The sequence below is a fragment of the Bradyrhizobium sp. CCBAU 51753 genome, assembly GCF_015291565.1.
In the GTDB taxonomy this organism is placed as follows: Bacteria; Pseudomonadota; Alphaproteobacteria; order Rhizobiales; family Xanthobacteraceae; genus Bradyrhizobium; species Bradyrhizobium ivorense.
The window spans coordinates 5,127,507-5,183,609 of the sequence record NZ_CP030037.1 but is presented as its reverse complement, the minus strand read 5'-3'; the positions used below and the strand labels follow the sequence as shown (position 1 = coordinate 5,183,609).

Genomic DNA, 56,103 nt, shown 5'->3' with positions numbered 1-56,103 from the left:
TCGTCAGCGAGCGCGCGCGAGGAGGCTGCCATTTCGTCGGCAGCGGCGTGCTGTTCGACTTCATTCACCGCCGCAACGAAGCGAAAGCCTCTTCGCGGCAAGGTCCTGATCAGCCCCTGCTCATTGCCGGAATCGCCGATCGCGCTCCGCGCGACGTTCAACCTGGTGGTAACAGCCGCGTCGGACACGGCGCGGCCGTTCCAGATCGCGTCGATCAACTCGTCCTTCGTGACCACCCGGTCCCGGTTGCGGATCAGGTATTCGAGCAAATCGAACACTTGCGGGGCGATCGAAATCAGCTCTGCGCCGCGACGCAATTCGCGGGTCCCGGTGTCGAACGCGTAGCCATCGAAATTGTATTGCAAGCGGCGCGCTCCCCTCGGGCGCTTCCGATCCGGCCGTACCGATGCGTGACGCTGCATGATAAGGCGCCGGTGAGAAAAATGTAAGCCGGAGGTTAAGCGCGTCGCTCCCGCCTTGGCACAATGCATCGGAATCGAACCCGCCATCATTGGGAGCCTGACGTCATGGAATTCCCCGCGCAGGGCCGGGTTGTGGGTGCGCAGCGCACCGTTGGCCGCGAGGGCGGTGCGCGCATCTGTCGCGATCGATCTGCTGCGCTGCTCGGGGCCGCAATCGCGCTGGCCGCGACCGGTCCGGCGTCGGCTCACGACCCGCACAAGCCGGAGCTCAACGCGTGGTTCAAGAGCCTGAAGAACAAGGCCGGCGCACCCTGTTGCGACGGCGGCGACGGCGAGCGTGCGCGGGCCGAGTGGGACATGGGGAAGGCCGGCTACAAGGTCCAGTTGAAGAATCCACAGCGGCCCGACGAGCCGGGGACCTGGTTCATGGTGCCTGATACGTTGGTGATCCAGCAGCCCAATCTCAGCGGCGCTGCCATGGTTTGGTGGTGGCCGTCCTACGACATCGACGGAACGATGACCCCGCAATGGCGCTGTCTCATTCCGGGGCCGGGGAGCTGAGCTTTCCCGCGAGGTCGGAACAGCGGCTCGCCGGAACTGCCGTGCTGCATCGGCGCGACGTCACCGGGGTGGCCGCCGGCGGCCCCCGATCCCTCGCCTGGGGCTAGACGAGGAGGGGGCCGCCGCCCTCGCAATCCCCGCCATCCCCACCATATCTGGCATAATTGGCAGCGGGGGACCGCAACCGCTTGGCCATTGTGGGCCAATGTGATAACCCTCCCGGGTCAGCTTCGACCGCCACTCGTGACCGTCCGCACCCTCACTTAAGGGCTTGCGGCGGTGGAGATATTTCGCCGATGACCTCTTCGACCAAGACCGCTTCCGCGCCCGATTCCTTCTTCTCGGCCGGCCTTGCCGAGGCCGACCCCGAAATCGCCGCCGCGATCAAGGGCGAACTCGGCCGGCAGAGCCATGAGATCGAGCTGATCGCCTCGGAAAACATCGTCAGCCGCGCGGTGCTGGAAGCGCAGGGCTCGGTGATGACCAACAAGTATGCCGAGGGCTATCCGGGCGCGCGCTATTACGGCGGCTGCGAATGGGTCGACGTCGCCGAGACGCTGGCGATCGAGCGCGCGAAGAAGCTGTTCGGCGCCGGCTTTGCCAATGTGCAGCCGAACTCCGGCAGCCAGATGAACCAGGCGGTGTTTCTGGCGCTGCTGCAGCCCGGCGACACCTTTATGGGCCTCGACCTCGCCGCCGGCGGCCATCTCACCCACGGCTCGCCGGTCAACATGTCCGGCAAATGGTTCAAGGCCGCGCACTACACCGTGCGCCGCGACGACCAGCTGATCGACATGGACGAGGTCGCCAAGCAGGCCGAGCAGGTCAAGCCGAAGCTGATCATCGCCGGCGGCTCGGCCTATTCGCGCGCCTGGGACTTCAAGCGTTTTCGCGAGATCGCCGACTCGGTCGGCGCCTACCTGCTGGTCGACATGGCGCATTTCGCCGGCCTCGTTGCCGGCGGCGTGCATGCCTCGCCGGTGCCGTACGCCCACGTCACCACCACCACGACGCACAAATCGCTGCGCGGCCCGCGCGGCGGCCTCATCCTCACCAATGACGATGCGCTGGCCAAGAAGCTGAACTCGGCGATCTTCCCCGGCCTGCAGGGCGGTCCCCTGATGCATGTGATCGCGGCCAAGGCGGTGGCGTTCGGCGAGGCGCTGCGGCCGGACTTCAAGGTTTATGCGAAGAACGTGGTCGAGAACGCCAAGGCGCTGGCCGAGACGCTGCGCGGCCACGGCCTCGACATCGTCTCGGGCGGCACCGACAACCATCTGATGCTGGTCGACCTCAGGCCGAAGGGGCTAAAGGGCAACATCTCCGAGAAGGCGCTGGTGCGTGCCGCCATCACCTGCAACAAGAACGGCATCCCGTTCGACCCCGAGAAGCCGTTCGTCACTTCGGGTCTGCGGCTCGGCACGCCGGCGGCGACCACGCGCGGCTTCGGCGTCGCCGAGTTCAAGCAGGTCGGCGGCATGATCGCCGAGGTCTTGAACGCGCTGGCGCAGTCGCCGGACGGCAAGGCGCCGCTGGTCGAGGCCGCGATCAAGGAGCGCGTCAAGGCGCTGACCGATCGTTTCCCGATCTATCAGTAGGGCCGCATGATCCGGAAAAGTCGGCACCGGTTTTCCGAACAGATCGTGCGCAAATAAAGGCTGGGTTGGATGCGCTGTCCGAGCTGCAATTCTCTCGATACGCAGGTCAAGGACTCGCGTCCGACCGAGGACTCTGCCGTGATCCGCCGGCGGCGGGTCTGCATCACCTGCAACTTCCGCTTCACGACCTTCGAGCGGGTGCAGCTGCGCGAGCTCACCGTGATCAAGCGCAACGGCCGCCGCGTGCCGTTCGACCGCGACAAGCTGGTGCGCTCGCTGCAGATCTCGCTGCGCAAGCGCCCGGTGGATTCCGAGCGGCTGGAGAAGATGGTATCCACCATCGTGCGCGAGCTCGAAAGCGGCGGCGAGGCGGAAGTCTCGTCGGAGGCGATCGGCGAGATCGTGATGGAGCATCTGCGCCAGCTCGACGACGTCGCCTATGTGCGCTTCGCGTCCGTCTACCGTAATTTCCGCGAGGCCAAGGACTTTGAAGCCGTGCTCGACGAACTGACCGGCGAAGAAGACCCGCGGGTCGCGACGTTGCGAAAATGATCTTCCGGATCCTGGAAGACCAGCTCGCGCAGAAGTCCAAGGAGGCCAAGGCCGCGGACCTGCGCTTCATGCAGCTTGCGCTCGCGCTCGGCCGGCGCGGGCAGGGGCGCACCTGGCCCAATCCGGCGGTCGGCGCCGTCATCGTCAAGGACGGGGTGATCGTCGGCCGCGGCTGGACGCAAGCTGGCGGACGGCCACATGCCGAGGTCGAGGCGCTGAGGCGCGCAGGTGACGCGGCGCGCGGCGCCACGCTCTACGTCACGCTCGAACCCTGCTCGCATTTCGGCCGCTCGCCGCCCTGCGCCGATGCGGTGGTCGCGGCCGGTCTCGCCCGCGTGGTCTCGGCGATCGAGGATCCCAATCCCGAGGTTGCCGGGAAGGGCCACGCCAAGCTGCGCGCCGCCGGCATCGCGGTCGATATCGGGCTGTGCGCGGCGGAGGCCGCGCGCGACCATGCCGGGCATTTCCGCCGCGTCAGAGACAAGCGGCCGCATGTGATGCTGAAGCTCGCGGTGTCGTCCGACGACAGGATCGCCGCCGCCGGCTATCGGCCGGTCGCGATCACCGGCGACGTCGCGCGGACCCGCGTGCACCTGCTGCGCGCGCAGAGCGATGCCATCCTGGTCGGCATCGGCACCGTGCTCGCCGACGATCCGCTTTTGACCTGCCGGCTGCCGGGCATGGCTGATCGTTCGCCGGTGCGGGTGGTGCTGGACCGTGCGCTGCGAACCCCCGGCAGCAGCCGTCTGGTGCATTCCGCGCGCGAGACGCCGCTCTGGGTGCTGACATCAGACATGGCCGAGGCGCCCGCGGCGGTGAAACTTGGCGCTGCCGGCGCGCAGGTGATCCGCGTCACCGCGGCTGCGTCGGGGCCAGGGCTCGATCTGCCCGCCGTGCTGCACGCGCTGGCGGAGCGCGGCATCACGCGCCTGATGGTCGAGGGCGGGGCGCGGGTCGCGGCGTCCTTCGTAGCCGCAGGCCTCATCGACGAAGCCTGGCTGCTACGCGGGCCCGAGGCGGTCGGGGCCGGCGGCGTTCCCGCGCTGGACGCATTGCCGCTGGCCGCAATCACGCAGTCGCCGGCCTTCCGCCTTCATGCTAGCGAGATGCTCGGCAAGGACAGTCTTTCGATCTACGAGCGGACCTAATGTTTACCGGAATTGTCACCGATGTCGGTGAGATCATCAGCCTGAAGCCGGTGGCGCAGGGGCAGCTGCACCGGATACGGATCGCCTGCGGCTACGACCAGTCCACGATTGCCGACGGCGCCTCGATCGCCTGCAACGGCGTCTGCCTCACCGTGGTTGCCTCCGGCATATCAGGCGGCAAGACCTGGTTCGATGTCGATGCCGCGGCCGAGACGCTGGGCATGACCACGGCCAAGCACTGGGGCGAGGGCGGCAGGCTCAACCTCGAGCGCGCGCTCAAGATCGGCGACGAGCTCGGCGGCCATATCGTGGCCGGCCACGCCGACGGCATCGCCACCATCGTCAAGCGCGATGATCTGCCCGACATGGCGCGGTTTGAGCTCAAAACCAGCCGCGAACTGGCGCGTTTCATCGCGGCAAAGGGGTCGGTGACGCTGGACGGCGTGTCGCTGACCGTGAACACGGTCGACGACGTGACCTTCTCGGTGCTGATCATCCCGCATACACTGCAGGTCACGACCTTGAGCGGCTGGAAGGCCGGCGGCGAGGTCAATATCGAGGTCGATCTGATGGCCCGCTACGCGGCGCGGCTGTCGGAGATGAAGTGACGGCGTAGGCCGTCACGGAGCTGTCGTGAGGCCGTCATTCCGGGGCGATGCGCCAGCATCGAACCCTCAGGTGCGCAATTGCGCACCGAGAATCTCGAGATTCCTGGTTCACGCTTCGCGTGCCCGGAATGACAATGTCCAGCGCATTCGCGCTTGGAATACCACGCCGCGGCGACTACAAACGTGCGCGTTGACAAACTACATAGGCGTTGTTTGTCCACATGCTGAACATACGGATTGAACAATGGCTGACGCGCGGCGCGCACCCCTGAAGGACCAGACCGACATCGCAGGCGCGCGCGCGCTGATCGTCGAGGCGCGGTTCTATGACGATATCCAGGACGCTCTCTTGGAAGGCGTGCTCGCCGAGCTGAAGGCGGCCGGCGTCACCCACGACATCATCACGGTGCCGGGCGCGCTGGAAATCCCGGCCGCGATCGCGATTGCGATCGATGCGGCGGCAGCGAACGGCAAGCCCTATGACGCGGCGATCGCGCTGGGCTGCGTGGTGCGTGGCGACACCATCCATTTCGAGATCGTCTCGCAGGAATCCTCGCGCGGCCTGATGGACCTCGCGGTGAGCCGCAAGTTCCCGCTCGGCAACGGCATCCTCACCGTCAACACCGAGGCGCAGGCCTGGGCGCGGGCGCGGGCCAGTGAACTCAACAAGGGCGGCGACGCCGCGCGCGCGGCGCTCGCGATGCTGCGCATCAAGCGCCGCCTGGCGAAGGCCTGACCATGGCAGACAGCAACAAGCCCGGCAAACCTTTAGAGCGCAAGGCCAACCGGCGCGGCGCCGCGCGGCTCGCGGCCGTGCAGGCGCTGTACCAGATGGACATCGGCGGCGCCGGCATCAACGACATTTTTGCCGAGTTCGAGAGCCATTGGCTCGGCAACGAGGTCGAGGGCGACAAGTATCTCCCCGCGGAAGCCGCGTTTTTCCGCGACGTGGTGTCCGGCGTGGTGCGCGACCAGGCGCGGCTCGATCCGCTGATCGACGATGCGCTGTCGAAAGGCTGGCCGCTGAAGCGGATCGACGCCATCTTGCGCGCCGTGCTGCGCGCCGGCTCCTATGAGCTCGAGCACCGCAAGGACGTGCCCGGCCGCGTCGTGGTGTCGGAATATGTCGACGTCGCGCATGCCTTTGTCGAGAAGGACGAGACCGGCATGGTCAACGCCGTGCTCGACCAGATCGCGCGCCAGTTCCGCAGCGACGAGTTCGTGCGTGGCTGAACGCCACACACTCCGTTGTCATCACCCGCGAAGGCGGGTGATCCCGTACGCCGCGGCGGCCGTAATCGACAACGGGTGTCCCGGCGTACTGGATCGCCCGGTCAAGCCGGGCGATGACAGCTGAGGGTGAGGCGCGCGATATGGCAGATCGTCAGGACAATCCCTCCGGCGAAGACTCCCTCATCGCGCGCTATTTCAAGCCGCTGGCGACCGCGCCGGGTGCGTTCAATCTCGATGACGATGCCGCGGCGCTCAAGGCGGGTGGCGAGGACATCGTGGTCACGACGGATGCCATCGTCGAGGGCGTGCACTTCCTCGCCGGCGATCCGCCCGACACGATGGCGCGCAAGGCGTTGCGGGTGAACCTTTCCGACCTTGCGGCCAAGGGCGCCACGCCTGCCGGCTTCGTGCTGACGCTGGCGCTGCGCGCCGTCGAGGAGGACTGGCTAAAGCCCTTCGCCGCAGCCCTTGGCGAGGATGCCGCCTACTACGGCTGCCCGCTGCTGGGCGGTGATACGGTCTCGACGCCGGGGCCATTGATGATCTCGATCACCGCGTTCGGGCGGGTGCCGCCGGGCAGGATGGTGCACCGCGCCGGGGGCCAGGCCGGCGACCGGATCTTTGTCACCGGCACGATCGGCGATGCCGCGCTCGGCCTCGACGTGCTGCGCGGCGGTCCGGCCGCGGTGGCGCTCGGCAATGACGAGGCGGCCCGGGCCGCGCTGGCCTCCCGCTACCGGGTGCCGACGCCGCGCAATGCACTGGCGCGTGCGGTGCGCGGCCATGCCAGCGCCGCGATGGATGTCTCCGACGGTCTCGCCGGGGATCTGACCAAGCTCTGCGCGGCATCCGGCGTGGCGGCCGTGATCGACGTGCCGAGCATTCCGCTGTCGCCGGCGGCGGCCTCGCTGGTGGCGCGCAAGGCGGTCGGCATCGAGACCCTGATTGCCGGCGGCGACGACTATGAAATTCTGTGCGCGGTCCCGGGCGACCGTGTGGACGGCTTCCTGCGGGAGGCGAAGCAGGCCGGGGTCGCGGTGACCGCGATCGGCGGGCTGATCGCCGGAACGTCGCCGCCAAGCTTCCTCGACGCCTACGGCCGGGAACTGGCGCTGAAGCGGCTGTCCTACAGCCATTTCTAGAATTCCGCCCGAAGGCTCCGATTTTCCCTCTAAATAGCTGCCGATATCGGCGGTTTCGGCCTCGTGCGGCGTTGCACAGGGGGGACGATTTTGGCAAGGTCGCGCCCGATTTGAGGCGATCCCTTGTGGGCAGGGATGGTCCTCGCAAATAAGCGCCCGCCGCCTCGAGCGGCAAAAAAGGCGCGGGGGTTACATCAAGGATCTGAGGCAACAATCAATGACAGCTTTATGGGTGATCGTGCTCTGCGGGGCGCTTTCCATCGTCTACGCGATCTGGGCGACGCAGTCGGTCCTGGCCGCGGATGCGGGCACGCCGCGCATGCAGGAGATTGCGGGGGCCGTGGCCGAGGGTGCGCAGGCCTATCTGCGCCGCCAATACACCACGATCGGCATGGTCGGTATCGTGATCTTCCTGCTGCTGGCCTACTTCCTGGGCGTGCTGGTTGCGATCGGATTCCTGATCGGCGCCGTGCTGTCGGGCGCGGCCGGCTTCATCGGCATGAACGTCTCGGTGCGCGCCAACGTCCGCACCGCGCAGGCGGCGACCACCTCGCTGGCCGGCGGCCTCGAACTGGCCTTCAAGGCCGGCGCGATCACCGGCCTGCTGGTGGCCGGCCTCGCGCTGCTCGGCGTCACCATCTACTTCATGGTGCTGGTCAAGTTCATGGGGCTTGAGGCGAGCAGCCGCACCGTGGTCGACGCCATGGTGGCGCTCGGCTTCGGCGCCTCGCTGATCTCGATCTTCGCCCGTCTCGGCGGCGGCATCTTCACCAAGGGCGCCGACGTCGGCGGCGACCTCGTCGGGAAGGTCGAGGCCGGCATCCCCGAGGACGATCCGCGCAACCCGGCCACCATCGCCGACAACGTCGGCGACAATGTCGGTGACTGCGCCGGCATGGCGGCCGACCTGTTCGAGACCTATGCGGTGACCGCGGTCGCCACCATGGTGCTGGCCGCGATCTTCTTCGCCAAAACCCCGATCCTGGTGAACATGATGACGCTGCCGCTCGCGATCGGCGGCATCTGCATCATCACCTCGATCATCGGCACCTTCTTCGTCAAGCTCGGCGCCAGCCAGTCGATCATGGGCGCGCTGTACAAGGGACTGATCGCCACCGGCGTGCTGTCGCTGGTCGGCGTCGCGCTCGCGATCCAGTGGCTGATCGGCTTCGGCAAGCTCGACGGCGTCGACTACACCGGCATGGCGCTGTTCTGGTGCGGCGTGGTCGGCCTCGTCGTCACCGGGCTGATCATCTGGATCACCGAGTACTACACCGGCACCGACTATCGTCCGGTGAAGTCGATTGCGGCGGCCTCGGTCACCGGTCACGGCACCAACGTGATCCAGGGCCTCGCGGTCTCGATGGAAGCGACCGCGATGCCCGCAATCGTGATCATCGCCGGCATCCTCGTCACCTACAGCCTGGCCGGCCTGTTCGGCATCGCGATCGCGACCGCCACCATGCTGGCGCTGGCCGGCATGATCGTCGCCCTCGACGCCTTCGGCCCGGTCACCGACAACGCCGGCGGCATCGCCGAGATGGCGGGCCTGCCCAAGGAGGTGCGCAAGTCGACCGACGCGCTCGATGCGGTCGGCAACACCACCAAGGCGGTGACCAAGGGCTACGCGATCGGCTCCGCCGGTCTCGGCGCGCTGGTGCTGTTTGCGGCCTATAACCAGGACCTCAAATTCTTCATCAGCGACTCCAACGCCCATGCCTATTTCAAGGGCGTCAATCCGGACTTCTCGCTCAACAATCCGTACGTCGTGGTCGGCCTGCTGTTCGGCGGTCTGCTGCCCTATCTGTTCGGCGCGATGGGCATGACCGCGGTCGGCCGCGCCGCCGGCGCAATCGTCGAGGAGGTGCGCCGTCAGTTCCGCGAGAAGCCCGGCATCATGCAGGGCACCGACAAGCCGGACTACGGCAAGGCGGTTGACCTGCTGACCCGGGCGGCGATCAAGGAGATGATCATCCCGTCGCTGCTGCCGGTGCTGTCGCCGATCGTGGTCTACTTCCTGATCTACGCGATCGCAGGCGGCGGCGCGGCCGGCAAGTCGGCGGCGTTCTCCGCGGTCGGCGCCATGCTGCTCGGCGTCATCGTCACCGGCCTGTTCGTCGCGATCTCGATGACCTCGGGCGGCGGCGCCTGGGACAACGCCAAGAAGTACATCGAGGACGGTCATTATGGCGGCAAGGGCTCCGACGCCCACAAGTCCGCAGTGACCGGCGACACTGTCGGCGATCCCTACAAGGACACGGCGGGTCCCGCCGTGAACCCGATGATCAAGATCACCAACATCGTGGCGCTGCTGCTGCTCGCAATCCTCGCGCACTGAACCTGTCTTAAAGCGAGACAGAAGAAAGCCCCACGGCGTGGCCGCGGGGCTTTTTCTTTGGGCCGCGATTTATCGTGGCCTGTCGCGTTATGTCGCAGCCGAATGTGGGGTCAATTACAGATTGTGGGATAAATAGAACGTAACTCCGCGGGTGATCAGCGCGATCATTATTTTTTGCCCCCACGGAGGTGTGCATGACACAGATTGCGAATATCAACCCAAAGCATGGCAGAGCAGGGCGTCAACCGACCAAGGCCGCACTGAAGCCGTTCAAGGACAACGCCGATCCGGGCCTGTTCGGCCGGATGTTCGATCTTCCGGCCTTTGCGCCGTCGGAAGCATCGTTGCACGCGCTGGCCGACGCGATGCGCGACGCCCAGCCCAACAATCCCACCGGCGACAATCCCAGTGTCCCGTCCGGCTTCACCTATCTCGGCCAGTTCGTCGATCACGACATCACGCTCGATCTGACCTCGCTCGCCGAGAAGCAGGAGGATCCGCACGCGACGACGAATTTCCGCACGCCGCGGCTCGATCTCGACAGCGTCTACGGCCTCGGACCGGACGGCAGTCCGCAGCTCTACGCGCGCAATCCCAACAACGTCTCGCAGCCGAGTCCGAAGCTGTTACTCGGCAAGACCGCGGCGACGCCGCGCGCCGCGGGCGATCTTCCCAACGACCTGACGCGCAACTCGCAGGGCCGCGCGCTGATCGGCGATCATCGCAACGACGAGAACCTGCTGGTGGCGCAGACCCACCTCGCATTCCTCAAATTCCACAACAAGGTGGTCGACCGGCTGGCCGGCGGCGCCAATCCGCCGGCGCCGGACAAGCTGTTCAGCGAGGCGCGCAAGCAGGTCACCTGGCACTATCAGTGGATGGTGCTGCACGACTTCGTCGAGCGCATCACCGAGCAAGGGATCGTGGCGAAGATCCTGCACGAGGGGCGCAAGTTCTACCGCTTCCAGAAAGTGCCCTACATGCCGGTCGAGTTCTCGGCGGCGGCCTACCGGCTCGGCCACAGCATGGTGCGCGAAGCCTACAGCCACAACCGCGTGTTCACGCCCGGCGGTCGGACGCCCGCAACATTGAAGCTGGAGTTCGCTTTCTCAGGCCTCTCCGGAATCATTCTCGGCCAGGATGCGGCGACGCTGCCGGCCTCGCCCGGCGTGCCGCCCAATGTCGCCACGCTGCCGACCGACTGGATCATCGACTGGAGTCGGTTCTACGAATTCGACCCGCCGATCGCGCCGACGCCGAACTTCCTGTTCAACCATTCGCGCAAGATCGATCCGTTCCTGATCCCGCAACTGCACGATCTGCCGGGCGGCGGCGGCAGCCTGCCGTTCCGCAATCTGCAGCGCGGCGTCAATCTCGGCCTGCCGTCGGGACAGGATGTCGCGCAGGCGATGGGAATTCCGGCGCTCACGCCGGCCGAGATCGCGACCGGCACCGACGGCGCGGTGGCTGCCGCGCACGGCTTCGACAAGAAGACACCGCTTTGGTACTACATCCTGAAGGAAGCGGCGGTGAAGAAGGGCGGCCAGCGGCTTGGTCCGCTCGGCGCGCGGATCGTGGCCGAGGTCTTTGTCGGCCTGGTTGCCGGTGACAGCCAGTCCTATCTCAGCGATCCGAACTGGAAGCCGACCCTGCCGGCGAAGACGCCGGGCACCTTCCTGATGAGCGACTTGCTGCGCTTCGTCGGCGACATCAGCCCGATCGACAACGTCACGACGGGCTAGCAGCCTTGATGGCTTGCAATCTCTAACAAACCCGCGGCGCGAGCCGCGGGTTTTTGCTCTTCATTGGATCGTCTCCTGCCGATCGACGGCGCCGCAAACGACGCTGCGCGTCACTTCACCTCCATCTGCAGGCCTTCCTTCTCGATGATGGCGGCGAACTTCTTGGTCTCGGCGTCGACGAAATCGGCGAATTGCTGCGGCGAGCCGTAGTCGGCGCGCGCGCCCATGCCGGCGATGTTCTTTTTGACGTCGTCGCGGTCCAGCATCGCCTTGACCTGACGGTTGAGCTCGTCGAGCACGGGGGCAGGCGCGGTCTTCGGCAAAAACACGCCGAACCAGCTCGACACGTCGAACTTGGCAAGCTCGGGCGCGCCCTCGCGCATGGTCGGCAGATTGGGCGCGGAGTCGCTGCGTTCGGGCGTGGTGACGCAGAGGCCGTTGAGCTTGCCGTCCTGCACCTGCGGCAGCGACGGGTAGAGATTGTCGAACAGGATCTGGATGTCGCCCGCGAGCCCGGCCTGCAGCGCGGGACCGGCGCCGCGGAACGGCACATGCGTCATCTTCAGCCCGGTGAGCTGCAAGAACCAGGCGCCGGTGAGGTGAGGGCTCTGCCCGGTGCCGGACGAGCCATAAGTCAGCTGGTCGGGATTCTTCTTCAGATAGGCGATCAGCTCGGGAATGGACTTGATGCCGGTCGACGGATGCGCCGAGACGATGTTCGGGATCCGGATCATGTTGGTGACCGGCTGCAGCTGGTCGGCCTTGTAGGTCAGGTTCTTGAAGATGCTGAAGGCGATCGCGTTCGGCCCGGGATTGCCGATCAGGATGGTGTGGCCGTCGCCCTTGGCGCGCGCGACCTCCGAGGTGCCGATGGTGCCGCCGGCCCCGGAGCGGTTCTCGACGATGACAGACTGGCCCCAAATCGGTTGCAGATGCGCCGCAAGCAGCCGCCCCATCACGTCGGTCGAGCCGCCGGCGGCGGCCGGCACGATGATCCGCACCGTCTCGGCCGGCCGCCAATCGCCGGCTCCAAGGCTCGCGCGCGGGACGATCGCTGCCGCCGACAATGCGGCTGCGCTTGACAATACCGTACGGCGGGAAAATCTCTTGCTGGTCACGTGTTTACCCCCTTCTCAGGTCTTGGTTTTGGGGGCGACCGTAGGGGACCGCCTGCCGTCAGGGCAAGCGACAACTTGGCGCATCATCGAGCCAGGTTCCGGCCCAATGCAGTGCTCGGCCCGGATGTGATGCGCGTCAGGCTGCGGGCGCCCCACGACAACGTCGCGGGTCGCCGGCAGTCTCGGTCATTTCAGGCCGCGACGTCGCGCGGCGCCGCTCACACCAGCGCGTCGGCGTTCTTGGCAAATTCCTCGTCAGTGGTGAACGGAATCTCCGTGACCTTGACGACCGCGTTCTTGTTGCTGCCGATGATCACGATCTCCTTGAGGAAGGAGCCGGGGAATGAGCCCGAGACCTTGTACGGCTTGGTGCCCTGGCCGAGCGGGCCGGTCCATCCCATCACCTTGATGGCCAGACCGCCGACCCACTGCTCGTCGCGAACGAGCTGGATGCCGGAGGTGTAGTTCGGGGCCTGTCCTTCGACGGTGACGGAGAAGAAGCCCGGCGCGCCGAGGCCGGTCCAGACGTAAACGGCTTTTGCGGTGTCGAAAGGTTCCGGTCCATAGAATCCCATGACGTAACTCCTGCTGAATGAAGGCTGACGAGAGCCGTTGAAGAGCCGATTGGCATGATCGGGCTCATGGCGAGCGTAGCACGCGCATCGCAATCAGCGTGTGAAAATATTGCGAGCAACTATAAATTGATTAGAGCAATCGCTCGGTCGACGCATGACAATCGTGCGAAGGAGCTGCGCGACTCTTGTTTTTGCTGTCGCCGTGTTTCTTTTCGTTTCCAGGTCGAGTGTGCATGCGAAGCCGATGACCAACTTTTCGTGTTGAACAAGAATCGTTCTTGCGTTCAGCGTCCGTGCGTGCATACTACCTCAGGCTGTAACAACCTACAGAAGCATTTTAGCAAAATAAATCCTTTAAGTGCTGCCGCGCCGCGCGATCGGCGCAGCCGCTTGCGACACCTTGCATTTTTGGATCGGACAGCGATGGGAACAGTCGACGCACTGATCGTTGTTGATACCGAGGGCGCGCTCTCCAGCGGATCGGCCGTCGATAATTCCTTTCTGGTCGACAACAACGGCTATCTCGGCTCGTGGAACGAGGGAACGCCGACTCTCAACACGGTGGTGCAGGACGGCCAGGTCGTGAACTGGAGCGTCACTCCCGTCAGCGCCACGGGCCAGGTGTCGATCACCGGCTTCTCCGGTCAAATGATCTCCACATCGGTCTGCAAGCCGGCTCCGCAAGTGGGCAACCCGGATGTGTGGTCCGGCCGGATCGAATCCCACGGTCAATTCGCGTCCTTCTCTTACACGATCGCCCTGTCGATCGGTGGAAGGCCAATGACACTCAACTCATTCATCAAGGTCATCTAACGCAGGGAGCAGCAGCGTGAGTGCAGATAAAAGAGATGCAGCAGCCGCATTGAGTCAAGTCGATGTGTTGATCGTGGCGGATGTCGAAGGCGCGCTCGCCTCCGGCAACCTTCAGGACAACGTCTATATGATCGACACCAACAAACACGCGGGTTCGGGCAGCGAAGGGCAGGCGGAGCTCTACACCGCGGTCAAGGACGGTCAGGTCCTCAACTGGAGCGTGGTCGGGGTGTCGCCATCCAGCGACGTGAACATCACCCAGTTCACCGGCCAGATGATCAACGACAAGATCTGCGTCCCGCAGGCGGTGACCACGCCCGACGGCACCTATTGGTCCGGTCGGGTCGAAGCCCAGGGCTTCAAGGGCAACCAGCAATATTCCTGCGTGCTGACCATGGACGGCAAACCCATGACCTTCGATCCATTCCTGAAGATATCCTGACCATGCTGAGCCCATCGATCAACGTCGCCAACAGCCTGCTGGCCCAGGCGTTTAACGAAGTACTGCGGCTCGACAGCTATTCGATCAGCGCGGGCGGCACGACCATCGGCGTGCTGGCAAAGGACCCCGAATGGCTGGCGCCGGTGCGCAACCAAGTCGGCATGTTGGGGCAGGCCGGTGCGCAATGGATCGAGGACAAGCCCTCGATCTGGGGATCGGTGCTGACGCAGTTCTCAGACTATGGCAGCGCCTTCGCCGGCGTGGCCGATGCCAAGGCCACCACGAGCGAGCAGTGGGTCAAGTTGCTGAAGGAGGTTCTGCTCAGCCAGCTCAACAAGTCGATCGACGCCACGAACGTCGCGGCGACTGCGCTGCAAAGCCACTATCAGGCCTTCAAGAACATCCAGCCGTTGCTGGAGGGCAGCATCAATGCAGGATGGGCCGAGCTGCACAACGAAGAGCAGCAGATGGTCAAGATCGCCACACAGCTCACGCGGCTGGAGGATCTGGTCGGCTCGCTGCAGGATTCCATCACCGCGGGCGACCTCAGCACCGGCCAGAGCGTGGTCACGACCACGGTGAAGACGCTCTACAACGTCGCCACCGGGGTCGGCGAATCTTTCTCGTTCCTCGGCATGGCCGCCGCCGCCTTCACCGTCGGCAAGTTCTATTACGATATCATCACCAAGACCGCCGCGGTCGGCGAAACCTTGCAGCAGATCGCCAAGCTCCAGATCGACGCGAGCCAGGAGGCGCAGGCAGCCGCCGGCACCAAGCTCGTGCTGCGGCTGCTCTACAATCTCGAATTGTCGTTCGGACGCATCGTCGACGTGATGCCGCAGATCGCAACGATGTGGAGCACCGAGCGCGACAAGGTGCAGCAGGCGATCCAAGCGCTGCAGGCCGGCGCCGATCCGGCGACCTATTTCGACATCTTCACCATCCCGATCGCGAACGCGAACTGGCAGGCGATCAGAAAGTTCGCAATCGCAATACCGGCGACGAAGACCACCGTCGGGCCGCCGGTGACGCTGGACCCACAGAACCCGATCGCAACCTAGCACCGCGCAGGAGAGAGATCATGATGGCAGTAGCAAAACTGAAAGCAAAGGCAGCGCCGAAAATGGCGGCGACCACCACGCTCGAGACCCAAACCCAATCGGCCTTCGTGACGTTGTCATTGATCACCCAGGCATGTCACGGCATCCTGAATACGGTGTTCGTGGCGCCGTCGCCCAAGCCGAGCTGGTTCGACGACCTCAACAGCAAGCTCGACGTCGCCAAGACGCACGCGCAGGACTGGATCGACAATATCGGACCCAGCGTCACCGGCGGCGTTCCGGTGCAGGTCATCAACTACGGCACGACCTATTCGGCCATCACCGGCACGATCCAGTCGATCGTCAACGCACACCCTGACGCTCAAGGCGCCGACAACCCCTACGTCAAGCAGGTCCATGAACTGGTCGGCGCGCTGGAGCAGTCGGTGCAGGTCATCGTCACCAATGCCAACACCACGCAGACGCTGATGAAGAACTGGGGCGACCTGATGCAGGCGTCGCACGACGCCCTGACTTCGGGCGCGGTCAGCATCCAGAAGGCGGAAGCGGATCTGAGCGCCGACATCAGCAAGATGAACGAAGCGATCAAGGTGCTCAACGACACCATTCATAACGAGAACATCGCGATCGCGGCGTCCGCCGGCGGCATCGCCATTGGCTTGCTTCTGCTGGTGGTGGGTATCGCGCTCGCGCCTGAAACCGGCGGCGCCAGCCTCCTTGTCGCCGGCACCGGCGGCTTGCTGGTCGTCGGTGGCGCCGTGACGTGGGGCGTCATGCAGAGCAAGATCAACAAGCAGTTCGACGAGATCGCCAAGGACCAGAACGAGCTCGACGACGACAAGCGCCAGATGGTCGCCCTGCAGGGGCTGGGCTCCGCCTCGAGCCAGGCGATCACGTACATCACCGACGCCAGCAACGCGTTGTCCGACTTCCGCACCAGCTGGACCGTGTTCCAGGGCGAACTGCAGGGCGTGCTGGCAAAGCTCGAATCGGCTGAAGCCGCGCTCAGCACCATCGTGGCGGGTGCTTTCACCACCGCTGCGGCCTCGGAATGGGCCGATGCGACGTCGTTTGCGCAGGGGCTGGCCAACGCCCCGGTTTCATATCCGGCCAAGCAATTGGCGATGGACGGCAAGGCCGCTTGATCATCTCGCGGGCGCCGCCAGTTGTCGGCGGTGCCCGCTCCGTTTGAGAGGAGCTCATCATGTCGAACGGCAAGCCAGCGGACGAACCTGATATGGGCGGCTTGGGCCGGCTGATTTCAACCAGCAAGGCAACCTTCGAGGCGCTCGCTGCGATTACTGACGACTGCCATGGTTTGCTCAACGCGCCGCTGTTCCCGCCGTCGCCAAAACCAGGCTGGTTCGACGACCTCGACAGCGCGCTCGATTCCGCCAAGGCGCAGGCGCAGAGCTGGATCGACGATATTGGGCCTAATGTTACCGGCGAAATTCTGGTGCTGGTCGTCAACCACGGCACGACGTTTTCAGCGATCTCTGCACAGGTCGGCTCGATTGCGGCTGATCATCCGGATGCGCGGGGCGCAGGCGATCCCTTCGTTCAAACCGGGCTCGAACTCTCCGGTTCGCTGGATCAGTCGTTGCACGCAACCGTGGCCCGCCTCGAAACGAGGCTCGCAACGATCACGGCATGGGGCGAGACCATGCAGGCCCGCGATGCTGCGCTGCGCGCCGCGGCGGACGAATCGCCTGACGCAAAAGCCGCGGCGGCGCCTGCGCTCGCGGCTGCCGCACAGGTGCTGGGATCGACCGACGATGCGCTCAAGCTGCTGCGTGAGCTCATCGTCGCCTGGCGCGAGCTTGGGGACGCGATGCGCGATGCAGTGGCGGAGCTTCGGGCCGGCAAGGTCACGCTGGGCACGTTCGCGGCCGACACTTTCAGCGCGGCGACGCAGGCCGAATGGGGCGTCGCCACGCAGTTCGCGCAGAAGCTCGCGACTGCTCCGTTCGGAAGCCCCGGCAGGGCCGCGTAACAGAGGGAGTCGATATGCCTTTCAGCGGTGCGGCGACGAATGCGCAGATCGACGCGAGCATGGGCGCGATCGTGCTGCTCAACTCGTCCTGCCAGGCGGTGATCGAGGCCGAGATCGCGGAGGTCGCTTCCCCCTGGTACGATCAGCTCGACCAGGAGCTCGGCGCCGCCGAGAACCTGGTGGTCGGTTGGCGTCGCAGCGGTGTGCTCTATTTCCAGACCGACATCCTCGATACGATTGCCGCCGCCGGGCAGGCGTTCGTCGCGGCAGCGCCAAACATCGGCGCTCTGTTTGCCGCGCTCGAGCAACATTTTTCGGCCGGCGGCAAGGCCGAGCTGATCACCGCGATGCAGGCGCTTGAGCCGCCGATCCAGGCCATGATCGGACAGATTGCGGCCTATCTCGGCAAGCTCCAGACGTTCGAGGAGGCGATGCTGCAGGCCGACCAGGCGATGCGCACCACGGTCGGGCAGGTGCAGGCCCAGGAGGAGAAGATTCAGGGCGAGATCGACGCGATCAACAACCAGATCAAGCTGCTCAATGCGCAAATCCAGACCGACCGCGACGCGATCGCAAAGGCGAAAGCCGCGCGCACGAGCGGCATCATCGAAACCATCTTCGGTATTCTGTTCGCGCCGGTGACCGGCGGCGCGTCGCTGATCCTGGCCGGTATCGGCGTGGCCTCGATCGCCGACGCCGAGGGCCAGATCAACAGCATGCAATCGGAGATATCAGGCTATCAGCAGAAAATTGCTGGCGATCAGTCGACGCTCGGCGACGATCAAAGGATCGTCGCAACGCTGGGCGCGCTCACCATGAGCACCGGCCTCGTGCTGAGCGATATGGCGATGATCGAGAACGCGCTTGATTCGCTGCGGACCAGCTGGACCGCTTTCGACGGCGAGCTCGACGGCGTGATCGCCAAGCTGCAGGCCGCGACGTCGGCGGCCGACCTCATCGTCAGTCAGGCCTGGTACACCGCTGCCTGCACCGAGTGGAATCTGATCGTCAGCCACGTCGCCGACCTCACGGGGCGGCAGATCGACACCAGCCGGGTGCGAATTGGCTAGTGCTGCGGACCGCGCTTCGAAGCTCCAGTGCCAGAACGCGGCAACGCTACGCCTTCTTCACGAACTCCGACTTCAGGTTCATCGCGCCGATGCCGTCAATCTTGCAGGCGATGTTGTGTCCGTCGCTCCCCTCGGTGAGGCGGATGTTCCTGACCTTGGTGCCGCCTTTGACGACCGATGACGAGCCCTTGACCTTGAGGTCCTTGATCACGATGACGCTGTCGCCGTCCGCCAGCGGGTTGCCGTGCGCATCGCGCACGCCCGCCTCCTGCGCGACCTCGCCGGCCGTGGCCGCCTGGGCGCTCCACTCATGGGCGCATTCCGGGCAAACCCAGAGAGCGCCGTCCTGATAGGCATGCTCGGAATTGCATTTCGGGCAGTTCATTGACGCGTCCATTGTCGACATGATCCTCGTCGTGACCGGGCGCACCGTAGGGTCATGTGCAGGCAAAGCAAGGCGAACCAGCCGCGCCCGGTCGGGCGCCCGGCACTTTTCCGGGTCATGCCCTAGTTGAAGCTGAGCAGCTTGAACAGCGGCGTCAGGTACGACATTTCCTGACCTGACGTCGGCGTGGTGCGGCTGACGAAGTCGAAGATCTTGCCGTCCTTCAGGCCGTAATTGGCGAGCCGCCGGACCTGGCGATTTTTGTCGAAATAGACCGCGATCACACGCTGGTCGACCACCTGCTGGTTCATGAAGGCGACCGGGCGGGAGGTCCGCTGCGAGATGTAATAAAACACCTCGCCGTCGAGCGTGGCGACGGTCGACGGGGTGCCGAGCACGATCAGCACCTGGTCCTGGCTGGCGCCGATCGGAATCTGCTCGAGCGCGCCCTGCGGCAGGATATAGCCCTTCTGGAATTGCTCGCCGCTGCAACCGGCAAGGGCGGCGCAGACGAGGCCCGCTGCGGCCACCGCGCGGAAGCGCGAGAACAGGCTGCGCGCGGACGGGGCGCGAAAATGTCTTGGAGTGGTCTGGCTCATCGGCGGAACTGATCCGTCCCCTTGCATCGGGCGAGGCGTTGACGTACCGGGCAGCTCAATGGATTGCAATATTGCCGAGGCCCAACGGACCGCCCCCTCAACAGGCGACCTTTGGGGCCCGCAGCCGGAACCCATCATGCTTTGGCCGTTCAATCACTTCAGGAAACCCCGGCAGCCCGCGCGCAGCACCATTGAGACCATCTATGGCATGATCGTGACGCAGGCGCGAGAACCGTTGTTTTACCGTGACTTGGGCGTCCCGGACACGGTTAACGGCCGTTTTGACCTGCTTCTGATGCACCTCTGGCTGGTGCTGCGGCGGCTCAAATCGGCGGAAGCCGGGCCGGACCTGTCGCAGGCGCTGTTCGATCATTTCTGCACCGACATGGACGATAATCTCCGGGAAATGGGCGTCGGCGACCTCACGGTGCCCAAGCGCATGCAGGCCTTCGGCGAGGCATTTTACGGCCGGACGGCGGCCTATGACCTGGCGTTGACCGACAGCGAGGAGGCCCTGGCCCGATCGTTCTGCAAGAACATTCTCAATGGTCAGGACATCGAGAAGGCGCGCGAACTGGCTGCCTATGCCCGGGCGGCGACGGCGGCGCTGGCGCGCGCCGACCTCGCGGCGCTCGGCGCGGGCACGTGGCGCTTCCCCGCGCCGCTGACTGCGGGGACGGCGGCATGAGCGGCGGCAGCGGACGGCAGGGTGCACCGCGCGACCGCGACCCCTGGCGGGTGCTGGTCAATGTCGCCCAGATCCCCGAGACCGGGCTGCATCGCGAGATCGAGGCCGACGAGGCGGCGCGCAAGGCGATGGCCGAGCTCGCCGAGCTGCGCGAGGTGGTCTCCGCGCATGCGGCGTTCGATATCATGCCGAGGCGCGACGGCAGCTACCACGTCACCGGCCAGGTGCAGGGGCGGGTCGGGCAGACCTGCGTGGTGACGCTCGATCCGATCGAGAACGCGATCGACGAAGAGATCGACGTGATCTTCGCGCCGCCGGAGCAGATTCCGCAAATGGCCGACCTGGTCGACGAGGCCGAGGACAGCGACGAGGAGACGCCGGACCCGCCGGAGCCGATCGAGGGCGGCTTCATCGATATCGGCCGGCTCGCCACCGACGCGCTGTTTCTCGGCATCGACCCCTATCCGCGCAAGCCGGACGCGGTCTTTGAACGGATGGTTGAAGCGCCTGATCCGGAAGATCATCCCTTTGCCGCGCTGAAAGCGCTGCAGGAAAAGGGCGGCGGCAAGAAGCCGAAGGGCGGTTAGCGGTGACTTTTGAGGGGATGGCTTGCGTGCGCCGCCGCGCGAAGGGTGTCGGCCATCACTTCAAAAATATCGCACAAAATATTGAAATGTCGGATGTTTCCGCTATATTGTGAGGCATTGCGTAGCGCGTCCGCGGCTCGGGCCTGTGTGGTCCAAAAGGTTGTGTCGGACCGCGGACACGCTATTGTCGCCGCCCGGCCGGGACGCGACTTGGCGTTTGGCCGCGCGCCGCCAGCAGCGGTGACTTCAAGCTCGCGGTCTCGTCCGAACGGGACTGCGGGGAGAGCAGGTTTCCGGGACGTTCATGCCTCATAAGGTTCGAATCGCGCTTGACGCCATGGGGGGCGATGTCGGCGCATCGGTCGTCATTCCCGGCGCCGCGATCTCGTTGAGCCGTCATCCCGACAGCGAATTCCTGCTGTTCGGCGACCAGGCCAGGATCGAACCCGAACTTGCGCGGCACCCGGCGTTGAAGGCGGTGTCGAAGGTGGTCCACACCGACGTCGCCGTTAAGAATGACGACAAGCCGAGCCAGGCGCTGCGGCGGACCCGCAGGGCCTCCTCGATGTGGATGGCGATCGATGCGGTCAAGCATGGCGAGGCGGATGTCGCGGTATCCGCCGGCAACACGGGCGCGCTGATGGCGATGGGCCGGCTCAATTTGCGGACGCTGCCGGGGGTCGACCGCCCGGCGCTCGCCGCGGTGTGGCCGACGCTGCGCGGCGATTCCGTCGTGCTGGACCTCGGCGCCACCATCGGCGGCGATGCCCGCCACCTGACGACGCTCGCCGTGATGGGCAGCGCCATGGCGAGCGTGCTGTTCAACCTCGAACGGCCGACCGTCGGCCTGCTCAATATCGGGGAGGAGGAGGTCAAGGGCCATGAGGAGATCCGCGAGGCGGCCGGCATGCTGCGGGCGATGAATTCGCGGCAGTTCGACTATATCGGCTTTGTCGAGGGCGACGGCATCGGCAAGGGCGCGGCCGACGTGATCGTATCGGAGGGATTCTGCGGCAATATCGCGCTGAAGACCGCCGAGGGAACCGCGCGGCAGATGTTCAGCTTCCTGCGCGAGGCGATGTCCTCGAGCCTGCTGGCGCGGATCGGCTATTTGTTCGCCCGCGGCGCGTTCCGGAAGCTGCGCGACAAGCTCGACCCCAACAAGTCGAATGGCGGCGTGCTGCTCGGCCTGCAGGGCGTGGTGGTCAAGAGCCATGGCGGCACCAACGCGGAAGGCTTTGCCTATGCCGTGGATGTTGGCTATGAGATGGCCCACTACGATCTCCTCACCAAGATCAATCAGATGCTCAATCGTGACGGCAGCGCGCTGGTGCAGGCGCAGACCGCGCCGGAGGATGTCTCGTGACTGCTATACGTTCGGTAGTGCTCGGCTGCGGCTCATATTTGCCGGAGCGGGTTTTGACCAATGCCGAACTGGCTGCTCGAATCGACACGTCGGATGACTGGATCGTGCAGCGCACCGGCATCCGCGAGCGCCACATTGCGGCCGACGATGAGTTCACCTCGCATCTGGCGATCAAGGCGGCGCAGGCCGCGCTCGCCGATGCCGGGATCGACGCCCAGTCGATCGACCTGATCGTGCTGGCGACCTCGACGCCCGACAACACCTTTCCCGCCACCGCGGTCGCGGTCCAGCACGCCCTCGGCATCAACCACGGCGTCGCCTTCGACCTGCAGGCGGTGTGCTCCGGCTTCGTGTTCGCGCTGACCACCGCCGACAATTTCCTGCGCGCCGGCACCCACAAGCGGGCGCTGGTGATCGGCGCGGAAACCTTCTCGCGGATCCTCGACTGGAACGACCGCGGCACCTGCGTGCTGTTCGGCGACGGCGCCGGCGCCGTGGTGCTGGAGGCGCAGCCGCATGCCGGCACCACCGCCGATCGCGGCGTGCTGACCACGCATCTGCGCTCCGACGGACGCCACAAGGCAAAGCTGTTCGTCGACGGCGGTCCCGGCTCGACCAAGACGGTCGGGCATCTGCGGATGGAGGGGCGCGAGGTGTTCAAGCATGCGGTCGGCATGATCACCGACGTGATCGTCGACGCCTTCAATGCCACCGGGTTCACCGCCGAGGACATCAACTGGTTCATTCCGCACCAGGCCAACAAGCGAATCATCGACGCGTCCGCGCATAAGCTGCATATTGCGCCGCAGAAGGTAGTGCTGACGGTCGACAAGCACGGCAACACCTCGGCCGCCTCGATTCCGCTCGCGCTAGCCGTTGCGGTGAAGGACGGCCGCGTCAAGAAGGGCGATCTCGTGCTGTTCGAGGCGATGGGCGGCGGGTTTACCTGGGGTTCGGCGCTCGTGCGCTGGTGACCCAACGCCTGGAAAGTTACTGATGATTTGCCGGTATCTTTCATCGCCGGCATGCTTGTCGCTGTTGACCATTGCGCGCTAAGCTTTTAATTTCAGTCAAGAAATTGTTCGCCGAGAGTGCGGGGCAGGCGATGACCACGGGAACCGGAAAAACAGTTACGCGCGTCGATCTATGTGAGGCGGTCTACCAGAAGGTGGGGCTGTCGCGCACCGAATCGTCGGCGTTCGTCGAGCTTGTGCTGAAGGAGATCACCGATTGCCTGGAAAAGGGCGAGACGGTGAAGCTGTCCTCCTTCGGCTCCTTCATGGTGCGCAAGAAGGGACAGCGCATCGGGCGCAACCCGAAGACCGGCACCGAGGTGCCGATCTCGCCGCGCCGGGTGATGGTGTTCAAGCCGTCGGCGATCCTGAAGCAGCGGATCAACGGCCATGTGGCCGCCAATGGCGACGGCAGCAAGGCCGAGTGACCATTTGAACTAAGGCGAGAGGAGCGGGCATTTGGACAAGGCGCCGGATGCGTTCCGTACGATCAGCGAAGTCGCTGACGAGCTCGATATTCCCCAGCATGTGCTGAGATTCTGGGAGACGCGCTTCGCGCAGATCAAGCCGATGAAGCGCAGCGGCGGACGCCGCTATTACCGTCCCGACGATGTCGATCTGCTCAAGGGCATCCGCCGGCTGCTGTACGGCGAGGGCTACACCATCCGCGGCGTGCAGCGGATCCTGAAGGAGCACGGCATCAAGTCGGTGCAGGGAATCGCCGACCAGACCGCGGCGATCTCGTTCGGCGCGGTCGAGGAGGCGGTCGGCCACAGCATGGCCGAGGCCGATGATGCCGACCTCAACGACGGCATCGATCTCGACAGCGAGGAGGGCGACGGCGACGAGGGCGGCATCGACTACCGCTTTGTCGATCCCGACGAGGACCCGATCCTGTCGACCTACAAGGCGCGCGCCCAGCCGGCCAAGGCGGCGGACAAGGCGCCGGCGGCGGCCGCCCGGGCCGGCGTTCCGGCCGCCGATCGCGAGCGCCTCGAGCGCGTGCTGCAGGACCTGGTCGCCTGCCGCCAGATGATCGACGCGGCGTTGAAGGACGGCTGACAGCGAAGGACAGCTGATCCTTGGGGGAACCGGCCCCCGATTGACACCATTAAGGCCGGTCCCCGCCTTGCGCGAACGCAGGATCGCAGCTAATGGAACGGCATCGGAGCGTGGCGCAGCCCGGTTAGCGCACTAGTCTGGGAGACTAGGGGTCGGAGGTTCAAATCCTCTCGCTCCGACCAAAAACTCTCTACGCGACGCGGATTGAAATCAGAGGTCGCACATAACGACCGCTGGTCGGCGATATCCCTTTGCCTCCGGGCAACGGACATGGCTCGGCGTGGACCTGACGCGAGGTCATTAACGGGGTCTGGCCCGTTCCGGGGTCGCCGCGCGCGGAGGTTACCCCTTGCAACACAAAAGCCCCGCCGAAGCGGGGGCAATATGTTGAACGACTTAACAGAACTAGCAGGCCCGCCGCGCCGGAATAGCGCAGCCATTCAGCACAAACAGGATCATCCCACGATCGCAGAAATCGACGGATGCGCTGAGCACGAAACGCGGCCCAGCCGAAATATCACTGGCTCAATGTGTCGGTCGCGATCTTTTTCTTGAGTGCCTCGCAGGTATCCCTGACCTCGGTGGTCATCAACGAGACGGCTTCGATCTTCAGGAAAAAACGCTTGCCCTGATCGCGGTAACCTGCAGCGAACTCCTTGATTTCTGCGATCATGTCATGGACGCCCGCCACCATTGCCTCGCAGTTCTTGGCGGCCAACTGCAATTCCGTTCCAAGGGCCTCAATCTCTTTCACCGCCGCTTCGTATTCGCGCACGACCGCCTCGGCCGAGAGCTTGCCCACCTCGTTGACGCCGTTGCGGTGCTCGACGTAGTCCGGCATCGGCGAGAGAGGCCGAATGTTGCTGCGAGGTCGAGGCGAACTCAAAGGATCGATTTCGCCAGCCAACTGTTCCAACGGGGCACGGGCGAGAACTTCCGCACTAACACTCATGCAAACGCTCCATAAGTTGTTACGGCGAATGCAGTTTATCAATGTCAAAGGATTTGTCTCGCTTTTCAACAGATTTGAAGTAAGTTCATTTGTGCGCCGCAGCACGGCGGAATTCCGTATTTGCGCAGGTTGATGAACACCTGCACGCCGTCGGCGGGCCGCGGGTGGGTCCAAAAGCTCCGGCAAGGACCGTCGCCAAATTCGTCGGCGTTGCCGGCAGAGGCAATTTGAGTTTGGGACAGCCTTGTTGTCCGATCACACGATTTCTTCGCGGTGCAATACGCGGGGAGGGCGCCGTGAAGAAAACAGGATGTTCGCACTCGCTGAGGAACGGCGGGATCGCCGTTGATTTGCGAGGCTGCGTCCGCGCAGCGGATCGAGGTAACGGCGCAATACTTGCGGCTGCAAGCGCCCCTTCGCCGCGTCAGAGCCTGCTTTGCAGCGCCGCCTGCAGGCAGGCCTTTTCGAGACGGTTGTTGAGCTCGGCGAGCTTGGTCGTGAAGTCGGCCAGCTCACGCTCGCTGAACTCTTCGAACACGGTTTTCCGGAATGCCTGGTGTTGCTCGGCGAGACCGGCGAGATGCTTTCGGGTCTTGTCGGTGAGCGACAGGTTGACCACCCGCGCGTCGGCCGGGGAGGGCGTGCGGCGCAGCAGCTCCTTCTGTTCCAAAAGCTTGGACTGGGTGGTCACGAACGACGGATCGACGTGAAGCAGTTTCGACACCACGTTGATCGGCACGCCGTCATCCTTGGCGAGATCCGAGACGGCGATCAGAATCATCCATTGCGGACCACTGACGCCGAGCGCCTTGCCCCACAACTGGCGGACCCGTTCCAGATGCGAGTTGATCGATGAGATCTCGAGCGTGAAGCGCTTGATGATGTCGAGATTTTCGATGGCGCGCTGACGCGTCGTCTCCTTCCTTGTCACTGACACTGCTTCCCCTCTTCCTCGGGCGCGGGACCAGCTTTGCGCTGATTTGATTCTTGTTACCTGCGCGAATGGTGCGATTGTGCTCGCAAGTGAGCCACGAACGCAAGTGACCCTAAAGCTATTATGATGGTCATATGACAGTTGGGTTTTTTCGGATGTGACAGGTTTTCCCCGTAGCTGCAAAGGGCTAGCGGGGGTGGCGTTGCCCGCGGGACACAGTGTGACCGCATTCGTATAGCTGACTTTATAAACTATTTTGATTAGGGAATTGGCCAATGCATATTGAACCCCGGCGGTAGGGGAATCTCGATCGTCCCGTTGCGTTGATCGTTCAAGTCCGTCGCGCTCCCTGGGGTTGATCAGGGGCGCGGGGTTTGGGGAAGCGATTTTCGATATGCGGGAGATCTCGGGGCGCTCGCGGCCCGGACTCTCCGCATATGAGCAACTTGGAGGTTTAATATGAAATTGGTGAAGAGCCTTATCCTGGGCTCGGCGGCTGCTCTCGTAGCGGTCGGCGGAGCGCAGGCGGCTGATCTTCCCGTCAAGGCCAAAGCGGTCGAGTACGTGAAGGTTTGCTCCCTGTACGGTCCCGGCTTCTACTACATCCCGGGCACCGACACCTGTATCAAGCTCGGCGGCTACCTGCGTATGGACATGGTCGTCAACGCGAACAGCGTTGCTGGCCCGAACTACAACGGCCCCGGCGGCGCCAACAACCGTTTCACGAACGGCTACACCTGGCGTTCGCGTGAAGACCTGAACATCGATACGCGCACCGCAACCGAGTACGGCGTGGTCCGCACCTACTTCGATGCGGTGTTCACCTGGACCACGGACAACTACGCCGTGAACGGCGCGGCTCCGGGCTCGACCATCTACTCGGCGCTCGGCGGCGGCGGCACGGTTGCCCCGGCTTCGGCCCCGAACAACGCCGGTGCCGGTAACGGCTCCTACGGCACGGTCGGCGTCTACTTCGCCTTCATCCAGTTCGCCGGCTTCACCATGGGCAAGGCGATCTCGCAGTTCAGCGCGCCCTGGACCAACTATCCGGGCAACAACTTCGACGGTCTCGTCGGCGGCGGCGGCACGGTCACTGGCGTCAACCAGTTCACCTACACCGCGCAGTTCGGCAACGGCGTGTCGCTGGCCCTGTCGGCCCAGGATCAGACCCAGTACTTCCAGGCTGGCGTCAACAACCTGAGCGCCGGTGGTGCTTACGGCGCCAGCGACTATGCCGGCACGATCTCGCCGGACTTCGTCGCCGCGCTCAAGATCGACCAGGCTTGGGGTGTCTTCCAGGCGTCGGTCGCTGCGCATGACAACCACGCTGCCTACTACGGCTCGACCGAGTTGACCGGCCATCCGGACGACAAGTGGGGCTGGGCTGGTCAGCTGGCTCTGTCGATCAAGAACATCCCGACCGGACCTGGCGACACGATCAACGTCCAGGGCGTCTATACGGATGGTGCGACCCGTTACAACATCCAGGACCTGGCCAGCCAGGCTGGCGCGATCGCGATCTACAGCGGTTCGAGCCTGCCGGGTGCCTATGGCAGCGTCGGCTTCGGTACCGCTCCGGACACCGTGTTCGTGGCTGGCGGACAGCAGCAGACGGTCAAGACCTGGGGTATGCGCGGTGCGTACACCCACAACTGGGATCCCTACTGGAACACCAGCATCTACGGTGCTTATGCCGGTATCATGTACAACGATACGGCTAAGACCCTCATCTGCGGCGTCGGTGGCGCCGTCGGTGGTACGTTCCGCGCGGCCTTCGCTGGCGGCGCTGGCGTGACCAACTGCAACCCCGACTACAACATCGGTCAGATTGGTATCATCACCCGCTGGACCCCGGTCAAGAACCTGACCTTCTCGGCGGACGTGACCTACACCATGCTCGATCAGAAGTACGCAGGCACGATCACCACTTCTGCTGGCGCCATCGGCAAGCCGAGCGCGACCTACCAGCTGAAGGACCAGGATACCGTGATGCTGCTCCTGCGCGCTCAGCGCAACTGGTAACACCCGGTTGATCTGATCACGATGCAACAGAAACCCCGGCAGGCAACTGTCGGGGTTTTTCTCTGGTGGTTTTTCTCTGGTGAAGACGTGTTGCGAATGCTGCTGTGACAAACGTGCTTCACGCCGATCACGAAGACGTGCCATGCGATTCATTCGCGGCAAACTTATTTACTTACCTGATCTACTAAACTATATAGGGATTGGCCAAACATTGAACACTGGCTTCTTAGCTTCATGCTAAGCCTCCCAAACCTCCGGCAATGCCCTGCCGGAGGTTTTTGATTCCAGCCTTGGCGTTCTCACGGCAACGATCGCCGCTCGTCGCGCCGCCGATTCGATGCCGTCAAGATTTGACGGAATCGATCCGCAATGCATTCTCGCCATCGATGGGACGCTTCAGGAACAGCCGTCTGGCTCGCATGAGCAGCGGCCACTACTGCTTGATACGGGATCTCGGGCCGGTGAAGGGCGGCAAGGGACTGCGGCACCATGAGGTGATCCTCGACATCTCCTGGCGCGGCCTGCTCAGGTTCTTCATTCGCTAGACTCGTGCGGCACTTCGTCCCGCGTCATGTCCGCATCACCGGCCAGCTCCTCCAGTGCGACGACTGGACGCCGCGGCGGCAATCGCTACGCTTGGTCCGCCGAGCGCGATCACCGCCGCCAAGAGCGGGATCCGATCGGCGGGAAACAGCGAGGGCAAGCCGATGAAGACACGTCCGACCGGCGTGATACCGCCGATGACCACGCCGTTCCGGAGCGACGGCGAGATCGATTTCAAGCTGGTGGCGCCGCAGGTCGACTGGCTGCTCGGCGCGGGCAGCCACGGCCTGGCGGCCGGCGGCTCGACCGGCGAGGGCCACGCGCTCGACCACGAGGAATATCGCGACCTGATCGCGGCGACGGTCGAGGCGGCGAGGGGCCGCGCACCTGTGATCGCCGGCATCATCGTCGACTCCACGCGCGACGCGGTCAGGCGCGGCAGGCTGGTGCGCGACATGGATGTCGCGGCGCTGCAGGTGACGCCGGTGCATTATCTGTTCAAGCCCGACGACGAGGCGATGGTCGGCCATTTCCGCCGCATCGCCGACGAGACCGGCATGCCCATCATCATCTACAACGTGGTGCCGTGGTCCTATCTGTCGCCGGCGCTGCTGACGCGGATCATGACCGAGGTGCCGCTGGTGATCGGCGTCAAGCAGAGCGCGGGTGACCTGAAGCTGTTCGCCGACCTCATGATGATGGCGCCCGACAAACTGATCTTCAGCGCGGTCGATGCCTTGATGTATCCGTCCTATACGCTCGGCGCGCACGGCTCGATCGCGGCAATTCTCACCGCTGCACCGCATGCGTCGGTGGCGCTGTGGGACGCCGTGAAGGCGGGCGATCATGCACGTGCGCTCGACCTGCACAAGAAACTGCTGACATTGTGGAACGCCGTGATCGCCGACAATCTGCCTGCCTGCACGCGCTATGCCCAGACCCTGCAGGGCTTGCCGCAAACTTTTCCGCGGGCGCCGATGCCGGAGGCTTCGGCGGTGCAACAGACGGCGATCAGAAAGGCGTTGGAGGGGATGGGCGCGCTTGCCGGCAAGCGCGTCGAGGCGGCCGAATAGCTCGCTCAAGCTTTGCGGTTGGGATTAGATTCCGAGGACCCAAACGCAGACGACGACACCGAGAACCGCCAGCCCGCTGATGGTCCAACCGGCGGCATAGGCCGCGCTCGAGGTGTCGGGTTGATCGACCATCGTGTCATGCCAGTGGGTCATTCCAACCTCCCTGGAAGAAAACGCTCCCTGTCGGGTAGGTCTCGGCCGCAGGGAGAAGGTTCAACCATGGAACGCGATTTAAGTTCCGCGGCCTGGCGCTGCGGCGGAACGGCCTGGCGGCGGCTGACCTGTCGGCCTAACCACGGTGGATCACGGCTCTGGCCTTCACCGGCCGAGCAGCCGCGGTCAAAATTCCGTCGGTGATCGTCATCAGCATGGAAGCGACCATCCTGTTCAGGACCGTCATGGTCATCGTCTCCGATTGTCGATACCGGTTTGTTCGCAGCGCGGAATGTGTTCGTTACGCAGCCTTCGGCTCACACCCGCGTGAGGCGCGGGCGGCGTTGCTGGCCGACAAATCGGTGATGTAGAGTGCAGCGCGAAACGGTTGGGACCGCGATCCGCGCGCCGACCGATACAAAGAAAAAGCAGGGACGAAACGGATCTCACATGAAGGATTTTGCGGGAAAGATTGCCGTCATCACCGGTGGCGGCACAGGGATGGGACGCGAGCTGGCGCGGCAGCTGGTTGCCGAAGGCTGCAACGTCGCGATGTGCGACGTCTCGGCGGAAGCGATGGCCGAGACCAAGCGGCTTTGCGAGGTCGAGCGGCTGCCGCAGGGCCTGCGCATCACCACCCATATCGCCGACGTCTCGATCGAGGATCACTACAAGCGGTTTCGCGACGAGCTGATGGAGCAGCAGGCGACCGACAAGATCCATCTGCTGTTCAACAATGCCGGCATCGGCGGCGGCGGCAGCATGTTCATCAACACGCGCGAGCAGTGGGAGCGCACCTTCAACATCTGCTGGGGCGGCGTCTATCTCGGCGTCCGCACCTTCCTGCCGCTTTTGGTGAAGGCCGACGAAGCGCATATCGTCAACACCTCGAGCGTCAACGGCTTCTGGGCTTCGGTCGGGCCCGGCGTGTCGCATACCGCCTATTGCTCCGCCAAATTCGCGGTGAAGGGATTTAGCGAAGCGCTGATGAACGATCTTCGCCTCAACGCGCCGCACGTCAAATGCTCGGTCGTGATGCCCGGCCACATCGGCACGTCGATCGTCTCCAACTCGCGCAAGGTGCAGCTCGGCACCGCATCCGATCAGCTATCCGCCGACGAGTTGACGCAGGCCCGGCAGCGCCTGAAGGGGCAGGGCGTCGACGTCGCAAAGCTGTCGGATGCCGACATCCAGAAGCTCGCGCTCGACCGCGCCCGGATCTTCCACGACGAGGCGCCGACCACGGCGGCCGCCGCCGCCAAGATCATTCTCGACGGCGTCAAGGCCGACCGCTGGCGCATCCTGGTCGGCGACGATGCGCACCTGCTCGACGAGCGCGTGCGCAAGACGCCGGAGCAGGCCTACACGCCGGAGTTCTATCAGAGCATCGTCGCCGAGACCGGCTGGAAGGTCGGCTGACTACAGCTTCGGTTCTGAATGGATCAGAACCGAAGCTCGTCCTTGCTTTGACGCGTTTTCTTCACGCGAACCGGTGTCCACTTCGCTTGAAAACGCTATCCGCGGGCCGCGCGGTGGCGCGAGCCGACCTGGTAGGCGAGGCGGTAGTGCCCTGAGCAATAGGGCATGCCGCCGAGCGGGGTGTTGCCGCAGAAGCAAAAATCCTCGGCGCCGGGCGTGCTGATCGGCCAGCGGCAGTGCTGCTCGCTCAGCTCGAGCAGCGAGCAATGGTTGGCGCTGACGATCGGCGCGTCGTCCGGCTCCTGGTCGTAGACCGCGTGCCGGATCTGGAACGGTTGCTTGGCCGTCGACTTCTGCGCGGGGTGAGAAGATCGCTTCCTCCGCGCGCGTCGCTCCTCCGGCGATGTGCGGGTCAGGTTGAGCCGTGACAGCTTGCCGATCACGGCATTGCGGCTGACGCCGATATTGACGGCGATGTCGCGGCAGGACAGGCCGGCGGCAAAATAGCTCTTGAGCTGGTCGATGCGCTCCGGCGTCCAAGTGGGCTGAGGGGTGGGTTGAAGGATGTGTTGGTTGGCAATCATCTGACGGTTCCACGTTCTGTGTGTTGAACCGCCGCGCCGACACGTCCCGTCAGGGCGTGCGGCCGTTGTCGCGGATTGCAAGCAACCCGTCCTTGATGGCGAGCCGAATGCCTTCCTCGATCAATGTCCGTGCGACGCCCGGGACGCTCGTGCCGTGGGTGCCCTGCCGTACCAGCTTCTCGAGATAACCAATGGTCGAGAGCGCCAGCGTAACCGGGACGCGGTCGGTTTCGGCCTTTTCCGTAGCCATGAGGAGACGCTTAACTCTGAACTCGGTTACTGAAAAGTATCTATTTAGACTCTATTTAGGAATGTGACGGTCCGTCAAGCCGGGCTTTTGCGGGGTGAACAGGCGCGCGCGAGCGCACGCCGGGGCTTGGTCCCGGCGTGACGGCAGCGTTGACGCTGACGGATTATCCAGTCGGATGAATGCGTTAGGCGCGCAACTCAACCTTGACCGGAAACTTCTTGAGCAGCCGCTCCGCGGTTTCGGCCTTGTCGGGCGGCGCCGTCACACTCAGATACAGGCCGCGCGACGGGTCGGTGATGGCGTCGACGCTGACCTCGCCGAGGCCTTCCAGCTTCAAGAGCTCACGCGCGGCCTCGCCGGCGGCGATCTCGCGCAGTTTTGGCTTGAAGATCTTGCCGACCGGCGTGACCGGCATTTCCGCAATCACCGACACCACGCGCGGCCGCGCCGGCAGCTCCAGGATGTTCTCCTGCACGAAGGCGGCGAGCGCCTGCGAATCGATCTGGGCGCCGGGCTGTGCCGAGACGAACAACATCGGCACCTCGCCGGCATAGGCGTCGGGGCGGCCGACCGCGGCGGCGAGCGCGACGCCGGGGAATTGCAGTGCCGCGTCCTCGATCGCGCGCGGGTCGATGTTGTGGCCGCCGCGGATGATGACGTCCTTGGCGCGCCCCAGGATGTAGACGAAGCCGTCGGCATCGATCCGGCAGATGTCGCCGGTGCGCAGCCAGCCATCGCGGAACGCTTCCTCGGTCTGCTTCCTGTCGACGTAGCCGGCGAACACCTGCGGCCCTCGGGTGAGCAACTCGCCGACCGGCGAGGGCCACGGTCCGGTGTGCAGCTTGCCGCCGTCGAGGATCGCGAGTTCGACCAGCGGATTGCGGGTGCCGACGCTTTCCGCGCGCGGCTTCACGCCGTGCACGTCATGGGTGATGGCGCCAGCGAGCTCGGTCATGCCGTAGAGCTGCTGGATGCAGGCGCCGCCCCAGGTCGCGAGGTAACGCCGCTCGATCTCCGGCGGGCAGATCGAAGCCCCGGTGGCGGTGACGCGCAGGCAGGAGATGTCGCTGTCGGCGACCGGGATATCAGCCAGCGCACCGAGCGTGGTCGGCACGTTGCCGGCGATGTTGATGCGATGCTTCTCGATGATCCGCCAGAAATTGGTGATCAATGCGGGATCGCGCGCACCGGCGGGGCCCGGAATGAACATCGTCGTACCCGCGGCGAGGCAATTGGCCGTGGTGCAGAACAGGCCGCCGACATGGAACAGCGGCAGCGTGATCATCGCGCGTTCGCCGCGCTGGAAATCCAGCGCCATGCGCGAGGAGACGGTGGAGGCGACCATCGCGCGGTTGGTGAGCCGCGCCACCTTGGGATGGCCGGTGGTGCCGCCGGTCGGCAGCATCACCGCGACGCGGTCGGCCTCGCTCTTGTCCGTCGACTTGCCGTAGTCGTCGCGCCAGGCCGGATCCGGCCGCAGCACCTCGCCGTCGAACGAGATGGTGCCGTCGAGCGGCACGACCACGATCCCCTTGAGCGAAGGCACCTCGCGCTGCAGGCCCTCGACCTTCTCATATAGTCCGCCCGGCATACCCGGCGGCGGCGCCAGCAGCAGCTTTGCGTTGATCGCATTGAGCTGGGCGACGATGGCTTCGCGGGTGAACAGCAAATTGAGTGGTTCGGCGATGCCGCAGGCCGCCGCGCCGAAGATCGCGACCACCGTCGCGGGACATGCCGGCAGCAGGATCGCCACCGGATCGTCCTTGCCGATGCCGCGGCCGCGAAAGTAGGTCTCGGCCGCCTTGACGCAGCCCATCAGATGATCGTTCGAGAGTACGACCGGATTCGGATCTAGCGGCGCGCGCAGGTAAATCACGGCCTCGGCGTCCGGCGCGCCCTGCGGGCCGCGGGCAATCAGATCGAGGATGCGCGGGCAGGCGGCGAGCGTCGCCTGCATCTCCGCATCACGCGTGGCCTCGTCGGCCGGCGAAAGCCTGTCCTTCAGCATGTTCCGTCCCCGTCGCTTTGTGTACGTTGGGACGGAGTGTATCGAGCCGGTCGCGCGGAACAAGTGCGGCGAGTCACCACCTTCGTCATTCCGGGGCGATGTGCAGCATCGAACCCGGAATCTCGAGGTTGGCTTGCACGCTTGCCAATCCCGAGATTCCGGGTTCTCGCTTCGCGAGCCCCGGAATGACAGCCTTAGCCGTGCACCACCGACTTCGCGATCATGCAGTGAATGCCCTTGGAGCCGTTGACCGTCTGCGTCACGCGGAGGTCGGCGGCGAGACTGCACAGCGTGTAGGCGTCCTCGCGGGACAGATTGCGCTTCTCGCCGAGCAGCACGATCATGTCGCGCAGCGCCCGCACCACGCACTGGTCGAGATCAGGATCCATCGCCATGGTCATGTAATGATCCGCGGTCTCGGCGCGCGGATAGGCGAGCTTGAGATCCTTGCGCAGGGTGAGGCGAAAGCGGCCGGTCAGCGCGGTCTCGATCGCGGTGACGCAGACCTCGCCGTCGCCCTGCACGCCATGGCCGTCGCCGCAGGAGAACAGCGCGCCCGGCACGAACACCGGCAGGTAGAGCTTTGCGCCGGCACCCAGCTCCTTGTTGTCGAGATTGCCGCCCATCGCGCGCGGGATCAGCGAGGAGATGCGGCCCCAGGCCGGCGGCGGCGAGACGCCCATCACCCCGAAGAACGGCTTGAGCGGCAGGTCGAGTCCCCACGGCATGCGGCCGACCATCCGCGCGCGATCGAGCGGGATGTTGAGGATGCGCATTTCGTGGAAATCGTCGGGCAGGGTGCCGGACAGCGGCTTGATCAGATTGTAGCCCCAGTCCTGGCGCAACTGCACATCGAGAATATCGACCTCGAGCACGTCGCCGGGTTCAGCGCCGCTGACCGCAATCGGGCCGGTCAGGATATGCCCGGGCACCATGCGTTCGTTCTTCGCATGGATGTCGTCCAGCTCGGGCGGCACATGAAACTTGCTGCGGTCGGGCACCACATCGGCACCGCCGCTGACGGTTTCGATCGTGACCTCGTCGCCGCTCGCGATGGTCAGCACCGGCTTCAGCTTGGCTTCAAAAAAGCCCCAATGACAGGTTTCGGGACTGGACTTCAGGTGATGATGGGGCATGTGACGTCTTTCGATTGCTGCGACGACAGCGTATGACGTGACGGCAGAACTTCCCAGAGGCTTCCCTTGTTTTTTGTGCTCTCCAAGACACTCGGCATCATGCTGCTGCCGATCAACTTCCTGATCGGTATCGGCGTCATCGGCGCCATCCTGCTGTTGACGCGGTTCGCTCGGTTCGGCCGCTGGCTGATGGTGGCGTCGCTGCTGCTGCTCGTGGTGTGCGGCTTCTCGCCGCTCGGCAATATCCTGATGTACGGGCTGGAGCAGCGCTTTCCGCCGTGGGATGCCTCGCGCGGCGCACCCGACGGCATCATCGTGCTCGGCGGCTCGATCGACGCCGACATCTCGGCCGCCCACGGCATGCCGGTGGTGCGCGCCGCGCCCGATCGCGTCATCGCGGCGGTGGCGCTGGCGCGCAAATATCCGAATGCGCGGCTCGTGTTCACCGGCGGCAGCGCCAATCTGATCGCGACCGACGCGCGCGAGGCCGACTATGCCGCCGAGACCTTCGAGAGCCTCGGCATTGCCAAATCGCGGCTGATCATCGAGCGCAACTCGCGCAACACGGTGGAGAACGCCGTGTTCTCCAAGGCGCTGGTCGATCCCAAGCCGGGCGAGCGCTGGCTGCTGGTGACCTCGGCCTATCACATGCCGCGCGCGGTCGGGCTGTTCCGCAAGGCGGGATTCAAGGTCGAGGCCTATCCGGTCGACTGGCGCGTCGGCAATGTGTTCGACTTCGCCAACCTCGCGATCGAAGGGCTGGCGCGCACCGAGCTCGGCATGCGCGAGTGGATCGGCCTCGTGGCCTATCATCTGGCCGGCAAGACCGACGATCTGCTGCCGGGTCCGGCGACGCCATAAGGCGCGCCACGAGGGCGTCGCATCAGCCGCGCAATCCGGCTAACATCGCAGCAACAGGCGGCGTCAAGCCGCCGATCACGGGAGTTTTCGCCATGCAGCAGCAGACACCGCCGGAACAGTTCGACCTCGGTGCCATCGTCGCCGATCTGAACAGCCTGCTGCGGCTGAAGACCACGGTGATCGGCATCAAGATGTTTTCCCGTGTCGAGGACATGGCGGCGATCCCGAAAATTCGCCGCCCGTCGGCGGTGCACACCACCGACCAGATCGTCAGCATGGCCTCGCGGCTCGGCTGGACCGTCGGCATCACCGGCGACGATCTGGTCGGCGCGCAATGCCGCGCCGTGATCGGGCTCGCGCCGCAGGACGAGAAGTGGCTTGCCGGCGAAAACTATGTCGGGGTCTGGCACGGCACCGCGGAGGACGCGCGCAAGCGCCAGGAGGCGCTCGACGTCGTGCCTTACGGCCAGTACCAGGCGATGGCGGTGAGCCCGCTCACCTCTGGCCGGCTCAATCCGCCCGATATCTGCCTCGTCTATGCGACGCCGGGACAGATGATCATCCTGATCAACGGCCTTCAGTACACCGGCTACAAGAAATTCGAGTGGGGCGTCGTTGGCGAAACCGCCTGCGCGGATTCCTGGGGACGGGCGCTGAAGACCGGCGAGCCGAGCCTGTCGCTGCCGTGCTTTGCCGAGCGCCGCTATGGCGGCGTGCCGGACGAGGAGATGCTGATGGCGCTGCCGCCGGCTTACCTCGTGAAGGCGATCGCGGGCATGAAGCAACTCGCCAAGAACGGTCTGCGCTATCCGATCGCGCCCTACGGCATCCAGGCCGACGTGCGCGCCGGCATGGGCGTGTCGTACGGCAAGAAATAGCGAACCAAATAGCGGATTGCACTGTCGCGCCCGCGGTGACAAAAGGGCGCCAGTTCGCTCCGCAGGGAACCTGACCTATGGCCTCGCCGCAACTCGACATCGTCGTCTATGGCGCCACCGGTTTCACCGGCCAGCTCGTCGCCGAATATCTCGCCGCGCATTATCGCGACGGCGGCCTGAAATGGGCGATGGCCGGGCGCAGCAAGGACAAGCTCGCCGCGGTCCGCGACGCGATCGGCGCGCCCGCCGATACGCCGCTGATCGTTGCCGATTCAAGCGACGCCGCCGCGCTGAAAGCGATGGTCGTGCAAACCAAGTCGGTGATCTCGACGGTCGGCCCGTATCAGCTCTACGGCAATGAGCTGATCGCGGCCTGCGTCGAGACCGGAACGGACTATTTCGATCTCTGCGGCGAGCCGGTCTGGATGCGGCAGATGATCGACAAGCATGAAGCCGCGGCGAAGGCGAGCGGCGCACGCATCGTGTTCTCCTGCGGCTTCGACTCGGTTCCGTTCGAGCTCGGCACCTTGTTCGTGCAGGACGAGGCCAAGCGCGTGTTCGGCGCGCCGGCGCCACGCGTAAAAGGCCGGGTGCGCGACATGCGCGGGACGCTGTCCGGCGGCACTGCGGCGAGCGCCAAGGCGACATTCGATGCGGTTGCAAAGGATCTCAGCCTCATCGCCATCCTGAACAACCCGTTCGCGCTGACGCCGGGTTTTGACGGACCGAAGCAGCCGCGCGGCAGCAAGCCGGCCTATGAGGAGGACCTGCAATCCTGGGCGGCGCCGTTCATGATGGCGCTGATCAACACCCGCAACGTCCACCGCTCCAACATGCTGATGGGTTTTCCCTACGGCAAGGAGTTCGTCTACGACGAGATGGTGCTCACCGGCCGCGGCGAGAAGGGCGAGGCCAACGCCAAGAAGGTGATGGCGCTGAACGCCGAGAAGACCGGTCCTAGCGCGCCGAAGCCGGGCGAGGGGCCGTCAAAGGAAGAGCGCGAGAACGGCCGCTACGACCTGCTCTATCTCGCCATCGCGCCGGACGGCCGCGCGGTCCGCGCCGGCATCAAGGGCGACCGCGATCCCGGTTACGGCTCGACCTCGAAGATGATTTCCGAATGCGCGATCTGCCTGCTGCGCGACACGCCGGACGTTGCTGCCGGATTCTGGACCCCGGGCGCCGCCATGCAGCACAAGCTGATCAAGCGGCTGGTCGATCACGCCGGGCTGACGTTCGCGGTCGAGAAGTAGGTTTTTTCACCGCGCCCCCAAAACCCGAAAAACAACCCCATGCAAAGTAGCCGGTGGCCGGGACGACGGTAACCGGTGACGGACGGCAGGCGACAGGCGACTTGACACGTCGGGCAAGTCAGCCTTATTCTTCCAAAATTCCGAAATTGTGCGGACGCGCTGTGGATGCCCGGGACAAGCCCGGGCGATCCAGTATTCGAGAGACGGTTGAGCTTGAGCCGAGAGGCCTCGGCGTCCTGGATGCCCCGCCTTCGCGGGGCATGACAGCAACGCCTACGCCGCGCGCGGATTATACGCGTACATGAAATCCATGGCTTTCGACGAAACCGGCAGCAACAGCTTCAGCATGTGATCGCGCAGCCAGGCGCCGGTCGGGCTGAACTCGCGCTTGCTGTTGCCGTTGCGGCGGGCGAGCGCCACGATCTTCTCGGCGCGCGGGCGCCGCTCGTGCTCGAAGGCCTGGAAGGTCTGGCCGAGCTCCTGGCCCTCGCGCATCAACGCGCCGAGCCGCAACGCGTCCTCCAGCGCCAGCGACGCGCCCTGGCCGGCATGCGGGCTGGTGGCGTGCGCGGCGTCGCCGATCAGCAGCGTCCGCTTGCGCGACCAGGTCGGCAGCGTCGCGACGTCGAGCGTGTCGGTGACCACGATGTTCTCGGCCGCCTCGATGATCGCGGGAATCGGATCGTGCCAGCCGGCGTGGAAATCGCGCAGGTGCTGCTTGATCGCGGCCTGGCTCTGCAGGCGGTAGGCCGCCGCGGTCATGCCGTGCGACGGCTGCGTGCTCCACCACATCGCGCCGGCCTCGGGATCGGGGCTGCACAGGGCGTAGCCGAAGAAGCCGCTTTGTCCGAACGTGGTCTCGACCCGCTGACCGATCGGCAGGCGTTCGATCATCGCGCGCGGCACGAAGCCGCCGAAGCCGATCAGCCCGGTATCGAACGGCGTCGGGCCGTCAGGGATCACGTGCCGTCGCACCACCGAATGGACGCCGTCGGCGCCGATTACGAAATCGCCCTCGGCGGTCGTGCCGTCGGCGAAATAGGCGATCACGGGCTGGTCGCCGCGATCCTCGATCTTGACCAGGCGCTTCTCGAAATACACCGAGACGTTCGAGCACCAGGCCTTGTCGACCAGCGTTTCGTTCAACGTCGCGCGGCACATGTTGACCGCGGGCTGGCCGAAGCGCTGCTGCATGTTGCGGTTGAGCGAGCCGAGCTTCTTGCCGGCTTGCGAATAGAAGTCGAACGATTCGGCGATCGAGCCGCGACGGATCAGCTCGTCGGCGAGCCCGAGCTCCGCCAGCACGTGCATGCCGTTCGGCGCGATCTGCAGCCCGCCGCCGCTCCCGGTGGAGTAGGGCCAGGCCTCGTGGATTTCGGCCTCGATGCCGGCGCGCTTCAAGAACATTGCGGCCACGGGACCTGCGATACCGGCGCCGATGATCAGAGCTTTACGGGGACGTCGGGTCATGCCTTGCTCCATGCGTCGATGTGAGTTAGGAAAGATCAGTTGCTAATCTTCTTAGTAACTAAGATATCAATCTCGTAAGGTAGAGGATCGGGCTTGTCAAGAGCGGACTCGCGTGCGGTGCTGATGCAGGAACTCGAAGAGGCGATGCGGCGGTCGTCGGCGCAGGGCGTGATGTATGGCCAAGCCGTTGCGAACATGGCCGGAATTTCCAATTCCGACATGGAATGCATGGACATCCTCCACCTCGAGGGGCGGGTGACCGCGGGGCGCCTCGCCGAGGTGACGGGACTGACCACCGGCGCCATCACCGGCGTGGTCGACCGTCTGGAGAAGGCCGGCTACGTGCGCCGCGAGCGCGACGAGAGCGACCGGCGCAAGGTCTTCATCTCGGTGGTGGAGGAAAAGGCCGCCGAGATCGGCAAGTTCTACGTGCCGATGCAGGAGGCGATGTACCGGCTGTGGAGCGCCTATAGCGACGACGAGCTGCGCCTGCTGCTGCGCTTTGCCAATGACGGCTACAAGGGCGTGCTGGAAGCGACCGAGGCGCTGAAGGTCGTGATCGACACCCCGCCGGAGCAGCGCGCCAGCCTCAAGATGCCGCCGAAGCCTCGGCGCTAAAGCGCGATGAGATCAGGTTGAAGCATCATCGCGCTTTAGCTCTTTAGTTTGAGCATGATCTTTTCGGAAAACCGCTTCACACTTTTCCGGATCATGCTCCAGGCGCTGGCGCCGACGTCGCGCGATAGCGCTCGGCCGCCGCGTACATGCCCCACATCGTGCCGAGGATCATCCAGAAGTGCCGCCAGTGGTCGGTATCGATGATGAAGCTCTCGGCGACGGTGCCGAGGAACGCCGAGAACACCGCCAGATAGGAGCGCTGCCACGGCACCCGCATGAACACGTAGCGGAAGCCGACGATCACGCTGACGAACACCAGCGCCGGATAGCAGACGCCGGAGAGCCAGCCGCCCGACATGAAGGCGTTGAGGAAGGAGTTGTGGGTGTCCTCGGGGAAGTAGGTGTGGAATTGCAGCGGCCCGATGCCGAACGGCATTTCCAGCGCCATCTGTGCGCCGAGGATGTGGCGGCCGAACCGGCCGAAGCGGCCTTCGTCATAGCTCTGGTCGAAGCTCGCGCGCTGCTTGAACATATCCGCGACCGTGCCGATCGAGAGCAGCACCGCAACCAGCGCGACCGCGAGGATCACCGCGACCAGCGTCATCACGATGATGCGCGAGCGCTGCGCCTGCGAGCGGCTGGTCAGCACCATCAGCGCCAGCATGAACACCGACGTCAGCACCAGGCCGCCCCAGGCGGCACGGGAGAACGACAGCAGGACCGCGAGCGAGATGATGCCGAAGGCGATGGCGTTGCGGAACGCCTTGCCGAAACGGTCCGAGACCACGCTCTGCAGCGCGAACAGCGCCGGCAGCACGAGAAACGCGCCGAGCACGTTCGGATCCTTGAAGGTGCCGCGGGCGCGGTCATACAGCGTCAGCAGGTCGTAGCCGCCGGGCACCAGACGGAAGTAACCGGCGATGCCGGCGAGCGACGCGATCATCGCGCCGACCAAAAGCCCGCGGCGCAGCATGTCGAGCCGCGCCTCGGTGTCTTCCGACATCACCATGGCGAAGAAGATCACGGTCACGGCCATGTACCAGGAGGTGAAGACCCAGGTCACGACCTCCGGCTTGTCGAGGAACGGCACCGCGCCGATGCTGTACCCGACGTTGAGCACGATCAGCGCGAACAGCAGCGGCATGAAGACCAGCCGCATCCGCAGGCCGGTGGCGAAGAACAGCAGGCTCGCGGTCAGCGTGACGAGTTCATAGGGGCTCGGCTCGATGAACACGATGGCGCCGGACGCGCCGGCCAGCCAGACCAGCGCCCGCTGCAGCGCCAGCACGCCGGGGGACGCCGCGATCGGCGAATAGGACGTTCCGGCTGTCGCCGCATAGGCCATCGGATACTCACGCAACGCTACAACAAGATGCACTCACGCCCGTCATTGCGAGCGCAGCGAAGCAATCCATCTATCCCCGGGCTGCGCCATGGATTGCGTCGCTTCGCTCGCAATGACGCCGGGTCGATCCGGTCGGGCTCAGTACGCGTTCTCGTTCTTGGTCAGCAGCGAGAACGGGGTCTTGAACAGAATGTAGAGGTCGAACAGCACCGACCAGTTCTCGATGTAATAGAGATCGAACTCGACGCGCTTCTGGATCTTCTCGTCGGTGTCGACCTCGCCGCGCCAGCCGTTGACCTGGGCCCAGCCGGTGATGCCGGGCTTGACGCGGTGGCGCGCGAAGTAGCCGTCGACGGCCTCGTCGAACAGGCGGTTCTGCAGCTTGCCCTGCACCGCGTGCGGACGCGGACCGATCAAAGAGAGATTGCCCTTCAGCACGACGTTGAACAACTGCGGCAGCTCGTCGAGCGAGCTCTTGCGGATGAAACGGCCCACACGTGTCACGCGCGGGTCGTTCTTGGTCACGACCTTGGAGGCGGTGGGGTCGGCCTGATGGTGATGCAGGGAGCGGAACTTGTAGACGTCGATCCGCTCATTGTTGAAGCCGAAGCGCTTCTGCCGGAACAGCACGGGGCCCGGGCTGTCGAGCTTGACCGCGAGCGCGACCAGTCCCATCACCGGCAATGCCGCGAGCAGGATCAGGCCGCCGGCAACGCGGTCGAACAGCCACTTCATCACCAGATCCCAGTCGGTGATCGGCGCCTCGAACATGTCGAGCGTCGGCACCTTGCCGAGGTAGGAGTAGGAGCGGGGGCGGAAGCGCAGCTTGTTGGTGTGCGCCGACAGGCGGATGTCGACCGGCAGCACCCACAGCTTCTTCAGCATTTCCAGGATGCGGATCTCCGCCGAGATCGGCAGTGCGAACAGCACGAGGTCGACCCGGGTGCGGCGGGCAAACTCAACGATGTCGTCGACCTTGCCGAGCTTCGGCGAGCCGGCACAGGTATCCATGGCGCGGCCATCATTGCGGTCGTCGAACACGCCGAGCACGTGGATGTCGGTGTCGTCCTCGGCGTTCAGCGCCTCGATCAACTGCTCGCCGTTCTGGTCGGCGCCGACGATGATGGTGCGGCGGTCGAGCCGGCCGTCATGCGCCCAGGCGCGCACCATCGAGCGCAGCACGAGGCGTTCAGCGATCAATACCGCCAGGCCGGCGAAGAAGTAGGACGACAGCCAGACCCGCGACACCTCGCCGCCGAGCTTGGCGAGGAACGATGCGCCGATGAACAGCAGGAAGACGAAGGTCCAAGACGAGATCATCCGCGTCATCTGGCGGAGCTGGCCGCGGAAGATCTGCACCTGGTAGATGTCGGCGGCCTGGAAACAGATCACCGCGGCAAGCGACATGCCCAGGATCGCCGCGATGTATCCCCAGTAGAAGCCGGCCTGCGGCATCACGTAAGCGAGATAGAGGGCGACGCCGACCAGGCTGAGCAGCACGAAATCGGCGACCCGGACCACGCCGGCGATCACGACCGGCGAGTAGGCGCCGCGAACTTTCTGGTTGGTGACGGCGAGTGCGGCCGGCGACAGGCGCCGGCGTCGTTCGACTTGCGGCTGAGCGGCCGTTGCCGACGCAGCGGCATCCAGCATCGAGCGTGCGTTAAGCGGTTCCACGTGTCCACGTCCATTCCTGCGCATGCACATGGGCATGCGGGAGCAGCGGCGAAATTCCCCCGGACGTGACTTAAAGGGACAAATCGGAAGAAACGGTTACGTCTGCAAGGAATGGTTAATGTTTGGCAAAGGCATCGCGGTAGCCGGCCAGCACGCCCTCGACCATCGCGCTCTGCGAGAAATGTTCGGAAATCCGCTCGCGCAATTTTTGCGCTCGCGCCGCGGTCGCGGCCGGATCGTCGAGCGCCGCCTTGATCGCATCCGCCATCGCGCCGACATTGCTGGGCGCGAACAGCGCGTCGGTGTGGGTGTCGAAGATTTCCGGGATGCCGCCGACGTTGGCGGCGATCATCGGAACCCCGGCCGCCGCGGCCTCGATCACCACATAGGGCATCGAATCGCCGCGCGAGGGCACCACCAGCAGGCTGCCCTTGGAGAAGCCGTAGCGCGCCTTGACGTGGCCGATGAAGCGGACGGCATCGCCGAGCGCGAGCCGCTTGACCTGCGCCTTGAGCCGCTCGGTCTCCTCGCCGTCGCCGCCCAGGGTCAGCGTCACCGGCTTGCCCTCGGCGCGCAGCTTTGCGACCGCATCGATCAGGAGGTCGGCGCCCTTGATGTGCCTGAACTCGCCGACATAGACCACGTCGGTGGCGTCGTCGGCCTTGGCGACAGGCTCGAATTCCTCCGCGGTGACGCCGTTGAAGACGCAGTGCACCACGCCTGCGGTCGGCACACCGACGGTGCGCTGGTAGGTGTTGCGGGCAAACGCACTCTCGAACAGGAACAGATCCGTGCTGTTCATCAGCGTGCGTTCGAGCTGGCCGTAGAACCTGCCCTTCAGCGTATCGAGCGGGTAATGCAGCGAGCCGCCATGGGGCGTGTAGACCCGGACGACCTTCTTCGAACGCCGCCGCAGCCGGACATAGGCGCCGGCCTTGGCGCCGTGACCATGCACGACGTCGGGCTTCAGTTTTCGGATCAGGCCGGAGATGCGCGCCCAGATCGCGGCATCGGCCAGCCGCGGCTCGCGCTGGATCGGCACGCGGCGCACGCCGAGCTTCAGACGCGGCTCGATCTCGGCAAGCGCCGCCTCGGCCCGCGCGCCGCCGGTCAGGCTGTCGGCGACGATACCGACATGGTGGCCGCGTGCGATCTGGCCGTTGGCGACGTCGAGAATGTGACGGAAGATGCCGCCGACCGGCGCGCGGACGACATGCAGGATGCGGAGCGGCGGTTCCTGGGTCTGCTCTTGGGCAATCGATTCTTGGGCCATCGATTCTTGGGCCATCGATCAGAACCAGCGTTCGCTGACGAACACGGTGTCGCCGGGGCCGATCGGCGTGCCGAGCGGAACCACGAAGCGGCCCGACCCCGATGCGTCGGTGTGGGTGAGGGTGACGGCATCGCGCTTGGCGCGCGGCGAGAAGCCGCCGGCGATGGCGACCGCGCTCTCCACCGTCATGTTGGGGACGTAAGGATATTGGCCGGGCGCCTGGACTTCGCCGAGGATGAAGAACGGACGATAGGCCTCGATCTCGACCGCCACCGACGGCTCACGGATATAGCCGTTGCGCAGCTTGGCGGTGATCTCGCTCGCGAGCCCGGCCGGCGTGCGGCCGCGCGCGGGCACCGAGCCGATCAACGGCAGGGTGATCGCGCCCGCGGCATCGAGCACGTAGGTGTTGGTGAGGCCTTCCTGGCCGTAGATCACGACGCGGAGCTTGTCGCCGGGGCCGAGATGGTAGCCATCGCCGGCCGGGCCGGGCTCGGCATAGGCGGCAGCCATCGGGGCGGGCCCGGCATAGGCCATGGAATCAAGGCCAGGGGCCGGGCCGACGGCGACCGGCGCAGTGCGCCCCATGCAGCCCGACAATACGAGCGCGGCAATCAGGCAAACGGTGGGAGTGCGCAGACCGCGCATATGAGGAATCCCGCAAGAAATTTCGGCTCCGATTAACCGCGCTCATGGTTAACAAAGCGTGAGGGAATTGCTCCCCGGGGCTGGACCCCGGAGCGCCCGATTAACCCAGCAGCAACCTTAATGGACTGTAATCGCCTCCGTTGAGGCCGAGTCGCGGCGTCCGCGGGAGTTGTGTGATGCGTTTTGCATTTTGGCGTATTGGCAAGGAGAAGGCCGTCGTGCAGCGGGCGTTGCCGAAATCTGCGCCCGTTGCCGGCGAGCCCATTGCAAGGCCGGCTTCAACTGAAGCCGCCGCCAAGCCGGCGCGCGCATCCGAGGCCGGCGATCTCGATCTGCATGTGCTTGGCAGCGCACTGGCGCGCAGGCGCGCCTGGATCATCATTCCCACCGTGCTGGTGTTTGCGGTATCGCTCGCCGCCGTCAACGTCGTGACCCCGCGCTACAAGTCGGAAGCGCGCATCCTGGTCGACAATCGCGAGAATGCCTTCCTGCGGCCGAACGGCGAGCGCGACCTCGAGCGCACCTCGCTCGACGCGGAAGCCGTGACCAGCCAGGTGCAGCTGTTGCTGTCGCGCGATCTCGCCCGCCAGATCATCAAGCAGAACAAGCTCGCCGAGCGCCCGGAGTTCGATCCGGTGCTGCGCGGCTTCTCGCCGCTGAAGTCGGTGCTCGCGCTGTTCGGCATCGGCCGCGACCCGTTCACGCTGACGCCGGAAGAGCGGGTGCTCGATTCCTATTACGAGCGCTTCCAGGCCTTTGCGGTCGACAAGTCGCGCGTCATCGTCGTCGAATTCCAGTCGGAGGATCCCGATCTCGCCGAGCGCGTCGCCAACTCGATCGCCGACGGCTATCTCGTGCTGCAGCAGGCGGCGCGGCAAGATCAGGCCAAGTCGGCCAGCACCTGGCTGCTCGGCGAGATCGACAAGCTGCGCGGCAAGGTCGCGGATGCGGATTCGCGGGTCGAGGAATTCCGCTCGAAGTCGAGCCTGTTCGTCGGCAACAACAACATCCCGCTATCGAACCAGCAGATGGGCGAGCTCAACACGCAGCTCAACAATGCCCGCGTGCTGATGGCGGACAGCGAGACCAAGGCGCGGCTGATCCGCGAGATGCTGCAGAGCGGCAAGCCGATCGAGGCGTCCGAAGTGCTCAACTCGGACACGATCAGGCGCTTTGCCGAGCTGCGCGCCGCGGTGCGCGCGCAGCTCGCCGAGCAGTCGTCGACGCTGCTCGACAATCATCCGCGCATCAAGGAATTGAAGGCCCAGGTCGCCGATTACGACCGGCAGCTGCGCGACGAGGCCGGCAAGATCTCGCGTTCGCTGGACAACGATGCCCGCCTGGCGCGCGATCGGGTCGGTGAGCTGCAGAAGAGCCTCGACCAGTCCAAGAAGCAGGCCTCCTCGAGCAACAGCCAGGACGTGCAGCTTCGCGCGCTGGAGCGTGAGGCGAAGGCGCAGCGCGACCTGCTGGAAGCCTATCTCGCCAAATATCGCGAGGCGACGGCGCGCGAAAACATCGAGGCCGCGCCGACCGACGGCCGCATCATCTCGCGCGCCACGGTCTCCAACACGCCGGCCTATCCGAAGAAGCTGCCGATCGTGCTGATCGCGACCATCGCGACGCTGCTGCTGTCCTCCGGCATCATCATCACCGGCGAGCTGCTGCGGATGTCGGCGCCGGGGGCCGCGGTCAGCCGCGCGGTGGCAGCGACGGTCAAGCGCCGCGAGCCGGTGATCGATCCGGTGTTGGAGCCGATGGTCGAGACGCCGGAGCCGAAGTTTTCGCTCCAGCCCGACCTTCCCACGGCGCCCGAATTGCCGCCGGAGCCCGCTGCGGCGCCGGCACGCGCGGTCGGCGAGCCGCCGGCGGTGCCCGCGGCGCTGGCCGGCGAAATCGACGAGGTCGCAAGCCGTCTGGTCGAAGCCGGGCCCGCCGCGCACAAGGTCACCATCCTCGGCACCGCGGCCGCCGAAAGCGTCACGTCGACGGCGCTGGCGCTGGCGCGGCTGATGGGGCAGCAGGCCAAGGTCGTGGTGGTCGATCTCGTGGCGTCGTCGCCGACGCTGACCGCGGCCTCGGTCGATCCGGCCGCGCCGGGACTCGCCGAACTGATGCAGGGCGAGGCGACCTTTGCGCAGATCATCACCAAGGACCGGCAGTCGCGCGTCCAACTCGTCAGTGCCGGGCGGCCTGGGTTCGATCGCGCCCATCTGCAATCGCCGCGGCTGACGCTCGCGATCGATGCGCTGCTCCGGGTCTACGACCACGTGCTGCTCGACGCCGGCTCGGCGGTCGACCTGCCGGCCGAATTGCTGACCGCGCAGGCGCAAGCCGTCGTGGTGCCGGACGCGGCGATGGCGCAGGATGCGCGTCGGCTGATGGTAGATCAGCTCAAGTCCGTCGGCTTCGCCCACGTCACGATGCTGAGCAAGCCGTGCCCGCCGTTGGAGCCGGTCGCGCCGGGCATGCGGGTGGTGGCGGCCTAACCGCCACCGACGTCAGTGCGCCAGCACCGGCTGGCGCGCGGATCGTTCGAGGACCGGATCGATCCGCAGCCGGATCGTGACCAGCGCGCCGATCAGTCCGATCACGGCGAGCAGCAACAGGCCTGCGGTGAAGCCGCCGGTCAAATCCTTCAGATAGCCCATCGCGAACGGGCCGGCGAAGCCCGAGAGATTGCCGAGCGAGTTGATCGCGGCGATGCCGGCCGCGGCCGAGGCGCCGGTCAAAATGCTGGCCGGCATCGGCCAGAACATCGGCGGCACCGATGACACGCCGATCTGGGCGAGGCAGAGCAGGGCAACGATCAGGACCGGGCTCGACACCAGCCCGGCAAGGCCGATGCCGACCGCAGCGAGCGTCAGCGCCGCGGCGACATGATAGCGCCGCTCGCCGGTCTGGTCGGAATGGCGGCCGAGCAGCACCATGCCGATGGCGCCGAAGATGAAAGGCAGGGCCGCGATCAGGCCGGTCTGGGTATCGGTGACGCCGAACGCCTTGATGATGGTCGGCAGGAAGAACGCGACGCCGTAGCTCGCGGCGTTGAGGCAGAAATACACCAGCGCGCAGGCAAGGACGCGCGAATCGGTGAGCGACTGCAGCACCGAAATGTGCTCAACGGCCTCGGTCTGCTGGCGCTCGAAATCGAGCGTGGTCTGGATCCACTTGATCTCGTCCGGCCGCAGCCAGTGCGCCTGGCGCGGGAAGTCAGGCAGCAGGATCAGCACGGCGAAGCCGACCAAAACCGATGGCAGCGCCTCCAGGACAAACAGCCACTGCCAACCGTGCAGGCCGAGCCCCGACAGATTGAGCAGCAGTCCAGAGATCGGCGACCCGATGATGCTCGAGATCGGGATCGCGAGCATGAACAGGCTGATGACACGGGCGCGATAGACGCTCGGGAACCAGAGCGTCAGATAGAAGATGATGCCGGGGAAGAAGCCGGCCTCGCAGGCGCCGAGCAACAGCCGCAGGAAGTAGAAGATCCATTCGTTCGACAGGCCAGTCGCCGCCGACATCGACGGGATGAAGGCGAATGCCGCCGAGACGATGCCCCAGCTGATCATGATGCGGGCGATCCAGCGCCGCGCGCCAAAGCGCTCCAAGAGGATGTTCGATGGCACCTCGAAGAAGAAGTAGCCGACGAAGAACAGGCCGGCGCCGAGCCCGTAGGCCGCTTCGCTGAGGCCGAGCGCTGTGTTCATGTGCAGCTTGGCGAAGCCGACATTGACGCGATCGAGATAGGCCACGAAGTAGCAGAGGATCAGGAACGGGATCAGCCGCCGCATCATTTTCCCGATCGCGCGCTTCTCGACATCGTCGGTCATCGCTTCCATCCCTTTCTGATTGTTGGCTCGGCGCGCGCTGACGCCGCATGTCAAATGCGGCGCATTGATGTACCAGCAGCGGTCCGTCGGCTTGCCCTTGCAAGTGTTCCGGTCATTGTTGTGTAATCGATGGGCGCGTGACTAATGGCATTTGGGAATGGAGCCACGGCGAAACTGTCATGATGCGTCGCGGCATGAACGCGGGAACCTTGCCGGGGCGAGTAGGTGACGGAGTCGTGATCAAGAATCTCAAACTGCGCCAATTGCGCCTGCTGGTCGCGCTGGATGCCGAGCGCAAGCTGCAACTGGCCGCGGAACGCCTCAACATCACCCAGTCCGCGGCCTCGAAGATGCTCGCCGAGATCGAAGCGCTGGCGCGGGTTCCGCTGTTCGAACGCACTGCGCGCGGCGTCGAGCCGACGGATTATGGCGCGATCCTGATCCGCGGCGGCAAGAGCGTGCTGGCCGATCTCGATCAGGTCACCGACGAATTCGCGGGCTACAAGTCCGGCGAGCTCGGCACGGTGTCCGTCGGCACGGTCGCCAAGCCGAGCATCGACCTCGTCGTCGACGTCATTCAATATCTCGGCGAGAAGCTCAACCGGGTGAACATCTCGCTCGATGTTTCCACCAGTCCGCCGCTGATCGCGCGCCTGCGTGCGCTCGAGCTCGATTTCGTGGTGGCCAGGATTCCCGCCGGCGTCGATCCTGGGCAGTTCGAGTATCACGAGATCGGCGCCGAGGAGGCGGCGCTGCTGGTTCGCGCCGAACACCCGCTGGCGCTACGCAACAGCGTCGATCTCGCCGACATGGTCGAGCAGCAGTGGATATGTCAGCCGCGGGAATCCTTCATGCGGCAAGGGGTCGAGCGGCTGTTCCTCAGCCGCGGCCTGACGCCGCCGCGCCGGGTCATCAACACCGAGTCGTTTCTTGCCTCGGTTGGGATCGCGGCTGGGATCGATGCGATCGTGCCGGTCCCGATGCTGATGTTCGACCTGGTCGACCGGCAGCGCTTCAAGATGCTGCAGATCGGCGATCAGCTCATGCTGGAGAGCTACGGGCTGATCAAGCTCCGCGCCCGCGCGCTGTCGCCGGCGGCGGCCCTGGTGTTCGACGCGATGAAGCGGCTCGGCGATCCGAACGGCCGTGCCGAGCCGGAGGCCTGAAGGCTCAGCGGAACATGCTGCGCAGGTTCTGCGCGATCTCGAGCAAAGCCGGGTTGTGCTTCACCGCGCGCTTGGCGCGGTTGATGCCGGAGAGCACGCTGACCGCCGGCCGGCCGCGCAGGCTGAGCGGGATGAAGCTGTCGAAGATCGCTTCGTCGTCCTTGCAGAACAGCCGCTTGTACTCGTCCGATCCGATGCCGAGGTCGAGCGCGCGATAGTTCTCGCCGGCATGGCGATCGATGATGTCGCGCATCAGGATCAGGCCGGGGCTGTATTTCGAATTGCCCGACATCGTGTAGGTGTTGAACATCATCGAGAAGCGATGGCCGTCGGCGACGCCGGCGAAGATCGCGATCACCTCCTCGTCGCATTCCAGCGCATGGATGTCGATGGCGTATCCCTTGCCGTCGGCGCGCGGCGCGAGGCAGGCGGCGCGGATGAACTGCTCGACGCCGGGCTCGGCGAACACGTTGGGCAGCTTCTGCTCGGCCATGCGCTGCGGCTTGACGCGGAAGAACCAGTCGAGCAGGCGGCAGACGTCGGCGCTCTCGGTCGCGACGTGATAGCGATAGCCGGGCAGCGCCTGCAGCTTGCGCTCCTTGCCCTTGAGGCGGCGGCGGAACGAATTGCTGACCAGCGTCGCCGGTGCCGCGCCCGGCTCGATCACCAGCAGCGGGCAATCGTTGACCGAGGCCTGGTGCGGCAACAGGGACAGCGGGTTCGGCAGGTCCTGCCAGCGCAGCGGCTGCTGATGCAGCGCCAGCGCATCGAGGCGGGAGCGCTCCGCGATCAAGCCGATCAGGGCTGCGAGATCGGCTTCGGTCGCGTTGGCGGCGAAATCCTTGTCGTAAAGCCCCATGTTGAAGGTCGCATGCTTGCCGCCCATGAAGCTCGCGCAGTGCGCGCCGAGGCGCTGCTCGATCGCCAGCGGCAGCAGCAGCAGCGGCCGGCGCTCGCTGTCGTGGGCGACGACGATGAAGGGGCGCGCGCCCTCGCGCTCGCCGACCTGGCGCTGCCAGGCAGCGAGGAAGTCGAAGCGCTGATAGGGGGTGTAGGAGTGTTGCGGCGTCTCGAGGCCGCGCCAGACCGCTTCGGCCGCAGTGAGATCGTGGAAGATGTCGACACCGGCGATGCGGATCGCATTCGACCATGTCCGCGTGGTTGCCGTCTGGCCTTCGATTGCCGCAGCCATGGTCATCTCGAAACCCGAATTGTTATAGGTATTGATATACAGTCCTCGGCTGAGGCCGACCTTCGCAGGGAAATGTCAACAAAGAGTAAGAACAATGCGTTGGCGGTGCGCGGGGAACCGCAGGGGACGTGCGACCGTGGCGTCGGATAGCGGGTTTTTGCGGCGGGCTCGGATGGAGCTCGCGTATTTCAGCGGCGCATTCCGCTGGACGCCGCGTGACGTCGGCGGCGCCGGCGTGATCCTGCGTTTCGAACGGGTCCGCCCGCCGCGCCGGGCCCGGTTCCAGCCGCTGAAATCCCGCGAGATCACGCCGCAATTCCTGCACCGGACCATCCAGGCGCTGAAGCGCTGGAATTACGACATCGTCGGCATCGACGAGGCGTGCCGCCGCGCGGTGACGCTGCCGGAGAAGCGGCGCTTTGCCTGCCTGACCTTCGATGGCGCCTCCAAGGATCTCATCACGCATGCCTATCCGGTGCTCGCCGGCCACCGCGTTCCCTTCACGGTGTATCTGCCGACGGCGTTTCCCGACGGCGTCGGTGAAGCGTGGTGGCTCGCGCTCGAGGACGTGATCGCGCGCGAGAGCCGCATCGGCCTGATGATCGACGGCGGCGAGCGGCACTTCGAGGTCTCCAGCCTGTCGGACAAATACCAGCTGTTCGATTTCCTCTACGACTGGATGCGCCGGCTATCGCCGTCCGACCGGTCGCTTGCCATCAACGATCTCGGCAGGCGCTATGCGGTCGATCTCGCGCAGCTATCGCGCAATATGTCGCTGGACTGGGCGGATGTGACGAAGCTGGCGGCGGACGGCAACGTGTCGTTCGGCTGCGCCACCGTGAACTATCCGGCGCTGTCGACCCTGAAGGACGCTGATGCGCGGCGCGAGATCGCGATGGGGAAGGCGGTGGCGGAGAGCGCGCTGCGGCGGCAGGTCAGCCATTTCGCGTTTCCGTTCGGCGATCGCGACGCCTTCCACCGTGCGCATGTGCTCATGGCGGAGGAGGCCGGCTTTGCCAGCGCGGTGTCGACGATCCCGGGCATCGTCGGGGCGCAGGGCCGCACCAATCTCTACGCGCTGCCGCGCATCGCCTGGGACGGACGGCAGCGCTCGCTGCGGATGATGCGGGTGCTGCTGTCGGGCATGATGTTCGCGCCGGTGCAACCGACGCGGAGCGCGCGCGAGCTGAGCATCCTCTAGGTGGTGTGGACTCTAGGGATTCCCTTTTAGGGGCAAATCAGATTCAAGATTGCTTTTGGGGAGGCAGTCTTGGGTGTGATGGATCGGCTGGTGTTGAGCGACGCGGCGTGGGAGCGGATGGCGCCGCTGATCATAGGCCGGCCTGACCAGAAGGGCTCGACCGGCCGCGACAATCGGATGTTCGTGGAGGGTGTGCTTTGGATCGTGCGTACGGGCGCTCCCTGGCGTGATCTTCCGGAGGCGTTCGGGGACTGGAACAGCGTGTTCCGGCGCTTCAGTCGATGGAGCGCCAAAGGCGTCTGGTGCCGCATCTTCGAGGCGATGTCCGATGACCCCGACTTCGAATATTTGATCGTCGATTCCACCATCGTCCGAGCCCATCAGCATGCTGCCGGGGCCAAAAAAGGGGGTCTGAAGATCAGGCAATTGGCCGTTCGCGCGGCGGCCTGAGCACCAAGATACATATGGCCGTTCGCGGCTTGGGATGTCCCGTACGGTTCACGATCACCGCGGGTCAGAAGGGCGATGCACCGCAAGCTGCCGAATTGATCGAGGGATTGCCTGCCGAGGTGGTCATGGGCGACACGGCCTATGACGCCGATCACTTGCGCCAAGCCATCGCAGCCAAAGGGGCGCTCGCCGTCATCCCCAACAACCCGTCACGAGCGCTCAAGCATCCGCTCGACAAGTATCTCTATGCCCAGCGCCACCTCGTCGAATGCTGCTTCTCAAAGCTCAAGCAATTCCGCCGCGTCGCAACCCGCTTCGAAAAGACCGCCCGAAATTATCGGGCGGTCGTCACCCTCGCAGCCATCATTCTCTGGCTGCGGTAAGTGTCCACACCACCTAGGTCGGGTCGGGCCGCGACATCCAGTAGACGATCGGCATTGCCGGCAGCACCCAGCCGAGCCCTGCCACCACGTAGAAGATCGCCTGCAGCAGCCCCGAATTGGCCAGCCACGGCGTCTGCGCCACCGTCATGCCGAGCAGCGACCACACCACGACCAGGATCAAAAGGAAGATGGTTCCGAGCAGTTTGCGGGTGCGTATGGCCATGGCTTTATTGTGGTAAACTCGTGATCCCTGCGGCGCTTGCGCGGCTTGCGGGGCGGACTATAAGGGGCGCGAAAATCCAATCAAGTCAGGGCGAAATGGCCGGTATTTCCGCAAAGACGTCGCAGCTCCGTGCGGTCAGGGTCTGGCTGTTGGCCGTCGCCGCCCTGATCGCGCTGATGGTGCTGGTCGGCGGCGCCACACGGCTCACCGAGTCCGGCCTGTCGATCGTCGAATGGAAGCCGGTGACCGGCACGCTGCCGCCGCTGACTGAGGCGCAGTGGACGCAGGCCTTCGAGGGCTACAAGGCCATCCCGCAATATCGCGAGCTCAATGCCGGCATGACGCTCGACGAGTTCAAGACGATCTTCTGGTGGGAGTGGAGCCACCGGCTGCTCGGCCGCTTCATCGGCGTCGCCTATTTGCTGCCGTTCCTGTACTTCCTGTGGCGCGGCACGGTCAGCGGCGAACTCGGCCGGCGGCTGTGGTTCATCTTCGGGCTCGGTGCGCTGCAGGGCGCGGTCGGCTGGTGGATGGTGGCGTCCGGCCTGACCCAGCGCGTCGAGGTCTCGCAGTATCGGCTGGCGACGCACTTGGTGCTGGCACTGCTGATCTTCGCAGCGATCGTCTGGACGCTGCGGCGGCTGACCGAGCGTCCGCCGCTGATCGCGCCGGTCAGGTTGAAGATCACCAGCGCGGTGCTGCTGATCCTGACCTTCGTGCAGCTCTATTTCGGCGCGCTGGTCGCAGGGCTGCGCGCCGGCAAGGTCTTCAACACCTGGCCCGAGATCGATGGCTCGTTGATTCCGTCGGCCGACCGTCTCTGGTTCGAGACGCCGTGGTGGCGCAATCTGTTCGACAACGCGCTGACGGTGCAGTTCGAGCACCGCATGACCGCTTATTTGCTGTTTGCGCTGGCGATCCTGCACGCCGTCGATGCGGTGCGCTCGCGCGCCGGCGGCGGCGTGATCGCGGGCGCCTGGTGGCTGGTCGCGGCCATCACGCTGCAGGCGACGCTCGGCATCCTGACGTTGCTGCATCAGGTGCCGATCGATCTGGCGCTGACGCATCAGGCGGTCGCGATCGTCGTACTGACGCTCGCGGTGCTGCAGGCCGAGCGGTTCGCCGCGCGGCGGACCGAACGGGATCAGCCGAACCTCGTTCCGGCCGGCCAGCCCGGCTGATCCTTCAGCCCCGGCCGATCCTTCACGACAGATAGTCGAGCCCGATATCGAGCGCGGCGGAGCTGTGGGTCACCCAGCCAACCGAAATCAGGTCGACGCCGGTCGCGGCGATCGCGGGCGCCGTCGCCGCGGTGATCCGGCCCGACGCCTCGGTGATCGCCTTGCCGCGCGCCATCGTCACGGCCTGCGCCATCTGCTCGATCGTCATGTTGTCGAGCAACACCGCATCGACGCCGAGCGCCAACGCCTGCTCGAGCTGGGCGATTGTGTCGACCTCGACCTCGATCTTGACGAGGTGACCGGCATTGGCCTTGGCGCGCTCGATCGCGGTGCGGATGCCGCCGGCGAGCGCGATGTGGTTGTCCTTGATCAGCACGGCATCGTCGAGCCCAAAGCGGTGATTGCCGCCGCCGCCGGCGCGGACCGCGTATTTTTCCAGGGCGCGCAATCCCGGCGTGGTCTTACGGGTGCAGACGATCTGCGCACGCGTGCCCGCGACCGCCTTCACGAGTGTCGCAGTGGCGGTGGCAACGCCGCTGAGGTGGCAGAGGAAGTTGAGCGCGGTGCGCTCCGCGGTGAGCAGGCTGCGGGCCGGGCCGTCGATGATCGCGATTACCTGATCCGGTTCGACGGCGCTGCCGTCGGGGCGCTCGGCACGAAGTTCGATGGCCGGCGAGACCATCTGAAACGCGGAGCGCGCAACGTCGAGCCCGGCGACGACGCCGGGCTGCCGCGCCCGCATCACCAGCCGGGCCTGCTGGCCGGCCGGCACGATCGCGTCGGCCGTGATGTCGCCGGCGCGGCCGAGGTCTTCGCGCAGCGCGGTCTGCACGACCGGCTCGTACATCAGCGGCAACAGCGGATTGAGGGTCATGACAGGGCACTCCTGACGAATGGATTGAACTCGACGATGGCGCGCGCAGCGGCGAGCGCTTCTGTGCGGGTAAGGGACGACGGCACGGCCGAGGATGCGGTCTCCGGAAAGTCGGTGCGGAAATGTCCGCCACGGCTTTCCTCGCGCCTGACGGCGGCGACCGCGATCATCAGTCCGACCAGGGCCGCGTCGGACGCCGCGCCCGGGCCGCGCGCAAACGGATAAAGGCTGAGGATGGCACGCTCGATCCCATCACGGTCGCGCAGCACGCCGAGCCCCTGGGTCAGGATCGGGCGCACCGCCGAGGGGTCGGCAGCGGGCGGCGCAGCTTCCTCGCGCAACATCGCACGTGGACCGGCGCTCACGCCGCCGATGCTCTCGGCGACCCAC

General features: G+C 65.3%; 58 protein-coding genes and 1 tRNA gene (2 of these 59 running past the window's edge). 37 read left to right on the top strand and 22 right to left on the bottom strand.

Features of this window, described 5'->3' with window-relative positions:
* A protein-coding gene (locus tag XH93_RS23585; RefSeq protein ID WP_194469332.1) for a winged helix-turn-helix domain-containing tetratricopeptide repeat protein crosses the window boundary here: on the bottom strand, positions 1–365 show its start. Its footprint begins 1,273 nt before the window's first position; only the first 365 of its 1,638 coding nucleotides appear in the window; its start codon is at positions 363–365; its stop codon lies off the left edge, out of view.
* A gap of 162 nt (positions 366–527) precedes the next feature.
* On the opposite strand from XH93_RS23585, the gene XH93_RS23580 reads away from it, so the two are divergent.
* From XH93_RS23580 to XH93_RS23535, 10 genes are all read left to right on the top strand, one after another.
* The gene (locus XH93_RS23580) at positions 528–983 is read left to right on the top strand and encodes a hypothetical protein (protein WP_194469331.1); all 456 of its coding nucleotides are present in this window, start codon (positions 528–530) and stop codon (positions 981–983) included.
* Positions 984–1,279: 296 nt separating this feature from the next.
* Positions 1,280–2,581: a serine hydroxymethyltransferase gene (gene glyA, locus XH93_RS23575; RefSeq protein ID WP_194469330.1), complete on the top strand. Its 1,302-nt coding sequence runs from the start codon at positions 1,280–1,282 to the stop codon at positions 2,579–2,581.
* A 69-nt stretch (positions 2,582–2,650) separates the two neighbouring features.
* The gene (nrdR, locus tag XH93_RS23570) at positions 2,651–3,133 is read left to right on the top strand and encodes a transcriptional regulator NrdR (protein ID WP_139483155.1); all 483 of its coding nucleotides are present in this window, start codon (positions 2,651–2,653) and stop codon (positions 3,131–3,133) included.
* Positions 3,130–4,281 carry a bifunctional diaminohydroxyphosphoribosylaminopyrimidine deaminase/5-amino-6-(5-phosphoribosylamino)uracil reductase RibD gene (ribD, locus tag XH93_RS23565; protein ID WP_194469329.1) on the top strand — a complete coding sequence of 384 codons (1,152 nt, stop codon included), beginning with the start codon at positions 3,130–3,132 and terminating at the stop codon, positions 4,279–4,281. The genes nrdR and ribD overlap by 4 nt, the downstream gene beginning before the upstream one ends.
* Entirely contained in the window at positions 4,281–4,889 is a 609-nt protein-coding gene (locus XH93_RS23560; protein WP_194469328.1) for a riboflavin synthase, read from the top strand. Before ribD ends, XH93_RS23560 begins: the two co-directional genes overlap by 1 nt.
* A 244-nt stretch (positions 4,890–5,133) precedes the next feature.
* A complete protein-coding gene (gene ribH / locus XH93_RS23555; protein WP_194469327.1) occupies positions 5,134–5,625 on the top strand; it encodes a 6,7-dimethyl-8-ribityllumazine synthase in 492 nt (163 codons plus the stop codon).
* 2 nt (positions 5,626–5,627) lie between these two features.
* On the top strand, positions 5,628–6,122 hold the full coding sequence (gene nusB / locus XH93_RS23550) for a transcription antitermination factor NusB (RefSeq protein ID WP_139483159.1): 495 nt from the start codon (positions 5,628–5,630) through the stop codon (positions 6,120–6,122).
* A 140-nt stretch (positions 6,123–6,262) separates the two neighbouring features.
* On the top strand, positions 6,263–7,264 hold the full coding sequence (gene thiL, locus XH93_RS23545; RefSeq protein ID WP_194469326.1) for a thiamine-phosphate kinase: 1,002 nt from the start codon (positions 6,263–6,265) through the stop codon (positions 7,262–7,264).
* 217 nt (positions 7,265–7,481) lie between these two features.
* Complete coding sequence (locus XH93_RS23540) at positions 7,482–9,602, top strand: sodium-translocating pyrophosphatase (RefSeq protein ID WP_139483161.1); 2,121 nt, start codon at positions 7,482–7,484, stop codon at positions 9,600–9,602.
* Positions 9,603–9,796: 194 nt separating this feature from the next.
* Positions 9,797–11,344 (top strand): heme peroxidase family protein, encoded by a 1,548-nt coding sequence (locus XH93_RS23535; protein ID WP_194469325.1) that lies wholly within the window; start codon positions 9,797–9,799, stop codon positions 11,342–11,344.
* A 110-nt stretch (positions 11,345–11,454) separates the two neighbouring features.
* Here the strand turns inward: XH93_RS23535 and XH93_RS23530 are convergent, their stop codons facing one another.
* Both XH93_RS23530 and XH93_RS23525 read right to left on the bottom strand, forming a co-directional pair.
* Positions 11,455–12,462 carry a tripartite tricarboxylate transporter substrate binding protein gene (locus XH93_RS23530; RefSeq protein ID WP_194469324.1) on the bottom strand — a complete coding sequence of 336 codons (1,008 nt, stop codon included), beginning with the start codon at positions 12,460–12,462 and terminating at the stop codon, positions 11,455–11,457.
* A gap of 218 nt (positions 12,463–12,680) precedes the next feature.
* Positions 12,681–13,037, bottom strand: a complete 357-nt coding sequence (locus XH93_RS23525; protein WP_139483165.1) for a hypothetical protein — start codon at positions 13,035–13,037, stop codon at positions 12,681–12,683.
* 423 nt (positions 13,038–13,460) lie between these two features.
* Between XH93_RS23525 and XH93_RS23520 the strand changes: the two genes are divergently transcribed.
* From XH93_RS23520 to XH93_RS23495, 6 genes are read left to right on the top strand one after another with little or no spacing between them, the layout of a single operon-like run.
* Positions 13,461–13,850 carry a hypothetical protein gene (locus tag XH93_RS23520; protein WP_139483166.1) on the top strand — a complete coding sequence of 130 codons (390 nt, stop codon included), beginning with the start codon at positions 13,461–13,463 and terminating at the stop codon, positions 13,848–13,850.
* Positions 13,851–13,899: 49 nt separating this feature from the next.
* Complete coding sequence (locus tag XH93_RS23515) at positions 13,900–14,292, top strand: hypothetical protein (RefSeq protein ID WP_139483167.1); 393 nt, start codon at positions 13,900–13,902, stop codon at positions 14,290–14,292.
* Positions 14,293–14,294: 2 nt separating this feature from the next.
* On the top strand, positions 14,295–15,353 hold the full coding sequence (locus XH93_RS23510; protein WP_194469323.1) for a hypothetical protein: 1,059 nt from the start codon (positions 14,295–14,297) through the stop codon (positions 15,351–15,353).
* Between the two features lie 23 nt (positions 15,354–15,376).
* On the top strand, positions 15,377–16,498 hold the full coding sequence (locus XH93_RS23505; RefSeq protein WP_210340395.1) for an HBL/NHE enterotoxin family protein: 1,122 nt from the start codon (positions 15,377–15,379) through the stop codon (positions 16,496–16,498).
* A 59-nt stretch (positions 16,499–16,557) separates the two neighbouring features.
* Entirely contained in the window at positions 16,558–17,346 is a 789-nt protein-coding gene (locus XH93_RS23500) for a hypothetical protein (RefSeq protein ID WP_194469321.1), read from the top strand.
* Positions 17,347–17,360: 14 nt separating this feature from the next.
* Positions 17,361–18,416, top strand: coding sequence for a non-hemolytic enterotoxin lytic component L1 (locus tag XH93_RS23495; RefSeq protein WP_194469320.1), 1,056 nt, complete (start codon positions 17,361–17,363; stop codon positions 18,414–18,416).
* Positions 18,417–18,462: 46 nt separating this feature from the next.
* Here XH93_RS23495 and XH93_RS23490 read toward each other — a convergent pair whose 3' ends face one another.
* Positions 18,463–18,813: a zinc ribbon domain-containing protein YjdM gene (locus tag XH93_RS23490; protein ID WP_194469319.1), complete on the bottom strand. Its 351-nt coding sequence runs from the start codon at positions 18,811–18,813 to the stop codon at positions 18,463–18,465.
* Positions 18,814–18,923: 110 nt separating this feature from the next.
* Complete coding sequence (locus XH93_RS23485; RefSeq protein ID WP_194469318.1) at positions 18,924–19,400, bottom strand: outer membrane protein assembly factor BamE; 477 nt, start codon at positions 19,398–19,400, stop codon at positions 18,924–18,926.
* Positions 19,401–19,536: 136 nt separating this feature from the next.
* Between XH93_RS23485 and XH93_RS23480 the strand changes: the two genes are divergently transcribed.
* The 7 genes from XH93_RS23480 (at position 19,537) to XH93_RS23450 (ending at position 24,298) form a co-directional block, all read left to right on the top strand.
* A complete protein-coding gene (locus tag XH93_RS23480; RefSeq protein ID WP_194469317.1) occupies positions 19,537–20,088 on the top strand; it encodes a ubiquinol-cytochrome C chaperone family protein in 552 nt (183 codons plus the stop codon).
* On the top strand, positions 20,085–20,675 hold the full coding sequence (locus XH93_RS23475) for a DUF177 domain-containing protein (protein WP_194469316.1): 591 nt from the start codon (positions 20,085–20,087) through the stop codon (positions 20,673–20,675). Before XH93_RS23480 ends, XH93_RS23475 begins: the two co-directional genes overlap by 4 nt.
* Before the next feature lie 304 nt (positions 20,676–20,979).
* The gene (gene plsX / locus XH93_RS23470) at positions 20,980–22,041 is read left to right on the top strand and encodes a phosphate acyltransferase PlsX (protein WP_139483174.1); all 1,062 of its coding nucleotides are present in this window, start codon (positions 20,980–20,982) and stop codon (positions 22,039–22,041) included.
* Positions 22,038–23,015 (top strand): beta-ketoacyl-ACP synthase III, encoded by a 978-nt coding sequence (locus XH93_RS23465; protein WP_194469315.1) that lies wholly within the window; start codon positions 22,038–22,040, stop codon positions 23,013–23,015. Before plsX ends, XH93_RS23465 begins: the two co-directional genes overlap by 4 nt.
* 131 nt (positions 23,016–23,146) lie before the next feature.
* A complete protein-coding gene (locus tag XH93_RS23460; RefSeq protein ID WP_139483176.1) occupies positions 23,147–23,482 on the top strand; it encodes an integration host factor subunit alpha in 336 nt (111 codons plus the stop codon).
* A 31-nt stretch (positions 23,483–23,513) separates the two neighbouring features.
* A complete protein-coding gene (locus tag XH93_RS23455) occupies positions 23,514–24,116 on the top strand; it encodes a MerR family transcriptional regulator (RefSeq protein ID WP_194469314.1) in 603 nt (200 codons plus the stop codon).
* A gap of 104 nt (positions 24,117–24,220) precedes the next feature.
* Positions 24,221–24,298 (top strand) — tRNA-Pro (locus tag XH93_RS23450).
* A gap of 335 nt (positions 24,299–24,633) precedes the next feature.
* Here the strand turns inward: XH93_RS23450 and XH93_RS23445 are convergent.
* Together XH93_RS23445 and XH93_RS23440 are read right to left on the bottom strand one after the other, a co-directional pair.
* Entirely contained in the window at positions 24,634–25,068 is a 435-nt protein-coding gene (locus XH93_RS23445) for a hypothetical protein (RefSeq protein WP_244622294.1), read from the bottom strand.
* Positions 25,069–25,492: 424 nt separating this feature from the next.
* A complete protein-coding gene (locus XH93_RS23440) occupies positions 25,493–26,005 on the bottom strand; it encodes a MarR family winged helix-turn-helix transcriptional regulator (protein WP_139483178.1) in 513 nt (170 codons plus the stop codon).
* A 456-nt stretch (positions 26,006–26,461) separates the two neighbouring features.
* Here XH93_RS23440 and XH93_RS23435 point away from each other — a divergent pair, with 456 nt between their 5' ends.
* The 3 genes from XH93_RS23435 (at position 26,462) to XH93_RS23425 (ending at position 29,640) form a co-directional block, all read left to right on the top strand.
* Entirely contained in the window at positions 26,462–28,024 is a 1,563-nt protein-coding gene (locus XH93_RS23435; protein WP_139483179.1) for a porin, read from the top strand.
* Between the two features lie 290 nt (positions 28,025–28,314).
* Positions 28,315–28,569, top strand: coding sequence for a hypothetical protein (locus XH93_RS23430; protein WP_139483180.1), 255 nt, complete (start codon positions 28,315–28,317; stop codon positions 28,567–28,569).
* Between the two features lie 162 nt (positions 28,570–28,731).
* Entirely contained in the window at positions 28,732–29,640 is a 909-nt protein-coding gene (locus XH93_RS23425; RefSeq protein WP_139862684.1) for a dihydrodipicolinate synthase family protein, read from the top strand.
* 24 nt (positions 29,641–29,664) lie between these two features.
* On the opposite strand, the gene XH93_RS42785 is transcribed toward XH93_RS23425, so the two are convergent.
* Positions 29,665–29,793 (bottom strand): hypothetical protein, encoded by a 129-nt coding sequence (locus XH93_RS42785; protein ID WP_256436476.1) that lies wholly within the window; start codon positions 29,791–29,793, stop codon positions 29,665–29,667.
* A 200-nt stretch (positions 29,794–29,993) separates the two neighbouring features.
* On the opposite strand from XH93_RS42785, the gene XH93_RS23420 reads away from it, so the two are divergent.
* Together XH93_RS23420 and XH93_RS23415 are read left to right on the top strand one after the other, a co-directional pair.
* Positions 29,994–30,164, top strand: coding sequence for a hypothetical protein (locus XH93_RS23420; RefSeq protein ID WP_194469313.1), 171 nt, complete (start codon positions 29,994–29,996; stop codon positions 30,162–30,164).
* 79 nt (positions 30,165–30,243) lie between these two features.
* The gene (locus tag XH93_RS23415) at positions 30,244–31,212 is read left to right on the top strand and encodes an SDR family oxidoreductase (protein WP_194469312.1); all 969 of its coding nucleotides are present in this window, start codon (positions 30,244–30,246) and stop codon (positions 31,210–31,212) included.
* A gap of 95 nt (positions 31,213–31,307) precedes the next feature.
* Here XH93_RS23415 and XH93_RS23410 read toward each other — a convergent pair whose 3' ends face one another.
* From XH93_RS23410 to XH93_RS23395, 4 genes are all read right to left on the bottom strand, one after another.
* Complete coding sequence (locus tag XH93_RS23410) at positions 31,308–31,796, bottom strand: GcrA family cell cycle regulator (RefSeq protein ID WP_194469311.1); 489 nt, start codon at positions 31,794–31,796, stop codon at positions 31,308–31,310.
* A gap of 49 nt (positions 31,797–31,845) precedes the next feature.
* Complete coding sequence (locus tag XH93_RS23405; protein WP_016844973.1) at positions 31,846–32,046, bottom strand: hypothetical protein; 201 nt, start codon at positions 32,044–32,046, stop codon at positions 31,846–31,848.
* A gap of 184 nt (positions 32,047–32,230) precedes the next feature.
* Positions 32,231–34,054, bottom strand: coding sequence for an AMP-binding protein (locus XH93_RS23400; RefSeq protein ID WP_194469310.1), 1,824 nt, complete (start codon positions 34,052–34,054; stop codon positions 32,231–32,233).
* Positions 34,055–34,248: 194 nt separating this feature from the next.
* On the bottom strand, positions 34,249–35,190 hold the full coding sequence (locus XH93_RS23395; RefSeq protein WP_194469309.1) for an acetamidase/formamidase family protein: 942 nt from the start codon (positions 35,188–35,190) through the stop codon (positions 34,249–34,251).
* A gap of 66 nt (positions 35,191–35,256) precedes the next feature.
* Between XH93_RS23395 and XH93_RS23390 the strand changes: the two genes are divergently transcribed.
* The 3 genes from XH93_RS23390 (at position 35,257) to XH93_RS23380 (ending at position 38,182) form a co-directional block, all read left to right on the top strand.
* On the top strand, positions 35,257–36,051 hold the full coding sequence (locus XH93_RS23390; RefSeq protein WP_194469308.1) for a YdcF family protein: 795 nt from the start codon (positions 35,257–35,259) through the stop codon (positions 36,049–36,051).
* Between the two features lie 92 nt (positions 36,052–36,143).
* Positions 36,144–36,929 (top strand): DUF169 domain-containing protein, encoded by a 786-nt coding sequence (locus tag XH93_RS23385; RefSeq protein ID WP_194469307.1) that lies wholly within the window; start codon positions 36,144–36,146, stop codon positions 36,927–36,929.
* A 77-nt stretch (positions 36,930–37,006) separates the two neighbouring features.
* On the top strand, positions 37,007–38,182 hold the full coding sequence (locus tag XH93_RS23380; protein WP_194469306.1) for a trans-acting enoyl reductase family protein: 1,176 nt from the start codon (positions 37,007–37,009) through the stop codon (positions 38,180–38,182).
* Between the two features lie 273 nt (positions 38,183–38,455).
* Here the strand turns inward: XH93_RS23380 and XH93_RS23375 are convergent, their stop codons facing one another.
* Complete coding sequence (locus tag XH93_RS23375; RefSeq protein ID WP_194469305.1) at positions 38,456–39,652, bottom strand: NAD(P)/FAD-dependent oxidoreductase; 1,197 nt, start codon at positions 39,650–39,652, stop codon at positions 38,456–38,458.
* 144 nt (positions 39,653–39,796) lie between these two features.
* Between XH93_RS23375 and XH93_RS23370 the strand changes: the two genes are divergently transcribed.
* Positions 39,797–40,270, top strand: a complete 474-nt coding sequence (locus XH93_RS23370) for a MarR family transcriptional regulator (RefSeq protein WP_229176550.1) — start codon at positions 39,797–39,799, stop codon at positions 40,268–40,270.
* Positions 40,271–40,361: 91 nt separating this feature from the next.
* Here XH93_RS23370 and XH93_RS23365 read toward each other — a convergent pair whose 3' ends face one another.
* The 4 genes from XH93_RS23365 to XH93_RS23350 form a co-directional block, all read right to left on the bottom strand.
* Positions 40,362–41,615 (bottom strand): O-antigen ligase, encoded by a 1,254-nt coding sequence (locus XH93_RS23365; protein WP_194469304.1) that lies wholly within the window; start codon positions 41,613–41,615, stop codon positions 40,362–40,364.
* A gap of 138 nt (positions 41,616–41,753) precedes the next feature.
* On the bottom strand, positions 41,754–43,292 hold the full coding sequence (locus tag XH93_RS23360) for an undecaprenyl-phosphate glucose phosphotransferase (protein WP_194469303.1): 1,539 nt from the start codon (positions 43,290–43,292) through the stop codon (positions 41,754–41,756).
* Between the two features lie 115 nt (positions 43,293–43,407).
* Entirely contained in the window at positions 43,408–44,565 is a 1,158-nt protein-coding gene (locus XH93_RS23355; RefSeq protein ID WP_194469302.1) for a glycosyltransferase family 4 protein, read from the bottom strand.
* Positions 44,566–44,583: 18 nt separating this feature from the next.
* Positions 44,584–45,213 (bottom strand): polysaccharide biosynthesis/export family protein, encoded by a 630-nt coding sequence (locus tag XH93_RS23350; RefSeq protein WP_194469301.1) that lies wholly within the window; start codon positions 45,211–45,213, stop codon positions 44,584–44,586.
* A gap of 176 nt (positions 45,214–45,389) precedes the next feature.
* On the opposite strand from XH93_RS23350, the gene XH93_RS23345 reads away from it, so the two are divergent.
* The gene (locus XH93_RS23345; RefSeq protein WP_194469300.1) at positions 45,390–47,702 is read left to right on the top strand and encodes an exopolysaccharide transport family protein; all 2,313 of its coding nucleotides are present in this window, start codon (positions 45,390–45,392) and stop codon (positions 47,700–47,702) included.
* 12 nt (positions 47,703–47,714) lie between these two features.
* On the opposite strand, the gene XH93_RS23340 is transcribed toward XH93_RS23345, so the two are convergent.
* Entirely contained in the window at positions 47,715–49,052 is a 1,338-nt protein-coding gene (locus tag XH93_RS23340; protein ID WP_194469299.1) for an MFS transporter, read from the bottom strand.
* Between the two features lie 227 nt (positions 49,053–49,279).
* Here XH93_RS23340 and XH93_RS23335 point away from each other — a divergent pair, with 227 nt between their 5' ends.
* A complete protein-coding gene (locus XH93_RS23335) occupies positions 49,280–50,209 on the top strand; it encodes a LysR family transcriptional regulator (protein WP_139483199.1) in 930 nt (309 codons plus the stop codon).
* A 4-nt stretch (positions 50,210–50,213) separates the two neighbouring features.
* Here the strand turns inward: XH93_RS23335 and XH93_RS23330 are convergent, their stop codons facing one another.
* Complete coding sequence (locus XH93_RS23330; protein WP_194469298.1) at positions 50,214–51,407, bottom strand: GNAT family N-acetyltransferase; 1,194 nt, start codon at positions 51,405–51,407, stop codon at positions 50,214–50,216.
* A gap of 166 nt (positions 51,408–51,573) precedes the next feature.
* Here XH93_RS23330 and XH93_RS23325 point away from each other — a divergent pair, with 166 nt between their 5' ends.
* The gene (locus tag XH93_RS23325) at positions 51,574–52,602 is read left to right on the top strand and encodes a polysaccharide deacetylase family protein (RefSeq protein WP_246799277.1); all 1,029 of its coding nucleotides are present in this window, start codon (positions 51,574–51,576) and stop codon (positions 52,600–52,602) included.
* Positions 52,603–52,671: 69 nt separating this feature from the next.
* A protein-coding gene (locus XH93_RS43115; protein ID WP_139860511.1) for an IS5 family transposase occupies positions 52,672–53,435 on the top strand; the annotation gives its coding sequence in 2 pieces (ribosomal slippage) (positions 52,672–53,007 and positions 53,010–53,435; 762 coding nt in all).
* A gap of 13 nt (positions 53,436–53,448) precedes the next feature.
* On the opposite strand, the gene XH93_RS23315 is transcribed toward XH93_RS43115, so the two are convergent.
* On the bottom strand, positions 53,449–53,658 hold the full coding sequence (locus XH93_RS23315; RefSeq protein WP_194469296.1) for a DUF2842 domain-containing protein: 210 nt from the start codon (positions 53,656–53,658) through the stop codon (positions 53,449–53,451).
* A 95-nt stretch (positions 53,659–53,753) separates the two neighbouring features.
* Here XH93_RS23315 and XH93_RS23310 point away from each other — a divergent pair, with 95 nt between their 5' ends.
* Positions 53,754–54,839 (top strand): COX15/CtaA family protein, encoded by a 1,086-nt coding sequence (locus XH93_RS23310; RefSeq protein WP_194469295.1) that lies wholly within the window; start codon positions 53,754–53,756, stop codon positions 54,837–54,839.
* Between the two features lie 22 nt (positions 54,840–54,861).
* Here the strand turns inward: XH93_RS23310 and nadC are convergent, their stop codons facing one another.
* Positions 54,862–55,713, bottom strand: coding sequence for a carboxylating nicotinate-nucleotide diphosphorylase (gene nadC, locus XH93_RS23305; RefSeq protein WP_194469294.1), 852 nt, complete (start codon positions 55,711–55,713; stop codon positions 54,862–54,864).
* Positions 55,710–56,103, bottom strand: the final stretch of a protein-coding gene (locus XH93_RS23300) for an L-aspartate oxidase (RefSeq protein ID WP_194469293.1). It continues 1,157 nt past the right edge of the window; only the last 394 of its 1,551 coding nucleotides appear in the window; its start codon lies beyond the right edge, outside the window; the stop codon is at positions 55,710–55,712. Before XH93_RS23300 ends, nadC begins: the two co-directional genes overlap by 4 nt.

Coding starts and splice junctions, on each gene's coding strand:
- XH93_RS23580 (WP_194469331.1), top strand. CDS start 528: ATGGAATTCCCCGCGCAGGGCCGGGTTGTGGGTGCGCAGCGCACCGTT.
- glyA (WP_194469330.1), top strand. CDS start 1,280: ATGACCTCTTCGACCAAGACCGCTTCCGCGCCCGATTCCTTCTTCTCG.
- nrdR (WP_139483155.1), top strand. CDS start 2,651: ATGCGCTGTCCGAGCTGCAATTCTCTCGATACGCAGGTCAAGGACTCG.
- ribD (WP_194469329.1), top strand. CDS start 3,130: ATGATCTTCCGGATCCTGGAAGACCAGCTCGCGCAGAAGTCCAAGGAG.
- XH93_RS23560 (WP_194469328.1), top strand. CDS start 4,281: ATGTTTACCGGAATTGTCACCGATGTCGGTGAGATCATCAGCCTGAAG.
- ribH (WP_194469327.1), top strand. CDS start 5,134: ATGGCTGACGCGCGGCGCGCACCCCTGAAGGACCAGACCGACATCGCA.
- nusB (WP_139483159.1), top strand. CDS start 5,628: ATGGCAGACAGCAACAAGCCCGGCAAACCTTTAGAGCGCAAGGCCAAC.
- thiL (WP_194469326.1), top strand. CDS start 6,263: ATGGCAGATCGTCAGGACAATCCCTCCGGCGAAGACTCCCTCATCGCG.
- XH93_RS23540 (WP_139483161.1), top strand. CDS start 7,482: ATGACAGCTTTATGGGTGATCGTGCTCTGCGGGGCGCTTTCCATCGTC.
- XH93_RS23535 (WP_194469325.1), top strand. CDS start 9,797: ATGACACAGATTGCGAATATCAACCCAAAGCATGGCAGAGCAGGGCGT.
- XH93_RS23525 (WP_139483165.1), bottom strand. CDS start 13,037: ATGGGATTCTATGGACCGGAACCTTTCGACACCGCAAAAGCCGTTTAC.
- XH93_RS23520 (WP_139483166.1), top strand. CDS start 13,461: ATGGGAACAGTCGACGCACTGATCGTTGTTGATACCGAGGGCGCGCTC.
- XH93_RS23510 (WP_194469323.1), top strand. CDS start 14,295: ATGCTGAGCCCATCGATCAACGTCGCCAACAGCCTGCTGGCCCAGGCG.
- XH93_RS23505 (WP_210340395.1), top strand. CDS start 15,377: ATGGCAGTAGCAAAACTGAAAGCAAAGGCAGCGCCGAAAATGGCGGCG.
- XH93_RS23500 (WP_194469321.1), top strand. CDS start 16,558: ATGTCGAACGGCAAGCCAGCGGACGAACCTGATATGGGCGGCTTGGGC.
- XH93_RS23495 (WP_194469320.1), top strand. CDS start 17,361: ATGCCTTTCAGCGGTGCGGCGACGAATGCGCAGATCGACGCGAGCATG.
- XH93_RS23490 (WP_194469319.1), bottom strand. CDS start 18,813: ATGGACGCGTCAATGAACTGCCCGAAATGCAATTCCGAGCATGCCTAT.
- XH93_RS23485 (WP_194469318.1), bottom strand. CDS start 19,400: ATGAGCCAGACCACTCCAAGACATTTTCGCGCCCCGTCCGCGCGCAGC.
- XH93_RS23480 (WP_194469317.1), top strand. CDS start 19,537: ATGCTTTGGCCGTTCAATCACTTCAGGAAACCCCGGCAGCCCGCGCGC.
- XH93_RS23475 (WP_194469316.1), top strand. CDS start 20,085: ATGAGCGGCGGCAGCGGACGGCAGGGTGCACCGCGCGACCGCGACCCC.
- plsX (WP_139483174.1), top strand. CDS start 20,980: ATGCCTCATAAGGTTCGAATCGCGCTTGACGCCATGGGGGGCGATGTC.
- XH93_RS23460 (WP_139483176.1), top strand. CDS start 23,147: ATGACCACGGGAACCGGAAAAACAGTTACGCGCGTCGATCTATGTGAG.
- XH93_RS23445 (WP_244622294.1), bottom strand. CDS start 25,068: ATGAGTGTTAGTGCGGAAGTTCTCGCCCGTGCCCCGTTGGAACAGTTG.
- XH93_RS23435 (WP_139483179.1), top strand. CDS start 26,462: ATGAAATTGGTGAAGAGCCTTATCCTGGGCTCGGCGGCTGCTCTCGTA.
- XH93_RS23425 (WP_139862684.1), top strand. CDS start 28,732: ATGAAGACACGTCCGACCGGCGTGATACCGCCGATGACCACGCCGTTC.
- XH93_RS42785 (WP_256436476.1), bottom strand. CDS start 29,793: ATGACCCACTGGCATGACACGATGGTCGATCAACCCGACACCTCGAGC.
- XH93_RS23415 (WP_194469312.1), top strand. CDS start 30,244: ATGAAGGATTTTGCGGGAAAGATTGCCGTCATCACCGGTGGCGGCACA.
- XH93_RS23410 (WP_194469311.1), bottom strand. CDS start 31,796: ATGATTGCCAACCAACACATCCTTCAACCCACCCCTCAGCCCACTTGG.
- XH93_RS23405 (WP_016844973.1), bottom strand. CDS start 32,046: ATGGCTACGGAAAAGGCCGAAACCGACCGCGTCCCGGTTACGCTGGCG.
- XH93_RS23400 (WP_194469310.1), bottom strand. CDS start 34,054: ATGCTGAAGGACAGGCTTTCGCCGGCCGACGAGGCCACGCGTGATGCG.
- XH93_RS23395 (WP_194469309.1), bottom strand. CDS start 35,190: ATGCCCCATCATCACCTGAAGTCCAGTCCCGAAACCTGTCATTGGGGC.
- XH93_RS23385 (WP_194469307.1), top strand. CDS start 36,144: ATGCAGCAGCAGACACCGCCGGAACAGTTCGACCTCGGTGCCATCGTC.
- XH93_RS23380 (WP_194469306.1), top strand. CDS start 37,007: ATGGCCTCGCCGCAACTCGACATCGTCGTCTATGGCGCCACCGGTTTC.
- XH93_RS23375 (WP_194469305.1), bottom strand. CDS start 39,652: ATGACCCGACGTCCCCGTAAAGCTCTGATCATCGGCGCCGGTATCGCA.
- XH93_RS23370 (WP_229176550.1), top strand. CDS start 39,797: ATGCGGCGGTCGTCGGCGCAGGGCGTGATGTATGGCCAAGCCGTTGCG.
- XH93_RS23365 (WP_194469304.1), bottom strand. CDS start 41,615: ATGGCCTATGCGGCGACAGCCGGAACGTCCTATTCGCCGATCGCGGCG.
- XH93_RS23355 (WP_194469302.1), bottom strand. CDS start 44,565: ATGGCCCAAGAATCGATTGCCCAAGAGCAGACCCAGGAACCGCCGCTC.
- XH93_RS23350 (WP_194469301.1), bottom strand. CDS start 45,213: ATGCGCGGTCTGCGCACTCCCACCGTTTGCCTGATTGCCGCGCTCGTA.
- XH93_RS23345 (WP_194469300.1), top strand. CDS start 45,390: ATGCGTTTTGCATTTTGGCGTATTGGCAAGGAGAAGGCCGTCGTGCAG.
- XH93_RS23340 (WP_194469299.1), bottom strand. CDS start 49,052: ATGGAAGCGATGACCGACGATGTCGAGAAGCGCGCGATCGGGAAAATG.
- XH93_RS23330 (WP_194469298.1), bottom strand. CDS start 51,407: ATGACCATGGCTGCGGCAATCGAAGGCCAGACGGCAACCACGCGGACA.
- XH93_RS23325 (WP_246799277.1), top strand. CDS start 51,574: ATGGAGCTCGCGTATTTCAGCGGCGCATTCCGCTGGACGCCGCGTGAC.
- XH93_RS23315 (WP_194469296.1), bottom strand. CDS start 53,658: ATGGCCATACGCACCCGCAAACTGCTCGGAACCATCTTCCTTTTGATC.
- XH93_RS23310 (WP_194469295.1), top strand. CDS start 53,754: ATGGCCGGTATTTCCGCAAAGACGTCGCAGCTCCGTGCGGTCAGGGTC.
- nadC (WP_194469294.1), bottom strand. CDS start 55,713: ATGACCCTCAATCCGCTGTTGCCGCTGATGTACGAGCCGGTCGTGCAG.